The sequence below is a fragment of the Cryobacterium sp. N21 genome (assembly GCF_002929575.1).
Classification (GTDB): Bacteria; Actinomycetota; Actinomycetes; order Actinomycetales; family Microbacteriaceae; genus Cryobacterium; species Cryobacterium flavum.
Map to the genome: position 1 here is coordinate 228011 of NZ_PJJQ01000035.1, position 57195 is coordinate 285205.

At 60.2% G+C, this 57195-nt stretch carries 57 protein-coding genes and 5 pseudogenes (2 of these 62 only partly in view); 22 read left to right on the plus strand and 40 right to left on the minus strand.

What is annotated here, in order from left to right; genetic code table 11:
• Both pstA and pstB read left to right on the plus strand, forming a co-directional pair.
• Window positions 1-1047, plus strand: the 3' portion of a protein-coding gene (gene pstA, locus CXY77_RS15445) for a phosphate ABC transporter permease PstA (RefSeq protein WP_104130421.1). Its footprint begins 42 nt before the window's first position; only the last 1047 of its 1089 coding nucleotides appear in the window; its start codon lies beyond the left edge, outside the window; its stop codon occupies window positions 1045-1047.
• A 21-nt stretch (window positions 1048-1068) separates the two neighbouring features.
• Complete coding sequence (pstB, locus tag CXY77_RS15450; RefSeq protein WP_092341817.1) at window positions 1069-1848, plus strand: phosphate ABC transporter ATP-binding protein PstB; 780 nt, start codon at window positions 1069-1071, stop codon at window positions 1846-1848.
• Window positions 1849-1964: 116 nt separating this feature from the next.
• Here pstB and CXY77_RS15455 read toward each other — a convergent pair whose 3' ends face one another.
• Entirely contained in the window at window positions 1965-3569 is a 1605-nt protein-coding gene (locus CXY77_RS15455; protein WP_104130422.1) for an amidohydrolase family protein, read from the minus strand.
• A 274-nt stretch (window positions 3570-3843) separates the two neighbouring features.
• On the opposite strand from CXY77_RS15455, the gene CXY77_RS15460 reads away from it, so the two are divergent.
• Window positions 3844-4158 carry a hypothetical protein gene (locus tag CXY77_RS15460; protein ID WP_104130423.1) on the plus strand — a complete coding sequence of 105 codons (315 nt, stop codon included), beginning with the start codon at window positions 3844-3846 and terminating at the stop codon, window positions 4156-4158.
• Between the two features lie 57 nt (window positions 4159-4215).
• Here the strand turns inward: CXY77_RS15460 and CXY77_RS15465 are convergent, their stop codons facing one another.
• From CXY77_RS15465 to CXY77_RS15510, 10 genes are all read right to left on the minus strand, one after another.
• Entirely contained in the window at window positions 4216-4842 is a 627-nt protein-coding gene (locus CXY77_RS15465) for an RES family NAD+ phosphorylase (RefSeq protein ID WP_158252854.1), read from the minus strand.
• Window positions 4839-5474, minus strand: coding sequence for a hypothetical protein (locus CXY77_RS15470; protein ID WP_104130425.1), 636 nt, complete (start codon window positions 5472-5474; stop codon window positions 4839-4841). Before CXY77_RS15470 ends, CXY77_RS15465 begins: the two co-directional genes overlap by 4 nt.
• A gap of 214 nt (window positions 5475-5688) precedes the next feature.
• Window positions 5689-6159: a hypothetical protein gene (locus CXY77_RS15475; RefSeq protein ID WP_104130426.1), complete on the minus strand. Its 471-nt coding sequence runs from the start codon at window positions 6157-6159 to the stop codon at window positions 5689-5691.
• The gene (locus tag CXY77_RS15480) at window positions 6140-6937 is read right to left on the minus strand and encodes a DUF1524 domain-containing protein (protein ID WP_104130427.1); all 798 of its coding nucleotides are present in this window, start codon (window positions 6935-6937) and stop codon (window positions 6140-6142) included. The genes CXY77_RS15475 and CXY77_RS15480 overlap by 20 nt, the downstream gene beginning before the upstream one ends.
• A complete protein-coding gene (locus CXY77_RS15485; RefSeq protein ID WP_104130428.1) occupies window positions 6915-7457 on the minus strand; it encodes a hypothetical protein in 543 nt (180 codons plus the stop codon). The genes CXY77_RS15480 and CXY77_RS15485 overlap by 23 nt, the downstream gene beginning before the upstream one ends.
• Window positions 7458-7587: 130 nt before the next feature.
• On the minus strand, window positions 7588-8004 hold the full coding sequence (locus CXY77_RS15490; RefSeq protein ID WP_104130429.1) for a DUF262 domain-containing protein: 417 nt from the start codon (window positions 8002-8004) through the stop codon (window positions 7588-7590).
• A gap of 200 nt (window positions 8005-8204) precedes the next feature.
• A complete protein-coding gene (locus tag CXY77_RS15495; RefSeq protein ID WP_199181930.1) occupies window positions 8205-8750 on the minus strand; it encodes a nucleotide-binding protein in 546 nt (181 codons plus the stop codon).
• A complete protein-coding gene (locus tag CXY77_RS15500) occupies window positions 8747-9868 on the minus strand; it encodes a helix-turn-helix domain-containing protein (RefSeq protein WP_104130430.1) in 1122 nt (373 codons plus the stop codon). Before CXY77_RS15500 ends, CXY77_RS15495 begins: the two co-directional genes overlap by 4 nt.
• A gap of 632 nt (window positions 9869-10500) precedes the next feature.
• Window positions 10501-10680: a hypothetical protein gene (locus CXY77_RS19975; protein WP_140425551.1), complete on the minus strand. Its 180-nt coding sequence runs from the start codon at window positions 10678-10680 to the stop codon at window positions 10501-10503.
• Between the two features lie 69 nt (window positions 10681-10749).
• On the minus strand, window positions 10750-12537 hold the full coding sequence (locus tag CXY77_RS15510) for a DUF4012 domain-containing protein (RefSeq protein ID WP_158252855.1): 1788 nt from the start codon (window positions 12535-12537) through the stop codon (window positions 10750-10752).
• A 225-nt stretch (window positions 12538-12762) separates the two neighbouring features.
• On the opposite strand from CXY77_RS15510, the gene CXY77_RS15515 reads away from it, so the two are divergent.
• From CXY77_RS15515 to istA, 3 genes and pseudogenes are all read left to right on the plus strand, one after another.
• Window positions 12763-13653, plus strand: a complete 891-nt coding sequence (locus CXY77_RS15515) for a polysaccharide pyruvyl transferase family protein (RefSeq protein ID WP_104130433.1) — start codon at window positions 12763-12765, stop codon at window positions 13651-13653.
• A gap of 724 nt (window positions 13654-14377) precedes the next feature.
• Window positions 14378-15016, plus strand: a complete 639-nt coding sequence (locus CXY77_RS15520) for a hypothetical protein (RefSeq protein WP_140425552.1) — start codon at window positions 14378-14380, stop codon at window positions 15014-15016.
• A gap of 347 nt (window positions 15017-15363) precedes the next feature.
• Window positions 15364-16119 (plus strand): annotated as a pseudogene (gene istA, locus CXY77_RS15525) (IS21 family transposase); the annotation flags it as partial.
• A gap of 81 nt (window positions 16120-16200) precedes the next feature.
• Here the strand turns inward: istA and CXY77_RS15530 are convergent.
• The 4 genes from CXY77_RS15530 to CXY77_RS15545 all read right to left on the minus strand — a co-directional run bounded on the left by CXY77_RS15530 (window position 16201) and on the right by CXY77_RS15545 (window position 19417).
• Window positions 16201-17220 (minus strand): tyrosine-type recombinase/integrase, encoded by a 1020-nt coding sequence (locus CXY77_RS15530; protein ID WP_158252856.1) that lies wholly within the window; start codon window positions 17218-17220, stop codon window positions 16201-16203.
• On the minus strand, window positions 17207-18181 hold the full coding sequence (locus CXY77_RS15535) for a tyrosine-type recombinase/integrase (protein ID WP_104130436.1): 975 nt from the start codon (window positions 18179-18181) through the stop codon (window positions 17207-17209). Before CXY77_RS15535 ends, CXY77_RS15530 begins: the two co-directional genes overlap by 14 nt.
• A complete protein-coding gene (locus tag CXY77_RS15540; protein ID WP_104130437.1) occupies window positions 18178-19014 on the minus strand; it encodes a tyrosine-type recombinase/integrase in 837 nt (278 codons plus the stop codon). Before CXY77_RS15540 ends, CXY77_RS15535 begins: the two co-directional genes overlap by 4 nt.
• 88 nt (window positions 19015-19102) lie before the next feature.
• A complete protein-coding gene (locus CXY77_RS15545) occupies window positions 19103-19417 on the minus strand; it encodes a hypothetical protein (protein ID WP_104130438.1) in 315 nt (104 codons plus the stop codon).
• Window positions 19418-19611: 194 nt separating this feature from the next.
• Here CXY77_RS15545 and CXY77_RS15550 point away from each other — a divergent pair, with 194 nt between their 5' ends.
• From CXY77_RS15550 to CXY77_RS15575, 6 genes and pseudogenes are all read left to right on the plus strand, one after another.
• Window positions 19612-20385: a hypothetical protein gene (locus tag CXY77_RS15550; protein ID WP_104130439.1), complete on the plus strand. Its 774-nt coding sequence runs from the start codon at window positions 19612-19614 to the stop codon at window positions 20383-20385.
• Between the two features lie 38 nt (window positions 20386-20423).
• Window positions 20424-21131: pseudogene (locus CXY77_RS15555) on the plus strand (ATP-binding protein).
• Window positions 21132-21459: 328 nt separating this feature from the next.
• Window positions 21460-21672: a hypothetical protein gene (locus tag CXY77_RS20930; RefSeq protein ID WP_304466267.1), complete on the plus strand. Its 213-nt coding sequence runs from the start codon at window positions 21460-21462 to the stop codon at window positions 21670-21672.
• Window positions 21596-22210 (plus strand): ATP-binding protein, encoded by a 615-nt coding sequence (locus CXY77_RS15565; protein WP_304466268.1) that lies wholly within the window; start codon window positions 21596-21598, stop codon window positions 22208-22210. The genes CXY77_RS20930 and CXY77_RS15565 overlap by 77 nt, the downstream gene beginning before the upstream one ends.
• A gap of 116 nt (window positions 22211-22326) precedes the next feature.
• Window positions 22327-22995: an IS21-like element helper ATPase IstB gene (gene istB, locus CXY77_RS15570; RefSeq protein ID WP_104130440.1), complete on the plus strand. Its 669-nt coding sequence runs from the start codon at window positions 22327-22329 to the stop codon at window positions 22993-22995.
• A gap of 59 nt (window positions 22996-23054) precedes the next feature.
• Window positions 23055-23450 (plus strand): ATP-binding protein, encoded by a 396-nt coding sequence (locus CXY77_RS15575; protein ID WP_233197448.1) that lies wholly within the window; start codon window positions 23055-23057, stop codon window positions 23448-23450.
• Between the two features lie 123 nt (window positions 23451-23573).
• Here CXY77_RS15575 and CXY77_RS15580 read toward each other — a convergent pair whose 3' ends face one another.
• From CXY77_RS15580 to CXY77_RS15635, 12 genes and pseudogenes are all read right to left on the minus strand, one after another.
• On the minus strand, window positions 23574-24698 hold the full coding sequence (locus CXY77_RS15580; protein ID WP_104130441.1) for a glycosyltransferase family 4 protein: 1125 nt from the start codon (window positions 24696-24698) through the stop codon (window positions 23574-23576).
• 2 nt (window positions 24699-24700) lie between these two features.
• The gene (gene wecB / locus CXY77_RS15585; RefSeq protein WP_104130442.1) at window positions 24701-25879 is read right to left on the minus strand and encodes a non-hydrolyzing UDP-N-acetylglucosamine 2-epimerase; all 1179 of its coding nucleotides are present in this window, start codon (window positions 25877-25879) and stop codon (window positions 24701-24703) included.
• Between the two features lie 105 nt (window positions 25880-25984).
• Complete coding sequence (locus tag CXY77_RS15590) at window positions 25985-27277, minus strand: hypothetical protein (protein ID WP_140425553.1); 1293 nt, start codon at window positions 27275-27277, stop codon at window positions 25985-25987.
• A 112-nt stretch (window positions 27278-27389) separates the two neighbouring features.
• Complete coding sequence (locus tag CXY77_RS15595) at window positions 27390-28427, minus strand: glycosyltransferase (protein ID WP_104130444.1); 1038 nt, start codon at window positions 28425-28427, stop codon at window positions 27390-27392.
• Window positions 28428-28783: 356 nt separating this feature from the next.
• Window positions 28784-29455 (minus strand): HAD family hydrolase, encoded by a 672-nt coding sequence (locus CXY77_RS15600; RefSeq protein ID WP_104130445.1) that lies wholly within the window; start codon window positions 29453-29455, stop codon window positions 28784-28786.
• Window positions 29446-30426, minus strand: a complete 981-nt coding sequence (locus CXY77_RS15605; RefSeq protein ID WP_104130446.1) for an ATP-grasp domain-containing protein — start codon at window positions 30424-30426, stop codon at window positions 29446-29448. Before CXY77_RS15605 ends, CXY77_RS15600 begins: the two co-directional genes overlap by 10 nt.
• Window positions 30413-31051 (minus strand): sugar transferase, encoded by a 639-nt coding sequence (locus tag CXY77_RS15610; RefSeq protein ID WP_104130447.1) that lies wholly within the window; start codon window positions 31049-31051, stop codon window positions 30413-30415. Before CXY77_RS15610 ends, CXY77_RS15605 begins: the two co-directional genes overlap by 14 nt.
• On the minus strand, window positions 31048-32184 hold the full coding sequence (locus CXY77_RS15615; protein WP_104130448.1) for a DegT/DnrJ/EryC1/StrS aminotransferase family protein: 1137 nt from the start codon (window positions 32182-32184) through the stop codon (window positions 31048-31050). The genes CXY77_RS15610 and CXY77_RS15615 overlap by 4 nt, the downstream gene beginning before the upstream one ends.
• Window positions 32177-34027, minus strand: a complete 1851-nt coding sequence (locus CXY77_RS15620) for a nucleoside-diphosphate sugar epimerase/dehydratase (RefSeq protein ID WP_233197450.1) — start codon at window positions 34025-34027, stop codon at window positions 32177-32179. The genes CXY77_RS15615 and CXY77_RS15620 overlap by 8 nt, the downstream gene beginning before the upstream one ends.
• Before the next feature lie 442 nt (window positions 34028-34469).
• Window positions 34470-34739: pseudogene (locus CXY77_RS15625) on the minus strand (integrase core domain-containing protein); the annotation flags it as partial.
• Between the two features lie 25 nt (window positions 34740-34764).
• Window positions 34765-36002, minus strand: a pseudogene (locus CXY77_RS15630) (IS30 family transposase).
• Window positions 36003-36081: 79 nt separating this feature from the next.
• Window positions 36082-36366: a hypothetical protein gene (locus CXY77_RS15635; protein WP_140425555.1), complete on the minus strand. Its 285-nt coding sequence runs from the start codon at window positions 36364-36366 to the stop codon at window positions 36082-36084.
• 233 nt (window positions 36367-36599) lie between these two features.
• On the opposite strand from CXY77_RS15635, the gene CXY77_RS15640 reads away from it, so the two are divergent.
• Both CXY77_RS15640 and CXY77_RS15645 read left to right on the plus strand, forming a co-directional pair.
• Window positions 36600-37892, plus strand: coding sequence for a cell wall metabolism sensor histidine kinase WalK (locus CXY77_RS15640; RefSeq protein WP_104089077.1), 1293 nt, complete (start codon window positions 36600-36602; stop codon window positions 37890-37892).
• A gap of 85 nt (window positions 37893-37977) precedes the next feature.
• Window positions 37978-38727, plus strand: coding sequence for a response regulator transcription factor (locus tag CXY77_RS15645; RefSeq protein WP_104089076.1), 750 nt, complete (start codon window positions 37978-37980; stop codon window positions 38725-38727).
• Between the two features lie 27 nt (window positions 38728-38754).
• Here CXY77_RS15645 and CXY77_RS15650 read toward each other — a convergent pair whose 3' ends face one another.
• A complete protein-coding gene (locus CXY77_RS15650) occupies window positions 38755-39261 on the minus strand; it encodes a winged helix-turn-helix domain-containing protein (protein WP_158252857.1) in 507 nt (168 codons plus the stop codon).
• Between the two features lie 372 nt (window positions 39262-39633).
• The gene (locus CXY77_RS15655) at window positions 39634-39834 is read right to left on the minus strand and encodes a hypothetical protein (protein ID WP_104089073.1); all 201 of its coding nucleotides are present in this window, start codon (window positions 39832-39834) and stop codon (window positions 39634-39636) included.
• Window positions 39835-40220: 386 nt separating this feature from the next.
• On the opposite strand from CXY77_RS15655, the gene CXY77_RS15660 reads away from it, so the two are divergent.
• Both CXY77_RS15660 and CXY77_RS15665 read left to right on the plus strand, forming a co-directional pair.
• On the plus strand, window positions 40221-42407 hold the full coding sequence (locus CXY77_RS15660) for a glycosyltransferase family 2 protein (protein ID WP_369827289.1): 2187 nt from the start codon (window positions 40221-40223) through the stop codon (window positions 42405-42407).
• Window positions 42404-44008: a glycosyl hydrolase family 18 gene (locus CXY77_RS15665; protein WP_104089071.1), complete on the plus strand. Its 1605-nt coding sequence runs from the start codon at window positions 42404-42406 to the stop codon at window positions 44006-44008. The genes CXY77_RS15660 and CXY77_RS15665 overlap by 4 nt, the downstream gene beginning before the upstream one ends.
• 125 nt (window positions 44009-44133) lie before the next feature.
• Here CXY77_RS15665 and CXY77_RS15670 read toward each other — a convergent pair whose 3' ends face one another.
• Window positions 44134-44658, minus strand: coding sequence for a transposase (locus tag CXY77_RS15670; protein WP_104089070.1), 525 nt, complete (start codon window positions 44656-44658; stop codon window positions 44134-44136).
• Window positions 44659-45007: 349 nt separating this feature from the next.
• Window positions 45008-45223: pseudogene (locus CXY77_RS15675) on the minus strand (transposase); the annotation flags it as partial.
• An 877-nt stretch (window positions 45224-46100) separates the two neighbouring features.
• Between CXY77_RS15675 and CXY77_RS15680 the strand changes: the two are divergent.
• The 3 genes from CXY77_RS15680 to CXY77_RS15690 all read left to right on the plus strand — a co-directional run bounded on the left by CXY77_RS15680 (window position 46101) and on the right by CXY77_RS15690 (window position 48037).
• A complete protein-coding gene (locus tag CXY77_RS15680) occupies window positions 46101-46580 on the plus strand; it encodes a hypothetical protein (protein ID WP_104089067.1) in 480 nt (159 codons plus the stop codon).
• Between the two features lie 528 nt (window positions 46581-47108).
• Complete coding sequence (locus CXY77_RS15685) at window positions 47109-47429, plus strand: hypothetical protein (RefSeq protein ID WP_104130450.1); 321 nt, start codon at window positions 47109-47111, stop codon at window positions 47427-47429.
• A 17-nt stretch (window positions 47430-47446) separates the two neighbouring features.
• Window positions 47447-48037 (plus strand): DUF916 domain-containing protein, encoded by a 591-nt coding sequence (locus CXY77_RS15690; RefSeq protein WP_140425556.1) that lies wholly within the window; start codon window positions 47447-47449, stop codon window positions 48035-48037.
• A 213-nt stretch (window positions 48038-48250) separates the two neighbouring features.
• Here CXY77_RS15690 and CXY77_RS15695 read toward each other — a convergent pair whose 3' ends face one another.
• The 7 genes from CXY77_RS15695 to CXY77_RS15725 form a co-directional block, all read right to left on the minus strand.
• Window positions 48251-48847, minus strand: coding sequence for an ArsR family transcriptional regulator (locus CXY77_RS15695; protein WP_140425557.1), 597 nt, complete (start codon window positions 48845-48847; stop codon window positions 48251-48253).
• Between the two features lie 19 nt (window positions 48848-48866).
• Window positions 48867-49235: a hypothetical protein gene (locus CXY77_RS15700; protein WP_140425558.1), complete on the minus strand. Its 369-nt coding sequence runs from the start codon at window positions 49233-49235 to the stop codon at window positions 48867-48869.
• Between the two features lie 70 nt (window positions 49236-49305).
• Window positions 49306-50010, minus strand: coding sequence for an SDR family NAD(P)-dependent oxidoreductase (locus CXY77_RS15705; protein ID WP_104089059.1), 705 nt, complete (start codon window positions 50008-50010; stop codon window positions 49306-49308).
• 2 nt (window positions 50011-50012) lie between these two features.
• On the minus strand, window positions 50013-50777 hold the full coding sequence (locus tag CXY77_RS15710) for an SDR family NAD(P)-dependent oxidoreductase (protein WP_104130451.1): 765 nt from the start codon (window positions 50775-50777) through the stop codon (window positions 50013-50015).
• Window positions 50770-52176, minus strand: coding sequence for an MFS transporter (locus CXY77_RS15715; RefSeq protein WP_104130452.1), 1407 nt, complete (start codon window positions 52174-52176; stop codon window positions 50770-50772). Before CXY77_RS15715 ends, CXY77_RS15710 begins: the two co-directional genes overlap by 8 nt.
• Window positions 52173-53063, minus strand: a complete 891-nt coding sequence (locus CXY77_RS15720) for a polysaccharide deacetylase (protein ID WP_104130453.1) — start codon at window positions 53061-53063, stop codon at window positions 52173-52175. The genes CXY77_RS15715 and CXY77_RS15720 overlap by 4 nt, the downstream gene beginning before the upstream one ends.
• Window positions 53060-54133, minus strand: a complete 1074-nt coding sequence (locus CXY77_RS15725) for an asparaginase (RefSeq protein ID WP_199181932.1) — start codon at window positions 54131-54133, stop codon at window positions 53060-53062. Before CXY77_RS15725 ends, CXY77_RS15720 begins: the two co-directional genes overlap by 4 nt.
• 202 nt (window positions 54134-54335) lie before the next feature.
• Here CXY77_RS15725 and CXY77_RS15730 point away from each other — a divergent pair, with 202 nt between their 5' ends.
• The 3 genes from CXY77_RS15730 to CXY77_RS15740 all read left to right on the plus strand — a co-directional run bounded on the left by CXY77_RS15730 (window position 54336) and on the right by CXY77_RS15740 (window position 56384).
• Window positions 54336-55373 carry a LacI family DNA-binding transcriptional regulator gene (locus tag CXY77_RS15730; protein WP_104130526.1) on the plus strand — a complete coding sequence of 346 codons (1038 nt, stop codon included), beginning with the start codon at window positions 54336-54338 and terminating at the stop codon, window positions 55371-55373.
• A 298-nt stretch (window positions 55374-55671) separates the two neighbouring features.
• On the plus strand, window positions 55672-56031 hold the full coding sequence (locus CXY77_RS15735; RefSeq protein WP_092340272.1) for a YidH family protein: 360 nt from the start codon (window positions 55672-55674) through the stop codon (window positions 56029-56031).
• A gap of 5 nt (window positions 56032-56036) precedes the next feature.
• Window positions 56037-56384 (plus strand): DUF202 domain-containing protein, encoded by a 348-nt coding sequence (locus CXY77_RS15740; RefSeq protein ID WP_104089052.1) that lies wholly within the window; start codon window positions 56037-56039, stop codon window positions 56382-56384.
• 25 nt (window positions 56385-56409) lie between these two features.
• Here CXY77_RS15740 and CXY77_RS15745 read toward each other — a convergent pair whose 3' ends face one another.
• Together CXY77_RS15745 and CXY77_RS15750 are read right to left on the minus strand one after the other, a co-directional pair.
• Window positions 56410-56796 carry a RidA family protein gene (locus CXY77_RS15745; RefSeq protein WP_104130454.1) on the minus strand — a complete coding sequence of 129 codons (387 nt, stop codon included), beginning with the start codon at window positions 56794-56796 and terminating at the stop codon, window positions 56410-56412.
• Between the two features lie 52 nt (window positions 56797-56848).
• Window positions 56849-57195 carry the end of an IclR family transcriptional regulator gene (locus tag CXY77_RS15750; RefSeq protein WP_092340275.1) on the minus strand. It continues 385 nt past the right edge of the window, so the window shows 347 of its 732 coding nt (coding positions 386-732); its start codon lies off the right edge, out of view; its stop codon occupies window positions 56849-56851.

The window sequence follows — 57195 nt, forward strand, 5'->3', positions numbered from 1 at the left end:
ACCGCCGGCAAGCTGCCGCGCCGTTCGTCGCTCTGGGTGCTGCTGGCCAGCTGGGCCGTGTCGGCCGCCTTCTTCACCATGCTCTACCTCTCGGGCGCCGTCGACGGCTTCAACATTGTGGGCACGGCCGTGTTCGGCACCGTGCTGTACTGCGTGGCCATCTACGTACTGTCCCGCCTGGTCGAGGGCTCGCGCAAGGCGAAAGACCGGCTGATGACGGCGCTCGTGACGGCCGCGTTCGTGATCGCCCTGCTGCCGCTGATCTCGATCATCTACACGACGGTTGTGAACGGGCTGCCCGCGTTTTTGACGCCGACGTTCTTCACCAATTCGCAGCGCAACGTGGTCGGTGCCGGCGGCGGCGTGCTGCACGCCATCACCGGCACGCTGCTGGTCACCGGCGTCGCGACGCTCATCTCGGTGCCGATCGGTCTGTTGACCTCGATCTACCTGGTGGAATACGGCCGCGGCCGGCTCGCGAGATCGATTACCTTCTTCGTCGATGTGATGACCGGCATCCCCTCGATCGTGGCCGGCCTGTTTGCGTTCGCACTGTTCGCGCTGCTGTTCAACGACCCAGGTGTGCGCTTCGGCTTCGGCGGGTCGATCGCGCTGTCGGTGCTGATGATTCCGGTGGTAGTGCGCTCGAGCGAAGAGATGCTCAAGCTCGTGCCCAACGAACTGCGCGAGGCCGCTTTTGCACTGGGCGTGCCGAAATGGCTGACCATTCTCAAGGTCGTGCTGCCGACATCCATTGCCGGAATCGTGACCGGAGTCATGCTGTCGATCGCCCGCGTGATCGGTGAGACGGCGCCGCTGCTCATCATTGCCGGGTTCACGTCGAGCATGAACTACGACCTGTTCAGCGAACGGATGATGACGCTCCCGGTGTTCGTGTACACCCAGTATGCCAACCAGGGCGCCGATTCGCAGGCCTACATCGACCGGGCCTGGGCCGGGGCGCTCACCCTGATTCTGATCGTGATGCTGCTCAACGGTCTCGCCCGCCTCATCGCCCACTGGTTCTCGCCCAAGCTGGGCCGCTAACTCTTTTTAGAAAGGACTTAAATGTCTAAGCGCATCGAAGTCAACGACCTCAACGTGTACTACAGCAATTTTCTCGCCGTCGAGGGTGTCTCGATTGTTATCGAGCCGCGCACGGTGACCGCGTTCATCGGGCCCAGCGGTTGCGGAAAATCCACGTTCATTCGCACGCTCAACCGCATGCACGAGGTCATCCCCGGCGCGCGCGTTGAGGGCGAAGTGCTCATCGACGGCAACAACCTGTACGGCCCGGGCGTTGACCCGGTGCTCGTGCGCCGCCAGGTGGGCATGGTCTTTCAGCGGCCCAACCCGTTTCCGACCATGTCTATTCAGGACAACGTGCTGGCCGGCGTGAAGCTCAACAACCGACGCATGAGCAAAACGGATGCCGACGACCTCACCGAAAAGGCCCTCCGCGGCGCCAACCTGTGGAACGAGGTGAAGGATCGCCTGGCGCGGCCCGGATCCGGACTCTCCGGCGGGCAGCAGCAGCGCCTGTGCATCGCGCGCGCCATTGCGGTGGAGCCCGACGTGATTCTGATGGACGAGCCCTGCTCGGCGCTCGACCCGATCTCGACGCTGGCCATTGAAGACCTCATCGAAGAGATGAAGCAGGAGTACACGATCGTGATCGTGACGCACAACATGCAGCAGGCCTCGCGGGTGTCTGACCGCACGGCGTTCTTCAACATTGCGGGCACCGGCAAGCCCGGCAAGCTCATCGAGTACGACGACACGACCACGATGTTCTCGAACCCGAGCGTTCAGGCCACGGAGGACTACGTGTCGGGCCGGTTCGGCTAGGTCGCACTGGATTTGTCGCGTTCACGCGCGACGGCATCGACTCAGTGGACAACTTCGATGGGTGAAGACGCACCTGCACCCACCAAAGTTGTCCACTGAGCCCCGTCCATAGATAGCTACGGGGCCAGGAGGGCGGCGCCGTGGGTGGCGCGACCGGCCAGCAGCGTGGCGGCCACGGGCATCCGTTCGAAGGTGGCGTCGGAGACGGTGAGCGGGTCGCCGTCGAGTATGGCAATGTCGGCGACGTCGCCGACCTGCAGGCGGGTGCGTGCGCGAGCGGATGCCGCGAGGGCCTCGGCGCGGGAGATCACCTGGTCGGGGCGCCAGGGTTCGCGGCCGTCGCTGCGGGCCCGCGATGTGGCAGCGCTCATGGCGGTGAACGGGTCGAGCGGCGCGACAGGGGCGTCGGATCCGAACGCGAGAGTGGCTCCGGCATTGAGCAGGGAGCGCAGAGCAAAGACGCGATCGGCGCCGGCGGACCAGTTGAGTTCGACCGCGTCACGGTCGTCGAGCGCGTGCTCCGGCTGCACGCTCGCGATGACGCCAAGGCTGGCGAAACGGGCGAAGTCCGCGGGCTGCAGGAACTGGGCGTGCTCGATGCGACCGCGAACGGATGCCTGACGCTCACGGCCACGCCGGTCCGCCCGGGCTGCAGCTTGGGAGGCTGGGACCTCATGGGCGGACTGGCCGGCGGCTCGACCGGACATGGCGGCAGCGGCAGCAGCGCCTAAGGCTTGCTCCTCGTGGGCGGCCTGGCCACGCAGGGCAGCGCGCTCGAAGGCGTTCAGGGCTACGGTGTTGGCCGCGTCTCCGATGGCGTGCACCGCGGGCAGCAGCCCGGCGCCCCGCGCTGCCACGAGAATCTCCGTGAGCTCGTCTTCGCTCACGGCGAGCACACCGCGCCCGCCGACCGGGTATTCGTCGACGCAGAACGCCGTGCGGGTGTTCAGGGATCCGTCGATGAGCAGCTTTAGTGGCCCCACGCTGAGCAGGCCGCGGGTGTCTGCGATGCGGTCGCCGGTGTGCATCCGCTCGGCTACGGCACGGTCGAAGTCGGCGAGATAGATGCCGGCCTCGACCCGTAACGCATCGAAACCGTTCAAGAAGCGGCGCTGCCAGACGGAACGGTTCCAGGTCATCTCGAAGTCCACGATGCCGACGACTCCGCGGGCGGCGGCCCGGGATCCGGCCTGGGCGGCGAGCGCATCGACCTCGGCGTCGGGCAGCTGGCCGAGCGCGATGGTGAGGTCGAACGCGGCCTGTTCGCGCAGCAGCCCGGACTCGTCGACGTGCACACCGAATTGCTCGGCGGCAGCACTGTTAATCCAGACACAGTGCAGGTCATGGCTGATCAAAGCGGTCGGATGCCCCTGCGTCACGTCATCGAGACCGCGCAGGGTTGGCAGGTCGGCCCAGACCGCATCGCGGAACCGCACTCCGATGAGTGGGGTGTTCGGGGCGGCGACCTGCGCCCGCACGAGCTCGAGGGCCTCGCGCGCAGAGACCGCGGTGGAGAGGTCGAACCGGGCTCCGGCGAGCGCCCACTGGGTCAGGTGTACGTGTTCGTCCCAGAGGCCGGGGATGACGGTGCGGCCGTCGAGGGTGGGGGCATGCGTTGTGGTGGCCGGCACGATCTGCGTGATGACGCCGTCAGCGATGTGCAGGTCGGAGAGCGTGGTGTCGCCGGGCTGCCGGACGGAGCGCAGAACGAGGTCGGGCATGGCGCGGCTTTCGGTCGAGGGGGTCTTGCCACCCTACAGGCGGGTGCGGGGCAGATCTGTCAGCCAGTTTCGGATGCCGCGAGCGGCACCTTCACCACCCATCAACTCGTGCGCAGTTCGGCGGAGCGGCCCGAAAGCGTACAGCAGAAAACCTTCAGTGAGAAATTGTCAGTAAACCGTAGATATCTACGGTGCAGACCACTACGGTGTGAGTCGTTCGAGGCATTCCCCGCTTCGATTCGTGCCGAACCGACCGCTCTGACAGGAAATTCCCATGCTCAAGAAACTCTTTGCAATCACAGCCCTGGCCACGCTGGCCGTCTTCGCGGTGCCGGCCGCGGCATCCGCTGTCACGTATGTTCCCAGTGACGGTCCGAGCCCCAAGGTGACCCGTGTCGTTGTGCCCCCGGATGAGGGGTATGTCGGCTCCAAACCAGCCTACGTGGGCTACATCGGGCTCGCCTCCACGGGCTATGACGCCTCCGTGCTGGCGATTTCGGGCGGAAGCGCCGCGCTCCTGCTCGGGCTGACCCTCGTCACCACGTCGGCAGTGCGACGCAAGCGCGCCGAACGCTCTGTGCGCCCGTAAAGCGGATGCGGGATGGCTGGGACTCAACGGATGCCCACCGATGGGCGGCGCACCCAGCTACAGCGAGGCGTAGCCCAGGTTCTTCGTAGCCTGGGCCACGATCTCGTCGGCCGTGACATCACTGAGCCGTGCGCTGAAACGAACGCGCGCGGGGAAGGCGGAGACCCTCTTTGTGCGGCTGAATAGGGTAACGAGGGGCTCGTTATTGATCGTGGACTGGTGATAGAGGCCATCCAGCACGTCACCGTGTCGCTCACAAATCGCCCTAGCCCACGCTTGCGTAGACGCCTTTTCGTTCATCATCATCGCCGCCGCCGCACCGTTGACCACCGGCCAGTTCGAGGTGAGATCGAGCAGCACTAACGGGCGAGACGGAATCCAGGAAGCAATCGTCGCCCCGCCCATCGAGCGGTCGATCACGCGGGTGGCCTGGTACACCTCTCCGAGCGCGGTGACGGGCCGAGTGGCCGCATACATAACCCCGATGTCTAAGTACGTGCCGGTAGGCGGTGGTTGCGGGTCGAATCGCATGTTCGGGATCGGGCCATAGTGGCGCAGCTCGTTCCACGCCAGCGAGTGCGCGCCTTCCGTGCGAAAGACACGCCAGAGCGACCCCGAGAGGGTGCGCACGTGCGAGGTCGGGTCAAGGATGAACGTATCCGGGGAAAAGGCCGGAACCTTCACGACTGCAGGACGCTGCTCAGAATGTCCACGAGCACCTGCGGATTGCCGCCGTTCCGCAGCCACTCCACCGGAGTCATCGGTTCACCGCTGACGCTCAGATTTGCCTGCGGCGTGGTCATAAAGCCCTGAACACTTGCGGGGTGCATGTCTTCGGGGAGCGCCTTGACCACGGCCGCGAGGCCGGGGAGCACCGGCTGCCCCGAGTCGTTGGTGAGCTGCCAGGTCGGGTAGCGACGCTTCCCACCCGCAATGAATCCATACAGACCCCCCTTGGCCTGGCGGTGCCTGATTCGCGAGGCGTCAAGACCGAGCCGTAGCGCCACCTCGGCCGCGCTCAGGGTCTCGGTGATTGCCGCGAGTCGCGTCGTACGCTCTGTCTGAACTAGATCCCCTCTGGCGACGCCGGCCTCAATTTGGGCGAACTCGCCCTCGCTAAATGCCCCGGACTCAACGAGGTAGTTGACCTGCTCCGTCGAGAGAGCACCGCCGCGGGGCTGTCGGCGGCTGATCAGCTCGGCTGACTCGCGAAGGAGGGCGACCACGAGTTCGTCATCCAGGCCTTGCGCCTGTGCGACCTCCATCAGGTGCTGCACGCTCTCTTGAACTTCGGCACGAACCGTCGTGTCGGACATGTGAACTCCTTCGCTCAAAGAGCAGTGCGCACTCAACATGCTATGCGGGAAACAGCGTGCGCACAACACCGGTGACCCGAGTGCCACCGGCGCACACAAGCGGATGCGGAACGGCCAGGCATCGCAGGTAGCCCACTGCATCATGGCAGGCGACGCCTGCCACGATGCAGCAGGCCGAGCACCCTCACGACCACGGCACGCGCGGCGCCCGGGCTCAGCGGCCGGGCTCTGCGCCGGCGACGACGTCCCTGAAAGCCCGGCCCTGGGCGACGACGTGCGCGATCAACGCATCTCGCTCGAGGTAGGCCGGAGCATCCACTGGAATCCAGAGGCTCGTGTGTGCCCGGCCCGGAAGTTCGGTCTCGCGCTGCGCCAGCGCCGACGCGGTGACGCGCACGTCAACGGTTGGCCAGCCACCGGTACCCGAGTTGACCTGCATCCAGATCGGAGTGCGACGGTCGGCCCGTCGGCTGGCAATTCCGAAGGCGAAATACGTGTCGGGCTCTGGTTCCCCGATCAGAATCCACCGGGCATAGTCGAAGCCACTTCTCGGGCCCATGGGCAACGCGCGGCCCGACGGTTCGAGTTGGAGTTGCTTCGCCGCCTCCCGCACAACTTCCTTGAGCCACTCCTGGCGACCGACCCACTCGTCACCAAGGTCGAGTTCACCCGCGACGGTCGGCACCAATCTCAACTTGGCCGTCGTCGGTGGCATCGCTGGCAAATAGTCGCGCCAGAGGAAAGCGGTGTAACGCCTCATCGAGCAGCCGGGCCGATCGACTCGTGATCACCTCGCGAAAGATCGCCATCGCCGCATCGATGCTCGTTTCATCACCTGTCAGCAGTCGATCCACCTCACAGTGGCGCGCAATGTCCTCCTCGGTCAGCGACCACACCTCAGCAGCCTGCACGGGAAAATTCACGTCTGCATCGGCCAGCCACGTTCGGAGTCGAAAGAACTTGGCATCGCCGACCGCGTCCTTCAGAGAACGGTTCACCGACGCATCCAGGGCCCAGAAATTGCCAGCGGAGTTCACCAGTCTCCGATCCCGGTGGTGCTTGCGTCGGCCGTCTCCGCGCGTCCACATCCTGGAAGCCTGCGCCTGCGGAAAGATGTGGTCCCAGTCAATCGGCCGGGCCAGCGCATAGGGGAGGCGTTGCGCCAGGCTGGTGAGCAGCCATCCGTTTTGGTCGGCGATGCGAGCCCGCTCGGCCACGTCACGCAAGCCGTGAACCGCCTGCCTTGACCCGGTGAGCCCACCCGATCGCGCCACGGCGAGAATCTGTTCAATAGGAAAAGGGGCCCCGGCCTTGCCCGCGGCCAGCGCTTCAAGCGGGGCGGCGCGGCGAAATCGGTCGCCCATGACGGCCGGGTAGCGAAAGATCGCCGCGCCGACGAGATAGGCGTCGATGCGCGACAGGTTCTCGCGATACCAGGCGTCATCGGTTCGGCTGCTGGCCAACGCCCACCCCCAACACCTCATCCCAGAGGTCTGCGGTCACCAGGCGCAGCCCGTAGCCGAGCTCGGAGTTGTCGCGCAGCCACGCGGCACAGGCGCCGACCCGCGCGAGAACCACCGACGTCTGTGCGGTCAGCTCCTGCAAGGCGTGAACCAGGGGCTCGCGCTGGCGCCCGGTCAGGCGGTCGACCCGCAGGGGCAGCAAATCGCCCTGACCGAGCCCCCGGCTGGCCAGCCTTGACACGAGGCGCAGCGCATCCATGCGAGTCGGCAGAAAGAGGGCGGCGAGCTGCACCCGATCGAGTCGCGATTCGGCTTCATGCCAGAAGGTCTTAACCGCGGCAAAGTAGACGTCGGCACCCTCAACCTGTACTCCCCCGAGGTTGGTGCGGCTGAAAACCTCCAGTACATCGCTGGCCTCCCGAACCGTGGCCCGCAGCACGGGAATCACCGGATCAAGCCAGGCATGTATGAGCCGCTGGAGCCGGTCGACCGCAATCGAAGCCGCCTCGGGGGTGAGCACGGCGTCGAAGTCGGGGTCAAGCTCGGTGAGGAGGTGGGCGACGTTGCCGGCCTCAACCAGGAGCGAGTCGAGCGGCCGGTGCTGTTCGGCCCAGGCCGCAAACCGAGTCAGGTCGCCATGCAGGTGGCGGTCATCCAGCGGCTCGTCGGAGTCCTCGGCACGCCACGCGATGTAGCCGAGCGCCCGGTCCCTCGCGGCGCATGGTCATGTGCAGATAGAACCGCCCGTACTGGCCCTCACCGGTGAGCATCGAGAAAAACGCGTTGATGCGCTGCTGACCGTCGAGCAGTTGCCAGGCGTTCGGGTCACCGTCGTCGACGCGGCGCTGCCCTCCCTCGACCCGAATGACCTTGGATGCACCCTCCACCCGGCACAGCAGAATTGCCCCGATCGGATAGCCGGCGAGCATCGAGTCCAGCAGGTGGCGCATGCGCACCTGGTCCCACACTTCGGCCCGCTGCACGAGCGCCAGATTCCAGCGATCGTCGAGGTTCAGCTTCTGCAGAACCAGGTCACGAACCGAGACGACGCCATCAGTATCCAACATTTGGACCCCGCCCCTCGCGCCGCGAGTACGGCAGCAAGGCCAACTTACAAAGACGATCTGACCAGCGTGTTGGCAGGACGGCGGCGGCAAGCGGATGCAACGGGTCGCCTCCCCGACACACTTGGCTCACGACGGCATCAATACGGCGACTGCGACCAATACCGGGCCAGCTTTCATAGCCGCGTTCCGAGAACGCGTGATTAGTAGTCGATCAAGCCCTCGCCCACGGCCCACTGCCGAAAGCCGCCTTGTTCGAACGGCAGAAAGTATTCGCCCGAGATGAGGTCGTCCGCGAGGCTTTCGACCATGGGCAAGGTTAGCTGTCCGTCGCGAATCGCTTTACACAGCAACGGGAGAGTTGCGGTGACACGAATGCCCTCGTCATGTGCAATCTGCCGTGGCACTGCGTCATCGAGAACGATTTCGAACCCGCGCACCTTGCCAAGAGCGAGAACACCGCATTCGCCAGTGTTCCGGCCGCCTTCGACAAGTCGATCTGCAAACGCCGCGAAGGAAACCATGTAGGCGAGATCAGTACTTCGATCAACGGTAATCCAGTCTGCGTCCAGAATCTGCTTGAGGACGGGAACCTCGTGCGACTGCCGCCGAAGTTCCGCTTCCACGCTGTCCGGGATCACGACGGGTCGGTTACCGGCCAGAAAGTGAAGTACCCCAAGCCAGCCTTCCACAGCAAAGTGCCGAAGCGGCCCCGTGTCGAAGACAAGGGCCTCCGGTAAATCTGTCACGAAACGAAATTCCAGAGTTCATCTTCGCGCCGAGGCCGAAGAGGTGGCAGATCCTCGTCTTCAAAGGTGTCGCGCAGCAGACCAAGCGCACGCTCCCGGCTGATTTTTTCTTCGCGGAACGATCGCAGGACGCCTTTCTGGAACGCAATCGGAAGGCTCGTTGCTTCCAGCTCCGTCGGTACGTTGAGCCCGAATTCAACTATGTCCGCACGGGTCGTGGAGATAGTACGGATGAAATTGGCGACGTCGCTCTCGACTACCTCCAGCTCACGCAGTCGGCGTGCAAGGGTCGCCATGTCTACCCGAAAGTCGCTCGCGCAGAGCACGGCGGCCTCACGCACGCCGTAAGCTGCGCGCTTTTCTTCCCACAACCCAGCGAGGCCATCTTTGGGAAGAAGCAGCGCTCGAGCGAAACGGTCGAGCGTAGCTTCGATATCGCCGTTTTGCTCGGAGATTCGCCAGTCAATCGTGTAGTCGTCTGCAACGAGAAAATGTCCGAGCTCGTGGGCGAGAGCCAACCGCCTCTTACCGACCTTGTTGTGGCTGTTTACTAACGAAACACCACCACTCGTCAGCAAAATGGTGCCAGCGTCAGCAGTGTCGACTCCCAAGTCCATAGAGAAGGCGAATAGGCCGATCTTGGCGACTCGGTTCGCTAGGTCGTGCACGGGCTCGGTGTTGTTCAGTTCGAGTAGGTGTCGCGCTGTGGCGGCGAGGTCGTCGGCGGCGGAGTTGCTCAGTGGGCGGGGGTACGGCGTTTCCGCGAGTCGCTCCGGGCCGAGTTCCGATGCCGCAAGAGACTGCACAAGTTCTACATCGGCTGCGAGGCCGGCGAGCAGTTGGTCTACCTTCGAATCAACAGTGTCCAGCCCCTGACTGGAGCGATGCGACACCAGTGCCGGAAGCGGGTCGGAGAAGAACGACGTCATTCGAACTCCAATCGCCTGGGCGACGCTTGAGAGCTCCAGCGCTGTAATCTTCCTCGTGCCCGCTTCGATTTTGCTCACGGCCGTGCGATCTAGCGCGACAAGACTGCTCAGCTCTCCCTGGTTGAGGCCAGCGCGTTCGCGCGCTTCTCGAATGCGCGCGCCGAGTGTGTTCGCATTAATCTCATTCATGTGTGCCATTTTCGCACATACACGAGAAGAGTGCTATATCCAGCGCCACTCGGCCAGACAACGCCCGTTGACACCAGCGCTGCTTGGCGCGATGACCGCGGACGTACGAACGAGTTGAGCCATTTGTGATTCCCCTGGCCGGCGCGCACACAGCGCGACCGGTTAATGCTGAGCCATGGCTAAACAATCCATCGACCCGTTTTTTGACGCCGACCCCCAAATACCCGACATGACGCAGTTTTCGTCTGCCACGTTCCGCCCGAGAGCGCTCAGTTCGCCTTCCGCGTAGTGCGGCGGCCGCCCTCCAGCTGGCTCACGCGCTGCCCCGCACGTGCTGTGGTGACCGTACGGATGCAGGCAGGCGGATGCGCGAGGTCAGCCGGCGAGACAGGCATAACTCTTCACCTCGCGAGGCGAGCTGAGCGCCCTGATGGCGGACTGCGTCAGATTCTTCACCCGTAAGAGCATGAGCCTCGCTTTCAAGACTATTAGCATCTTTCTATTTTTCGAAAAGACGCTAATGCTGAGATCGTGCTCGATCAGCAGCCGGAGTCCTGCTGTTCGACAAGATCTAGTTCCTCTCGAAACAGGAGCTTGCGGCTCGCGCCGACACCCCGCACCACTCTCGAGGCCTATGGCCTCGGGCTTGCCTCGGCGATCACGGCGTCGAGACGAGACAACGTCTGCGCCAGCTCGACCCGCACGTTGCCCAGAGTCACAACATTGGCCAGCGGCCCCTCATCATCTGGCTGATACCGCTCGACTTCAACGCCCGAATCGTTTGTTTGCGGATCGCTGGACTGCCCGTGCACAAGGTGCGCTCCAGCAACCTCGCCGTGTCATACACCTCGGTATCCGTCATTCTCATCGCGGCCCGATGCTCACCGCTCCACCTCATCGCACCCCACGACCAGTTCCTGCGACTCGAGCAGGTTCAGCACCGGAGTGTGCACGATTTCTAGTTCGCCGTGCTCGTCGTCCCCACCCAGCAGGTAGAACCGCGTCGTCACCGACTCCCCCGGGGCCAGTTCCACTGTCACCTGACTCACTGGATGCCCAAGGTCAGTCGCCGGGTGATAGGGAACCCGCTCTCCGCCTCGTGACACTCCCAGGTTTTGCGAATCCGGCGGCCCGTAAACGAGCATGATCGTTCTAATGTTCCCTTGCACCACCCCGTAGGTGCCGGGCCCAGTGACGGACTTCGGCAACGACGTTGCGGCGTCGAGCGGCGCCGTGTTGGCCAGGGTCACGTCGACGGCGTAATACGGTCGAGAATCATTGCGGCAGGTGACCTCACCGACATCAATACGGGTATCAAGCAGGGTGTTCATCTTGGCACCCGTCGCATCATTGAAGTACACGCCAATTCGCTCAGCGGATGCGTCACTCACCGGCAGATCGCCGGTGAGCGTCGTGCCTTCAAGCAGCTTCTGGTCCTCCTCATGCGCGCTCCAGATGAGAATGCGCCGCTCGTCGCCCGCCTGCGCCAGTGCAGAGATGAGTGCCGTCGGGTCGGCCTGGCCGCCGGCCAGGGCCGCAAAAACGGCGGCTGCCGCAGAAGCAAAAACCGCGTCTTGGTCGCCCGGATCATCGTAGTTCGCGTAGACATCCGTGAGCAGTAGCTGCACGGCGTTGTCACTCGTGAGCACCTCACCGGTCGCCAGCGTGATGGGCCCTGTGGCGCGTAACAGGTAGCTCAGCGCAACGGGGTCGAGGGAGATGACCCCATCGACCTCGGTGCCATAGGTACGTTTCCACATCTCCCGTGTGAGCGCACCCGTGATGGGAAATTGTGGAGTGAGCGTGACGTCGCCCATGAACGTACTCACCAGGTCGGTGTAGATGCCGCGCGTCTCGAGCGGCAGGTCAAGCACCGGTTCCTCAAATATGATTCCGGCAGCCGATTCCTGGCGAGTGATCTGAATTTGACCGTTCTCGGTCGCAATCTCCGCGAATGCCCCGGGCAGCCCACCGGTCGCTCGCACCTCCGCATTGTTCTGAAAAAGCAAGAGGTAGCTGCGCCGCTCATCCGCCCCCAGCATGGCGGGCAGCAATTGAACCGCGCGATTCACACCAGAAACGCTTTCTGCCGTGGAATCAACGGCCGCGGCCAGCTGTTCCGTCGCGGCGCGCACCTGCTCCAGAACCCTGGACGTATCGATCGTGGACACATCGACGGATGCCTGCGCCAGGGTCGCATCGATGTCGGCCATTACAGGTTGTGCTTGCACAAGCGGGTCTAGATCGAGGGCACCGCCGACGGGGCTAAACCCGGCCAGATCGAGATTTTCGGTGAGTGCCACCATGGGCTTTACTGCACCTTCGCTGATGGTTTCAACAACCTGGGCGAGCTGCCGAACGGCCGCAAGATTAGCCCCCAGATACGGAACCACTTCGAACACACGCCATATCGGATCGCCCGCGTGATCCGCAGCTGAACGGGAGTGTTCCCCAAGTTCCATAGCCGCCCCCTGCGCAGCTGCAACGTCCCCCGACGCCACGGCCTGCTGAACAGCGGATGCGAGCGGCACAGCCTGTTCCAACTCCGATTTGGCCATAAGAGCCTGCGCGCCCACCCAGATAGTGGCACTCCCCAGAAAACAGATGACGCCGATTGCAATTCCGAGCCAAATCCGACGAATTCGCTTCACAGCTGCGTTCTTCTTCATTTCGCGATGTGTGCCCATCCATAGATTCAACCAGTAAATTGCGGTCCCCTTTCAGGTCTTTGACGGGCGCGTCAGCTTAGACAGTGCTAGCAGCGGGACACGAAAGACACGAAAGACACGAAGCGTGCCAGTACGCCCCCGACTAAGCGCCACTCTCCCATTAGGAACACGCCACCCTCGATTGCGTCGTCATCCTTCTCACCACTGCTGTCGTAGACTTTGGACATGCGCTTTGGTCATACTCTAAATGCCTACTGGTGGTCTCCTCGCAAGAACTTACGAATGCTTGGCATAGAGGCGGGACTTCGCGCACGCATGTGGTACGAGATGACTCAGCATGGGGGCGCTCCACTTTATAATTTTGGTGATGAACTATCCAGTCTCGCTATCCGCGAAGCCACCGGCCGCCGTGCCGTATGGACCCCAATCCACAACGCGGACGTAATTGGAATCGGTTCTATACTGCATCTCTATCGAGACACGGGCTGCCAAGGCTACATCTGGGGGTCTGGAATTCAGTTTGATCCTGATTCCTATGCTGCAATGTCTGGCGAGAAAGTCCTCGCCTTACGTGGTGAAAAAACGAGAGCAGCAATTACCGGAGCTGAGCACGCCCCGCTGGGCGACCCAGGACTCCTCGCCCGCTCAATATTTGGGCGGCATTCCAGAAACCGTTTAGGACCGCGCGCGAGCTCTATCATTATCCCGCACATTACGGTGTTCAGCACTCGCGCAGGCCGTCAGTTGCTCGCCGAGTTTGGCAAACATGTGGGAAAAATTGTTCCTCCCTCAACTCCTATTGCGGAAATCGCCACAGAAATCTCCCGAGCCCGGCACGTTTACAGCTCTTCACTTCATGGTATTATCGTGGCCCATGCGCTTGGTACGCCCGCTACTCACATCGAATTTTCGGCCACGCCCTTGGACGAATTCAAATACGACGACTATTTCGGTTCACTGAACTTGCAAAGAACTTCTATTCCAGCTATTGACATTCTCAAGAAAACAAATCGGGAAGCGGCCTTTAAGAACGCCGATGCCCAACTATCGTTCGCTGATACCACCATTGATTCATTAGTTCAAGGCCTATATCTGTCAGCCCGTCCGCTTGTCTGAGTTCTCGGATTTCATTTCGGCAGTGCACCGACCTGAAGGATAATTCGAGTTGAGATCAATACGAGGCGTCGCAATTCCGTCAATGCAGCTAATCGGGGCTGGTCTTTCCTTTCTGCTTTGGGTACTTATCGAAAGGCTCTTTACCCTCGATCGTCAAGCGCTGGCCGTAGAGGTGTACTCATATGGGGTGGCACTATCTCTTCCTCTAACACTCGGTTTGCCTTTCATTCTAGCGAACTTGTTTCGATCGGCACTGCGATCTGACTGGGACGGTCGCGGCGCATGGAGCCCTGCCGCAACCCTATCCGCCGGGATTTCAGGACTTGCGGGCTTTTTAGGACTCATATTTGTTTCATTTGCACCGGAATCATCAGGGCTTTCACGAGTCGCGGTCGGAATGACAATAGCATCAATCTTAGCGACTTCGACGCTATTGCTTCAAATTGCTCGCCTCTCACGGAGTCTGCGGCTAACAGCCTCGGCGACCGCGGCAGCACCTCTCATTCCGCTTCTCTGGGTTCTACTTTTAGGGTGGGACGTACAAGAAAAGTTCATCTCGATAGTTTTCGGATCTGTCGCCGTCGGGTGTTGGGCTTGCTTAGTGAGCCTAATAAGAAGGAGACTCGACTGGTCACTTTGGCATCCAGACCGACGCCTACATAGTCGGGAACAACTTAGAAGTGCCCTCGCGCTTGCCCTCCCGTTGCTCCCACATCTCATATGCATGGGCCTCCTCCTCCAGGGAGTGCGGCTTGCTGTCGTCATTCGAGGAGGTACCGGTGAAGATATTGCAACCGCCCACTACCTGATGCTTTTGATCGGAATTGGATCTACAGTCATCAGCGCAATGCACGGTATTCTAGCGACAGATTTGCAAGCTGCCACGGACGAGAATTTTGCGAAAACAAGGAAGCACGCCGTACGCAGCTACATGTATCTGAGTTTCATTATGGGGCTAGGTGGCGTTGTGACCATTAAGTATGTGGGCCCACTTCTATTCTCCTCCATAGGAAATGTCGGTGAAGTTGCAGGAATAGTGCTCGCGTCAACGCTGCCGTCTCTGTGCACCTACTACTGCCTCAGTGCACTCTCCGTGAGGCTCGGTCGCACCGGAAGGCTTGCTGCGGTGTCTGTAACAGGGCTGCTGATTTTCTATGTCTTTGTCCTTAGGTTTCCGAGCAACTTGGACAGCCTAGTTATTCTCTACTCTGTTGCAATCGGAGGCTTGCCTATCCTCATGTCAATAGTCATCGGCCTCGACAGCGCTGTATCTCGAAAAGTAGTCTGGAAATGCACTCTCGGCGTGATGATAGGCCAGCTTCCCGTCGCAGCCTTCCTAATCCCCACGCTCTTAGGCTCCTAGAGATCTCCTCGAGCGTGGCCTGGTTTCACGAGTGTATTTGCGTGCGGAATCCGCCACCATCGTCGCCGCGGCCTAAAGCCTCAATTCTTAACACCAAAGACCAACGGTGTCGAATTCCATAGCCCCCGACACTTGGGTCAGCGAGGGCAGCTCCAATATCCGCTGGACCACTTCTTTAGTGATGGTTCCTGAATATTGGCTTCTAAGGGAGCCGGGGGCGGTACGCCTGAAGGCCAGCCCTCGTAATCATGAATCGTGTCGTTCAGAGCCATAGTTGGCGTGGTTGAGAGCCACCTGCAATGCTCCTTCCACCACGTGAGGGCCACGTGGTGGAAGGAGCACCGATAATGGTACGGAAGATCAAGGCGAAGCTTGTCTTGCAGTTACGAAACCAAGGCTTGTCGGGCAGGGCGATCGCGTCGGGGCAGGGCATTGCTCGCAATAGCGTCCAGGTGGTGCTCGAGGCGGCGGACCGACTCGGCGTCGGCTGGGCTGACGTCGAGGGGATGCCGGAGGCCGAGGTGTATGCGGCGTTGTTTCCGGGTCGTGGTGTGCACGAGTCCGTGTTCGCGCAGCCGGATTGGGGTCGGGTGCACACCGAACTGGCCCGGGTCGGAGTGACGTTGAAGTTGCTGCACCAGGAATACGTCGACGCATCGGGTCCGGCCCAGGCTGTGATGAGTTATGACCGGTTTTGCCGGCTTTATGGCGACTACTCCGCTGTCTCGGGTGCGACGTCCCGCGTTGGTCATAAGGCTGGCCGCAGCATCGAGGTTGACTGGTCTGGGCCGACGATGCAGCTGTTGGATCCGACGACGGGTGAGATCTCGAAGGTGTATTTGTTCGTCGCGTGCCTGCCGTTCAGCCGGTATGCGTTCGTCGAAGCGACGTTGGATATGCGGCAGGAGTCGTGGCTGCGCGCCCACACGGCGATGTTCGCGTTCTTCGGCGGCAGCGTGCCACGCCTGGTGCCGGACAATTTGAAGACGGGGGTGATCTCCCACCCGCGCGAGGGCGAGGTTGTTCTCAATGATGCCTACCGGGAGATGGCGGCGCACTATTCGGCCGCAGTACTGCCGGGCCGCGTTCGGGCACCCAAGGACTATCCCGAGGATTCTGTTATCCCGAGTTCTGGCCCGTCCAGCAACGCACGAGCGGCCGTGGGCGTTTGATCTTCGGGATAACTATTTGAGGCCAGCGAGTTGAAGGATGAGGTCGTCACTTCCTTTCCAGATCGGTGCGAGGTCGGGTGTGGAGCTGGCCGCGTGCTGGATGGCCTCGCGAACCATCTTGTTGTCGGCCGTGGCGTAGATGCTGGTGGTGGCAATGTTGGCGTGGCCAAGAAATTCTTTGATGTGCGGCAACGGCACTCCCGCGCGCAGCATCTGCATCGCGCGAGCATGCCGAAGCTGATGAGCATGGATCCGCGCCGGAAGCTCCGGGCACTGCTGTCGTGCTGCTGCGGCGTGTTTGTTCAGCAGATAGGCGATATTGTCCTGGCTCATCTGATGGTGTTGCCCGGCTCGAACCGTATAGAAGAAGAAAGCTCCGGGTGCGGGCGCGACGGGGTGGAACTCGCTCCAGTACTGGTCGAGGTGGCGCCCGGTCTTGTCCATGATTGGGACCGTTCTGGTCTTGCGTCCTTTCCCCGTCAACGTCACGCGACCAGCGCTAGGCGTCGTGTCGATGTCTGCCGGTTTCAGGTCAAGGACCTCTTGAACGCGGGCGGCGGCATCGAACATGAGCAGGATGATCGTGGTGTCTCTCAGTCCACGGCTGGTGTGCTGGCCCGGTGCTCGGATCAGCGCTTCGACAGCGGACATCGTCAACCCGTCGGGCGGATGGACCACGGCTCGGGCTGGCCGGACTTGTTTGACGTCGAGCCAGATCGCGACCAAGGCCGGGTCCTCTCCGGCGCAGTAAGAGAGGAACGACTTGATCGCGGCCAGCCGCTGGTTTGCTGTGGCGGCTGACAAGTGTTTGTTGTCGAGCAACCAGGTGACGAACCCGGTGATCGTGGTCCAGTTGATGATGTCGAAGGTGATCGTCATCAACTCCAGGTGCGCTGTTTCTTGAAGGTAGTCGAGTAGCGCATTCAGGGCGGTCTTGTAGGAGCGAATCGTGTGCGGGCTGAGCCGGCGTGCCCGGGGTAGGTGGATGGTCAGCCAGCTGCGCACGAGTTGGAAGAAGTCATCGGAGCGCATTGGAGGCCTCCGGAAGAGCGTTTTCGACATCGGTGTTGGCGAGCCCGCGCAGGTCGGGATGAAAATCGGCGGCGAGGTGGAAGTAATACCAGGTGTCCTCGGTGTTGCTGTGCCCGAGGTGCAGGCTCAGGTAGGCCACGAGCGCTTCCGGGTCGCGGCCCGCGAGGACCCACCTGTTGATGTTCTCGATGACGTGGGCGTGACGGAGGTCGTAGGGGCGCAGCGGTAATCCGTTGCTGGTCACGATGGCCGGGCTGGCGTCGTTCAAGAGCTCGTGAAACCAACAATTCAATGTCGCCGGGCTAGAAAGGCGTCCCCACTCGTTGGGGAAGAACGCCGTCCGGTCGGGGTGATAGGTGCTGATCGCGGCGTCATAGCTGCGACAGTACTCGTGCAGATCCGGTGCCATGAACACGATCCGGTCCTTGTGCCCTTTGGACTCGCGAATGCTGACGGTGCCCCAGGTCAGATCGACGTCATTCCTGTGCAGTTTCTTGGCTTCGCCGGGCCGCAGGCCCAGGCAGTAAATCATTCGAAAGATCGTCGGAATGATCAGCTGCCGTTGCCCGCCCCAGGGCGAGGCCTGGATCTGGTCGGCCGCATCGAAGAGGGCTCGTAGCTGTTCGTGCGAGAACATATGTGGGGTGTAGTGAATTTGCCGTCCCGGGATTCCTGAGGGGATCACGTAGGCGGTGACACCAACACTGCACATGTGTTTGGCGAGCTGACGGACCGGGGTGATCCGTCTGATCTGGCCGTTGACGTGTTCACCGGGCCGCGCCGCAGCCCAGCTTATCGCCATGTCCCGAGTCAGCGTGCTTTGCCCGGGATAGTCACGAGCACACAGCGCATCGAAACGACGCAAATGCCGTTCGGACTGGTCGTAGGGCAGACCGAGAGCGTGCTTGACCTCGAGCAAGACCTGAATATGAGGGGCGAGGTTGCTGACGAATGCGGTCATGGCCGTGCCTCCCTCGGCTCGATGCCAGCGAAGTCGAGGCAGCAGTCCCGCAGATGCCTGTCATCGGCGGCAAGATAGTGCTTTGCTGAGGTGATTCCTCGGTGGCCGAGGGCCCCGGAGATCACTGGCAGAACCGTGTTGCCCTCAAGCATTCTGGTCGCGAAGGGGGCCCGCAACACGCGAAAGCCCCGGCCCGTGCCCGGTCGCGGAGAGGTCTGGGTGCGAGCGAATGCAGCGGCGGTCACCCAATACAGATCCGACGCAGTCAGGCCCACGTGGGGAGCGTGGATGCGCAGGAACACATGCTCGTCAGCGACCCCGGCCGGCCGGCCATGGAGGAGGTGATCCGCGATCGCTTCGCCGACGTCAGCCAGCAACGGCAGCGTCAGCACGGCACCTGTCTTGTGCTGAGTGAGCGTAATCTGTCCCTGCGCCCAATCAATGTCCTGCAAACGCAGCCCCACGATATCCACCGGTCGAAGCCCCGTCCGGGCCGCCAGCAGCAGCAGCAGCATCGCCTTATCCCGGCGCCCCTGGGACGTGGCCATGTTGGTGGATTTCGTCAACGCTTCAACATCGGCAGCCGGGAGCACATCCACGAACCTGACGCGCCGTGAAACTTGCCGCGGGACTGCCCATCCCAGGCCCGCGCAGTGGCCGGATTCCTCAAGAAAACGACAAACTACCCGCACCGCTGATAGGGCCGTTCTCATGCTCCCGGGCTTGTAGCGCCCGCCGAGAAAGATCACCGCCGCCGCGATGTCGGAACCAGAGAGTGCCCGAACGTTTGTCACGCCGCGTTCCGGCAACCACGCGAGAATCGTGCGGCTCACCGTGGCATAAAGCGCCTTCGTGTCATCGGCCAGACGCTGCCCTTTAAGCCACGCCTCGAACTCTTCCTGAACGGAACGAAACAGCGCATCAAGGGCAGTGCGTGGGAGAAGACAGCGCCCAACGATACGAACCCGTCCGTGCCACCTCCTCGAGCACCAAGGCGGCCTTGCGCAGAAGCTTGCGCTTCCACTCCTTCATGTGGCCGTCGCGGAACTGTGTGGCCACAAATTGCAGATACGAAGCCACGACCTCATCCGTGAAGGTTGTCACTGCCTGCTCGGAACAGAACCTTGCATACTGGGACCACGCCCACCGATACTGCATCGTCGTCGACGCCGCATGCCCCAGCCCGCTCATCGCAGAGTCCGCCTGCAAGATCAGCTCATCTATGGAATTATTCATTTCTTGCTCACCTCCGTGGGAAATTCACTTGAGGTGAGTCAACTCGTATCTGTGCTCGTTATCCCGAGGAATTCCAGCCCCCGGCCGCTCGTTCAGTGCCCGACGGGCCAGAACTTGGGATAACAGAATCCTCGGGATAGTCTTTTTTATCCCGAATTCGGGATAACACGGACAAAAGTAGCACTGAGAACACGGTGGCCCATGTCGCGACCTGGGTCATCGCCGGTTTGAGGAAGGAGACGTTCACCTCGCTGGCGCAGTTGCGCCTGCGAATCCGGGAACAGATGGATGCCCACAACCAGGAGCCCTTCCAGAAACGCGTCGGGTCCCGCCTCAGCGTGTTCACCACCGAGGAGAAACCTCTGTTGCAGGCGCTGCCGGCGGCACCGTTCGAGATCAGCACATGGTCCTATAAACGAAAGGTCAACGCCAACGCCCACGTGGTCTGGGCCAAGAATTTTTACTCCGTCCCCTTCCGTCACATCGGCGCGCTGGTGGACCTCCGTGTCACCGAGACGATGCTGGAGGTCTATCGGCGCGACGAGCGCCTGGCCAGCCATTTGCTGCTGCCGGCCACGACGACCAACCAGTATCGGACGAACGATACGGACTTGCCCGCGGGACGCAGCTTCCAGACCTGGGACCGAACCCGGATCGAGGAATGGGCCGCGCGGATCGGGCCGGCAACCGTCACCGTGACGGCCAAGATCTTCGAGACCGTCTTCATCGACGAGGCCGGCTTCGACGCCGCGCTGGCCGTGCTGAAACTGTCGCGCCGGTTCCCTCCGGCCCGGGTCGAGGCCGCCTGCGCACTCGCGCTGCGGGGCCCGGTCCGCTCCCCGCGCTACGCGCATTTGCGGCCGATCCTCGACACCGGGCAAGACAAAACCGGACACGTTCCGGAACCGGAACCGGACGATGGCGGTTATGTTCGCGGCAGCGCTTACTACGCCGGAGGGAACCGTTGAGCGCTCTGGATGGGGAGACCAAACGCAAGCTCCGCGAGATGAATGCCGGCGAGCTACTGCAGGCCATCGACCTCCAGGACGAGATACTCTCGATCAGCCTGACCTTCGAGGAACGGGTCCGGCTAGTCGTCGACGACGCCTACTCGACGTTCATGCATTCCAAAGTTGACGGGCTGATCCGGCGCGCGGGACTGCGTTACCCGAACGCGGATCTGCGGCGCATCGACCTCCTCGACGAGCGCGGCCTCAACCGGCAGGTGCTGACCCAGCTCGGGACCTGCTCGTTCGTCACCCGGCAACAGAACGTCGTCTTCCAAGGGTTCACCGGGTCGGGGAAGTCGTATCTGGGCTGCGCGATCGCCAAACGCGCCTGCGAACACCGCATCCGCGCCCACTACGTCCGAATGCCCGACCTCGAGGAAGCCTGGGTCGCCGCCCAGGATACAACCGGCGGTGCCGGCAAATTCCTGCGGAAGTATGCCGCCTTCACGCTCTTGGTCATCGATGAGTGGCTGCTCGATAAGCCGACAGAATCGATGCGGACAATGCTGCTGGAGCTGATGGAACGCCGTTACGGCTAGACCTCCACGGTGTTCTGCACCCAGTATCAACAGAAGGACTGGCACCAGCGCCTCGGCGCCGGCGTTCACGCCGACGCCATCATAGACCGCATCATCCACAACACCACGTGGGTCGACACCGGCACCCACAACATGAGGGAACAAACCGCCCTCGCGACCGCGTAATCCGTGACGGGGAGCACCCGTGGTGCTGAGCCACACCACCACTGGTGCTCTTCCGCACGACCAGCGGGGCTCAACCGCACGATCGGGTGGGGCTCAGAGACTCGAATACTCAGCTGAGCCGCCGATACTCCAGCGAGAGGGTGGAAAAAGCATGTCAGATCGCGCTCGACGGTCGCGTCCGCTCGCCCCGATATGCGCACCTGCAGCCGATCCTGGAGACCGGGCAAGACAAGAAGAGCACCCGCAGGATGCCGCAGTTCGAACCCACCGAACCCGAAACTGGCGGCTATGTTCGTGGCGCCGACTACTACGCCGGAGGCGGTGCACGATGAGCCGGATCGATATCGAGACCAAACGCAAACTCCGCGAGATGGGTGTCACCACATTGTTGGACGCCTTCGACGCCCAGGACGATACCCTGACGCTGGGTTTGGCGTTTGAGGAGAAGATCAAGCTGGCCGTCGATGACGCCCATTCCGCATCACCCAAACGAAGGTCGAGGGCTGATCCGCCGGGCGAACCTGCGCTATCCGAACGCTGACCTGCGCCGTCTGGACCTCGTCGAGGAACGTGGACTTGACCGGTCAATGATCGCGGGGCTTGGCACGTGCTCGTTCATCGACCGGCAGCAGAACGTCGTGTTTCAGGGCTTCACCGGGTCGGGGAAGTCGTATCTGGGGTGCGCCCTGGCGAAAGCAGCCTGCCTGCACCGGGTGCGGGCGCATTACATTCGGATGCCAGAGCTTGAAAAGGCCTGGCAGCTGGCCCGCGATAAACCCGCCGGGACCACGAAGTTCTTGAACAAGTACGCCGCGTTCACGCTCCTGGTGATCGATGAATGGCTCCTGGACGAGCCCGACGAGAGCACCCGCAGCATGCTGCTGGAACTCCTCGAGCGACGCTACGACCAAGTATCGACGGTGTTTTGCACCCAATACGCAAAAAGGGATTGGCACCAGCGCCTCGGCTCCGGGGTTCACGCCGACGCGATCATGGACCGCATCGTGCACAACACCATCTGGGTCGAGACCGGCGGCCACAACATGAGAGAACACACCGCCGGCCAAGTCAAGGCATAAAGACTCGCGTGGTCGGGTGCCGTTGGCCCCCAGCCACGCGACAGCCCGGCACTCGAAGGCAATACCGGTGGCCCCCGCAGGCAATATTCAGTGGCCCCTAAACCCTCAAATACTCAGTGCTGGCCGAGTGGGCGGAGAAGGGCACCCCGAAGCAACGCGAATACCTGCATGGCATGCTCACGGCCGAGCACGAATCCCGGCAGGCCTCCCGCCGTCAACGACTGCTCACGGCCGCCCGGCTGCCGGCATTGAAATCGCTCACCGGGTTTGACTATTCCAACGTTAAGTTCCCCGAAGACTACGGCCGAGACGAGCTCACGTCGCTGGAATTCATCAACCGGGCCGAGGACCTCGTCCTCTATGGTGATGTTGGCACCGGCAAAACCCACCTCGCCAGCGCGCTCGTCGCCGCCGCCTGTCGCCAAGGCATCCCTGCACGCTTCTTCACCACCTCCTCGCTGGTCATGCAGCTGCGCCGCGCCCAGGACGAAGGGCGGATCGATCGGGAGCTGGCGTCCATCGCGAAAAACCGGCTCCTCGCGATCGACGAATTTGGATATTTGCCGATCGATACCGAAGGCGCCCGGCTCCTGTTCCAAGTCATCGCGGACGGCTATGAAAAAAGTAGCCTGATCATAACCACAAACCACGAGTTCTCCAGGTGGGGAACCGTATTCGGAGACGACAACATGGCCGCTGCCGTCATCGACCGCATCGTGCACCACGGCCGCCTCCTCCAGTTCCGTGGCGATTCCTACAGGGTCAAACACGCCCTCATGAAATAGCCGCCAGCACACCAACCCGGAGACGATAACGACCCCGAAAACCGGCCGGGCTGACCACGGTGCTCAACTGGCCGGAAACAGTGCCGCACTGGCCGGACATTTATCGCTCAAATGGCCGACCTCAAGTTGACAAAACACACGCTGCCCAAGACACCCCTGGCGGCGCCGGGAAGTTCCTGCGTAAATACGCCTCGTTCACTCTGCTCGTCATTGATGAGTGGCTGCTCGATCGCCCGACCGAATCGATGCGTACAATGCTGCTGGAGCTGATGGAGCGCCGCTATGGGGAGACCTCAACGGTGTTCTGCACCCAATATCAGCAGAAGGACTGGCACCAGCGCCTCGGCTCCGGTGTTCACGCCAACGCGATCATGGTCCGCATCATCCACAACACCATCTGGGTTGAGACCGGCACCTACAACATGAGGAAGCAAACAGCCCTCACCAGCGCCTAAGAATCCGGTGAAGAGAGCCAGTGGTCCCCGACCGCACCACCACTGGCTCTCTTCGGCACGAACGGTGGCTCTGAACCGCACGATCGGGTGGCTCTCAAGGGATCAAATACTCAGGTTCCTTCGTCACTCAGTCTCGATCAACGTTGCGTAAAGCGAGTGCAAGCGCGACTCCATCCTCGGCCAATCAAATTCATCGCGAAACACGACACGACCATGGTCTCCCATCGCTTTGGCACCGACCGGATCTCGAAGAAGATCATCAACTGCTTGTTCGAAGGAGTTTGCGTCATAATCGACAACGATTCCCACGGCAAAGCTCTCAACGAGCCTGTCGACTCCGGTGCCACGGGCGACAATAACAGGCTTCCCTAGAGAAAGTGCCTCATAGAACTTATTCGGAGCAGAGTAGGCATGGTTGGCAATACTGGGATCGTACACAGCAAAGAGCGCTAGCGCGGTCGATTCTAGCGCCAGCGTCTCAATGTATGAGATGCGTCCGTAGTAGATGATGTTCCTAAAATTCTGGGCGAATTCTTTCACCATTGCCTCCAGCGGACCAAACCCACCTATATGAAGTTCTAAGTCAGGTCGCCGACTAAACAAACCTAACAATTCCACAAGAAGGCGATGTTCACTCAAAATGCCTACGTAAACAAGTCTATTCGAATTAGCCAAGTTCGCATCGGGGACGATCGGAGCAAGATCAGGCGTATTGTGTATTACCAGAAGAGACCGGGGAAGGGCTGGCCGAATTTGATCAACCCGTGCTTCGGTAGCGATAATCACTGCATTCGCTCGATTTATTATCCGGATGTCTAGCCACTCAACAAGCGGCTTGAGCGCTTTGGGTACCGGATATCCATCAACGTAATAGTCGAAAATATCATATACCAAGGGAATCCTAAGAATTCTCGAGCAGAAAAAGCCAGTTGCTGCTGTACTCAGATCCGCAGCGTGAATAACTTCGACCTCGTGTCTCAATTTCCAGATCTGAAATACGAGGAAGAATTGGAATCTAAACAATGCGACTATATTCTTGATTCCTCTCCCGTGACGTCCGCGAATCGCCGAGCGAATGATGTTGGCATTCCCTAGATCAAAATCGAGCACTTCCGATCGAGCAAGTCCGCCATCACGATCCCAGGCCAAAATCGTAATATTCGGATAGCGCTTAATTAGGCTTCGCACTTCTTTTTCGATTCGAGGGTCTGGCGACACATGACTAGCCCTGAGAAACACAATCGACATGTTTAAAGGGTACCGATGGAAATATCCGTGAGTGATGAAGCGTAATCAAAGTCGGCGACCCTATCACACACCCCAAACATATGCCCAATAGCAGCTACGGTTCTTGCCGCAGCGAATCCATCACCATAAGGGTTCACAGCCTTCGCCATTCTTAAATAGTGCTCAGGATCCCCTAACAGCATATTTACTTCCTTGACAATCAACTTTGCGTCGGTTCCTACCAGGCGCACTGTTCCGGCTGCGACCGCCTCGGGCCTCTCCGTATTCATCCGCATGACGAGGACAGGCTTGCCAAGGCTCGGTGCCTCCTCTTGGACCCCGCCGGAGTCGCTTAGAACCAATGTACTCGCATCTAGAAGTCGTGTGAACTCCCCATAGCTAAGAGGCTCCGTTACAAAAATATTTTCACGATTTTCAAGAAAGGGAAGAACGATATCGCGCACGGCAGGGTTCAGATGAAGCGGGAAAACCACAGATAGTTCAGGATGCAAGTCTGCTACCTCTGCGACCGCCATTCCAATGTTAACCATGCCATCGCCAATATTCTCACGGCGATGAGTAGTCACAAGCATCAACTTTCGTCCGCTTTCAACAAGACTTTGTAATCGCTTATCCGCAAACGAAACCCTCTTATTGACAACATGCATAAGAGCGTCAATAACGGTATTTCCAGTAATCACGATATTCTCCAGAGAGATACCTTCTCGCACAAGATTCTGGCGGCTTGCATCCGTTGGAGCCAGATGCAGGCTTGATATCTGACTTGTCAACCTTCTGTTGGCCTCCTCGGGGAATGGCGATTGCAGATCTCCGCTTCTCAGTCCAGCTTCAGCATGCACGACTGGTATACCGTGATAGAAGGCCGCCATTGCCGCGGCTGTTGATGTCGTCGTGTCGCCCTGTACAATGACGGCATCCGGCCTATCCGCCACGAAGATTTTCTCTAGTCCGACGAGAGTTCTCGACATGATTGAAGTTAGGCTCTGTCGCTCCCTCATTATATTTAAGTCATAAATCGGCGTTATCCCGAAGAGTTCGTTTACTTGATCCAGCATCATTCTATGCTGCCCCGTTACAGCCACTATGCAATCAAACAGATTACTCTTCTCGAGCTGTTTAACAATGGGAGCCATTTTAATGGCTTCCGGCCTCGTGCCGTATATTGGCATTATCTTCAGCATTTGAAAACTCTCACTATATGTTTTGGACTTATGTCTAGAATGCACGTACGTAAAGTCCAGCTTTGAATAAATGGCGGTAATCTAATCTCAAACCTCGACGTCTTCTTAGGGCCTCTTCTCCCGCTCAAGCTTCAAAGCGCGTGGGAGGGTCTCGTAACGTTGACGATGCGCCTGGAGTTTGACGTTCCTACCTTGGCTTATGACCAGAGGAAGGAGCATGATCATCGTTGATCCCCTCATCCGGACAACAATCCCGTAATTTGTCAAACTCACGGACATAGCCAGCAAAAGCAGTCCGGACGCCGCTAGTAGAATCACCCCGATTGTGCCGTCTTTCATTCGCCGTATCGAGCGAATAGCAATGTACAAGATCGCTAGCCACGCGATTGAGTTCGCTCCGACCCAAACCCAAACGGGTGCAAGTCCGAATTCCCACAAAAATGGACCAAGCACAAGTCTAGGAAAGACTTGAAGAGCCATTGTCAAAAACCCCCCGACACCCGGTTGGAGACTACTTGCGGCAAAACCCGTCGTCGCATCTACTGATATATATACACGATTCAGTTGGAGACTCTCTTCCGTCACCCCGAGACTATCGAGGGCAACACTGAGTGCCGTCGACGCGATAATAACAGATATCACACTTGTCACAGTAAGAGTTAGGCGCATCTTCTTCCGGATAAGTACCACGATCAGCAAACCTAAGATTAGTGCGCATAAAACGAGGATCGCTAAGGATGTCCGAACGGTTCCAAAAATAAAAAGGCCAGCCCCACCGATCCAAAGCCGGCCAATCCTACCATTCCACAGAGACGCAAGCGCGTAACATATCATGGAAATTCCGAGCCAACACAATGCTTCTCTCATTAGGGAGGGGCCCAACACTGCAAATAGGGGCGTGCAAACATACCAAAGATACATTTTCTTGCTTGAGAAAGTACCACTGATGATCTGCGCTGTGCGGGCTACAAAGACTGCGCTGCTCGCCGTGGCAAGACAGTTGATAATCACGCCGACGAATGTCACCCTGCCGAACACGTAGTAGACGCTTCCGAGAAGAATAGGCCACCCCTCCTTTCCATTCGTCAGGCCAATGTCGTTTCGCTCATTACGGAGATCGCTCGCGAAGCCATGGGCTTGCGCGTCGTAGATGGGGCCATCGGGTGCTAAGAAGAATGGACCAAAGAATGCCGTTACCAGGCAGCCGATGGCTACCAGACTTATATATAACAAGACCCCTGGAGAAGCGGTGCCGAGCATACGCCGACCTATTGCGGCAACAATCCCTAGACCGAGGAGAAAAAAGAGGATTCCGGCAAGAACGGCGACAAGCGTGTCGGCTGAACCCAGATAGGCATTTTGATCAAGGGACCGAAATGGCACAGAATTATTTTCCATATTCTACTTGATTTTTGGTATACAGACTCGGTCACCACCAATTTATAGCAGCGAGTTTATAGCAGCGAGATGATTCATGTTCGTCAGCGAATTCCCGATGCGATTAGGAAAGTTAAACTCCGCTCTTTATGAAACTTGAAATGTAGTCATGCATCTCGGATGCGGTCCTGCGGACATCAAGTAAAGTTCGATCGAAGATCAGTTCCGTCGGCGTCCCGTTGGGCATTGTGTCATCACGGATCGCCTCCGCAAGCAGTTCCGGATACCCTTCCGGGGCTAGAACGACTTCGGGTATGTCGCGCACGCCCTTGACATCGTAAGCATAGGTCTTGCGTCCGCAAGCCAGAGATTCCAGCATCACCCTCGGCAAGCCCTCCCATTTTGCCGTGTGCAAAAGCGCGGTCGAGGCGTGCATGTAATGCCGAACATCACTCCTGCCGGGAAGCATCACGTCCATACTCAACTTCGAGTTCGCAACCTGGTCCCGCACTGCCGCCAGCAGAGGCCCCTCGCCGAGCATGGTCAGGCTGCAATCCACCCCCAGAGACTTAAGACGCCTCAGTACTGAAATTGCATCACTAGGCTGTTTTCTCTCTATAAACTCACCTACCCAGAGCAGTCGGACTTTTCCATCCGGGGTGACCGGGGCATGTGGATACGTCTCCAGGGGAACTCCGACCCCGAAGTGCAGCCGAAGAACCTTATCCCGCCTCATGCGGTGCGAGAACCACCTCTCGTCATCCTGATTTATTGTGATCGCTCCTGCAGTCCGGTTGACAAGACTTGTTTCAATAAGCTTCCACATTTGGTCGGAAAGTGATCGTCCCTGATTCCAATGTAATCCGTGACAAAAATAGATGACGGGCACGGACAATCGGCTGAGTCTGGCCACCGCGGACGCCGTTGCTGTGTTCGTGATGACTACGTCGGGCTGGACCGTATCAACCCAATTTCGTATCTGTTGAGGGGCAAAGAAGTTCCGTACCGTCGGGCCACGAGATAGCGATCCAATGCGTGTGAACGGGAGGACTGTTGAGTCCGTTGAAGACGCCGTTACGACTTCCACACCTTTGGCACGCCATTCGTCGACAATTTCAGGAAAAAATGTGTCTATTGTTGATCCCAAGCTTGCGAGAAGTGCTACTTTCAAGATTCATTCACCGATCTTTAGTCTTTCATTCGAATCAGGAATCGATTGAGTGGGTTAGGTAGGCGGGCGGGAGCGACCCGCATTTCCACTTGTTACCATAATCCTGACCTTCGCCGCAAAACGGGGCATATATCAACACGGTCCCATTTTCACACTGGCCAACAGTCAGGACGACTATTAATTCTCATAGGGCGTCGGAGACCGGTTGAATTCCATCAGAGAAGAAAATTATTTGCTTGATACTCTTCATGTTCCATGGCTCTTTTGTCAATGTCTAAACAACCTTCCCTCATAACAGTTTCAAGCATTCATTGGACAAGTCTTTTTTGCGATCAGGTTGATGACTTATGGAAATTCTAAAGATTTAATTCAGTGATAGTTCTTTTTCCCAAGTCTGGAACTACTACCATATTGGCGCCGTCGTAGTCGTGGAATTCATGAAGTCCGCCCATACGACGCACGCGAATGGCCTTCCAACCGAGGCGTAGTGGAGAGACGAAATCCTTGTGGGGATTGTCACCGATGTATACACACTGCTCTCCACTTACGCCGAATTCTTCCTCAAGGCTGAGGAAAGCTTTAGGCTCTGGCTTGTGCCAATTTGCGTCGTGTTCATCCGTAACTACGATGGTATCCATAACACCTTCCAACCCAAGGCTAAGAATTTTCGCCCTTTGACTAACTCTCGGGCCATCTGTAATAAGCGCCGTTCGGACGGCACCGCGGCAAAAATCTATAAATTCCACCGAGTCAGATAAGAGTTCAATATTTGGAATGTGCTCCCGATACACGGCGATACATTCCTTTATTAATTCGGGGGATAGCCCTTTCCCCTCAAAATCCCGGGCAACGTTGAAAATATCGCCTCGTCTACCCGTCTGAAATAGTCGCCAAAATTCTTCAAAAAACGACGAGCGGCCGTAGGCGTTCTCGAGGAGGCTATTCACTGCTCGGAAGCCACTCTCCACGTATGAGCGTTCAAGAAATAGCGTGTCATCCATGTCAAAAACCACAAGCTTTATATCCATGGATTTAGCGCAAACTTCGGGTCAACGTAATAGGCAGCGTCATCGTAACGCAACATCACCGTCCCAGGTCGCCATGCCACGGATGATGCGTGGTCTGCCTTGCTAAGACACATTGCGCCGACGAGGTCGCCGCCAGATGCATGACTCAGTGGGTATCCACCACCAAATCGTGGATTTATCTCCAAGATCTGTACCCATTTCGTCACGGGGTCGAAAATTACCTGGATATTTAGTACTCCGTAGGCACCTGGCAGTGCCGTGACGACGTCTCGGACCAACAACTCGATTTCAGGCACCTGGATTGTGACGCCCTTCGAAACTTCTCCCGAACGCACTTCCAGACGGCGGCGAGGAATCGTAGCCAATACTCTTCCGCGATCATCGACGGCGACATCTACGGTCACTTCAATGCCCGGTGCGAACCGCTGAATAATATAGTCGTCCGCCAGCACATCGAGCTTTAGATCCGATGAGTCTTCAACGATGATCACGCCTATGGAAGATGATCCTGATCGAGGTTTGGCGACAACCTTCCCCTTGAAGCGAGCATGCCGGGCCTCGACGATCTCCTGCGTCTCAATGGTCGGGAAACCATTGCTAACCATCCACTGGAACATTTTCCATTTGTCCCAGCCCAGTTCGGCTACTTGAGCGCTAGACACCCACACATCGATGCCACGTTTCAGAAACGAGTTCCGGGCATCTGAGAAGACTGCGATTTCAGGGTCGATTGTTGGCACGACTACTTGTGCGCCGTGCAGAAGACCTATACGAAGAGTTTCTGTAATAAATTCGCCCGAATCGATTCGGGGAACGATTTTGAATTCGTCAGCCAAGCGCCCGGCAGCGGAGAGTTCCGAGGCGTCGGTTACAATTACCTTCGCTGGTCTACCAGGGTTTGCATCACGAAGGAGCTCGACGAGAGCGCCCCGACGCCCACCGCTTGAAAGAAGCCAGCTACGCGGATACATTTTGATTTTCTTCCCCAAATTCAGGCATGGCCGCGTTACCTCTTGCAGTCACTCCTTCTCGGAGCACCACTGATCTCAAAGTTCGCAAAAGGATGACGGCATCCAGTGCGAAGGACCGCTGATCAACATACTCAACATCAAGCTCGAATTTTCGCGACCAAGGCAAGGAATTTCTCCCGCTAACCTGCGCCAGCCCAGTTATCCCGGGACGTACTTCGTGTCTCCGGTTCTCTAACGGGGTATACCGGCTGAGATATCGCACCAGGAGCGGACGAGGGCCGACGATACTCATGTCGCCCTGGATAACATTCCACAGGGTCGGCAGTTCATCCAAGCTGGTTGACCGCAGAATTCGACCGAACCTCGTCAGCCTTTCATCATCGGTGACGAGCCCATCGGCTGGTGAGATGTCCCGCATGGTTCGGAATTTGCGCAGTGTAAAGATCTGACCGTTCAACCCCGGACGCTCTTGTTTGAAAAGAACGGGGCGGCCAAGTTGTGCTGCGACTGCTCCCGCAACCACGAGCTGAATAGGGGCTGATACGACCAGAACAACTACAGCACCAACTATGTCGAATGCCCGCTTTGCTATGTCGTACCTGCGATGCTGTTGCGGGAGGTTCATACTCGACTCAATATTGAGTCGTTGATTTGGGTGAGCACACGTTCGATCTCATCGGGCCCCAACGATGATCCGCTCGGAAGCGTCAGCCCAGTGTTGAAGACCCGTTCAGCGGTGCCGTTAGACATAGACCGCGCGCCACTAAAGGCCGGTTGCAGATGCATCGGCTTCCATAAGGGGCGACTTTCGATGTTGTCGAGCAGGAGGTGCGCACTGAGCTCGGCAGCCGTCCGGCCGGAGACTGCCGAATCCACCACAATTGACGTCAACCAGAAGTTGTCGTTCTCGTCGTTCTCGCCGCCGAAGATCTCGACCCCGGGAACATCGGCGAAGAGCTCGCGGTAGGTCTCACGCATGGCACGCCGGCGCGCAATCATGTCATCAAGGCGGGTGAGCTGGGCCCGACCGAGGGCTGCAAGCAGGTTGCTCAAACGGTAGTTGTAGCCGATGTCAGTGTGCTCATAGTGCGTAACCGGCTGACGGGCCTGGGTGGCGAGGTACCGGGTGTGGGCCGCGAGATCCGTGTCATCCGTCAAGAGCATGCCACCCCCGGACGTGGTCATGATCTTGTTGCCGTTGAACGACAAGATCGAGGCGCGCCCGAACGAGCCGGCCGCCTGACCGCTGTGGCTCGCGCCGAGTGATTCGGCGGCATCGGCCAGCACCGGAATGCCGTACTCGTCAGCGATGGCGCAGATGGCCGTGTAATTGACCGCCTTGCCGAGCAGATCGACGGGCACAATGGCTGCCACCTTCTCACCGCCGCGGTAGAGCTGTTCGAGGGCCTCTCGCAAGAGTGCTGGGTCCATATTGCCGGTGGCCAGTTCGCAGTCGATGAAGTAGGGCTCGGCGCCGGTGTAGACGATGGCGTTCGCGGTGGCGGCGAAGGTCATCGTTGCGGTGACGACGATGTCGCCGGGACCCACGCCGAGGCCGAGCAGGCCCAGGTGCAGCGCGGCCGTTCCCGAGCTGAGGGCCACAGCGTGCGTGACACCGACTCGCGCGGCCATCTCGGCTTCGAAGGCGTCGACGTCGGGGCCGAGCGGGGCTATCCAGCCGGAGCGCATGGCGGCTAGGACGTATTGTTCTTCGAGTTCGCCGACGTCGGGCGACGACATATAGATGCGCTTATTCATGACTGACGCTCTCTCTGTGTCGCGCGGGAGCGCTGCTGGCCGAGGTCGCGGGCAATCGGTGACTGCGATGCCATGCCTGTTCGTCGAGGCGCTCGGGAACGATGGGGGCCACCTTCGTGTGGGAAATCTTGGGGTGAAGCGGGCGTTCATCGGTTTCGCCCAGGCCCACGAGTTCTTCGTGCAACTTCTCGCCGTCGCGCAGGCCCGTGTAGACGATTTCGATGTCTTTGCCCGACTGGGCGATCATGCGCTGCGCGATGTCGAGGATGCGCACTGGCTCCCCCATATCGAGGATGAGCACCTCGCCGGGGCGGCCGATGCCGCCGGCCTGCACGACGAGCTGGCAGGCCTCGGGGATGGTCATGAAGAACCGGGTGACGTCGGGGTGGGTGATAGTGAGCGGTCCGCCTGCCTCGATGAGTGCCGTGAAGGTGGGCAGCATTGAACCGCGGCTGCCGATGACGTTGCCGAAACGCACCGAGATGTAGTCGTGACCGGTCTGTTGGGCGGCGTTTGCGGTGAGCTGTTCCCCGGCCCGTTTGGAGTGACCAAGCACGCTCGTGGGGTTGGCGGCCTTGTCGGTCGAGATATTGACGAACGTCTCCACTCCCACGAGCTGAGCGGCTTCGAGCACGTTGCGGGTGCCCAGCACGTTGGTCTTCCAGGCTTCATCGGGGTACTGCTCGAGCATGGGCAAGTGTTTGAGTGCGGCGGCGTGAAAGACAACGTCGGGTCGGCGGTCCGTGAAAATGTCCGTGAGTGCATCGAGGTCGCGTATGTCGGCGAGAACCACGTCTCGGGTGTCGAGCAGCCCGTGACCGAGAATGGAGATTTGCGTGGTTTGCAAGCCGGTCTCATCGCGATCGAGCATGATCAGTTCGCTCGGCGCAAACTTGTTGATCTGACGACACAACTCAGAGCCGATCGACCCGCCGGCACCGGTGACCAACACCCGCTTACCCTCGATGTAACCGGCGATGGAAGCCATCTCGGTATCGACCGGTTGACGACCGATGAGGTCTTCAATAGAGAGGTCGCGCAGGTCGTTGAGACGAACCTTACCTTGGAGTACTTCATCGAGGGTGGGGAATACCTTGACCCGTAGGCCGGCGGTATCCGCTGTGTCGGATATTTGGCGCAGAAGGGCGGCGTCTACCCGCGCAATGGCCACGATGAGCACGGTTGCCTTAGTGGCCTTGGCGATGCTGGCGAGGTCGGTGCCGGTTCCGAGCACGCGTACCCCGTGCAGCCAGACATTACCTCGTTGGGGGTCGTCGTCGACGAGGCCAACTGCCCGAAAAGACGACTGAGGGTCGGTTTTCATGCGGCGTACGACAGAACTGCCGAGATAGCCGGCACCGTAGATGAGCGCGTTGAGGGCATTGTCTGCGGGCTTGATTGCTCGTTCCACCAGCAGGCGCTTGTAGTAGCGCACTCCGCCCATGTAGATGAAGGCCATGGGGAGCGCAATGATCACCGTGCTGCGGGGGATGTCGAAGGCTCCACCGAAGATGATGACCGGCACACCGAGGATCAGAGCAATGACCAGCACCGACCAGAGCAGCGACCGCACTTCGGCGAAACTGCCGTACGGGTGGCGCCCTCGGTAGAGGTGGTACAGCGAGCCGATAAACAGCTGCAAGACGATGGCGGCTGCGCACAACAGCAGCAACGGGGGCCAGACAATGAGGTCAACGTGAAACTCGTAGCGAAACGCCTGCGCCAGAAGAAGCGCAACGACCCAGGAGGCCGCGTCAAAGCCGAACTGCGCGCCGAAACGAACCAGGGGAACAGACTTATGTAGGTCCCTGAGCGCGTTTGTCGCGGCTTCGTTTACTGACAAGGCTCACTCCCCCAGAGTAAAGATCGCAACGCCGTGGGGCGCTGTATTCTTCGTAGAATTTGAGTCTACCTGCTGAAAAAATTGGGTGTTTGGGGGGTACATGGCTGGTCAGGAAGGTATTCACTGTGCATCTCTATGTCGTTCCACGCATGCGCGCCGGGAGAACACGCCGCCTCGGACCGCTCAGCGTAAAGCCGAGCCCTGATCTTCTTTCTAGTGTGGCTACCGATTCACGATAAATAATTTTGGTGGGTGCACGAGGAAACCCGAACGGGCCACCAGCGCACGAAGGCAGACGCTTGATTATTTTGCCGTTGGCATGCTGTCGCCAAAGGGAGAGGCGGTCATTCAGTCATACTGGCAAATAATCGGACCGGGCGTGTGTGTGGCGCACACCATGACCTGCTGCGGGCATTTCGGACAGCGGAATTAGTGGATTCTTCTACGCTGCCACTGCTGGCTGCTGATAGCCATAGTGGACGTCGTTAGGCCGGCGGTAACCGAGCGCGGAGTGCCGGCGTCGACTGTTGTAAAACCCTTCGATATAGCGAATGACATCGCTGCGGACTTGTGATTTTGTGGCATACGCGGTGCGGTAAACACGTTCGTTCTTGAGCCTCGAGAAGAAACTTTTCGCCATACTGTTGTCCCAACACACGCCCGTGCGGCCCATCGATGACCGCATCCCCAGGCCGGTCACCAGCAGCCGAAATTCGGACGAGGCATAGATGGCGAGTTCAACTGGTCGTCGCAACACCGGCCTGTTCGGTCAATAGTAGGTGCTCTGCCCACATCTCGGCGGGGGTTCTCCAGCCAAGGATTTTGCGTGGTCGGTTGTTGAGCGTCAGAGCAACGGCGTCGAGTTCATTAGCGCCCGATCGTGCGAGGTCGGTGCCTTTGGGGAAATACGGGCGCAGCAGTCCGTTCGTATTTTCATTCAATGGTCGTTGCCACGGGCTGTGGGCGTCAGCGAAATAGACGGCAATCCCGGTCGCATGCGTGAATTCCACGTGCTGGGCCAGCTCCTTGCCTCGATCCCAGGTCAATGATTTACGCATCGCCGACGGCAGAGCACCCATCTGGATCGCCAGAGCCTTCCTCGTGGCCTCGGCCCCATGCCCAGCCATCGCCGGGCCATTCTTGACCCGCGGCTGCATTCCGTAACCTTCCATCGCTGGCAGGTGGATGAGCATTGTGACTTTGGTCGTGCGTTCCACGAGAGTGCCGATCGCCGACCCATCCGTTCCGATAATGAGGTCACCCTCCTTACGTTGTTGTGGTGGGTGATTTCGGGACTGCACATACAGCGCCTGGTAGATCGCCTCGTGGGAGATCCGCATCGACAGATCGTGGGGATAGTCGATGCGGAGGCGACCAGCGATTTGTTCCGGACTCCACACCGTCGCCCAGCGTCGGTCTTGGCGGTGGGGCTTGTTGCGCCCCCTCCACATTTGTGTCGTCGGTCCGGAGATGGGCACACCGTTGGCGTCTTTGACTGCCCCCGAGAGACGGTCCTGGACGTAATCGCGCAGCCGGTCATTGGCCAGAAGCTTCACCGTTTTCGGGCGTTGTGCCACAAGGTCCGACTTCCACTGCGCAACAGAAGCCCGATACTCTAGCTTTCCCCCACGGGTGGCAGCGTTGCGGCGCAACTCGCGCGATATCGTCGACGCAGACCGACCCATCGACCGGGCAACACCACGCACACTCGTGCCCTCAACCCGCAACAACGCGATTTCCTCACGCTCAGCAAACGAGAGATCGCGACCAGCCAGTGGGGCGAGCGTGAAGGGAGACATACCACCACGATGTCGGAACCAGCGGGCACCGACTGCCTGCGACACGCCAACAGCCGTTGCCGCGTTCTCGCTCGAGAGCCCGCGCGCGATCTCGATCCAGAACGCTCGCTCAACCTTCGCCGATGCGACGGCGCCCCCGGCGACTTCATCGGGGACCTACTCGTTAACTCCTTCATCCAACCTGCGGGACGTCCCATCAGATACCTCCATGATCGGAGTGTTGCGACGACCAGTTGAATGCGCCCTCGCGGGATTCTACTGATCGAAGCGCAGGATGACCTCCATGTCATTCTCCGGCGCGGACAGCACGTAGAGATAGCTGCCCGACAACACAGCATTCGTGATGCATTTCGGGGCCCGTTCACGGGCGCGGTCATACCGTTCCACTGATACAGCTTCCCGTCGGTACCCACCGATGTACTGCCAGCTCTGAAATAGGACGCTGGTTGTCGGGTTCGATGGAAAGCTGGTACGAAGCGTGGGCACACCGCCGGGCTCGGCCATCGCGCTCGTGCCACCGGAGCCCAGACCACCAACCATCAGTGCGAGAACGGTGGCAACGGCCGCAAGGTGCCCGGGTGAACAGGGTCGTCATGCAGTGGTTTCTCACTGTTTGCAACGCTACGCAGATGCATGTACGTGTCATGATGCCAAAGCAGGCTCAGGATTCACGGCAGATTTCGGCCCGCTAACCACAGGATTGACCCAGTTTCTTTGGCCCCCATAGTGGGCTTTACTCCCGTAATGGACGCGTGAAACTCTAGTCTGAGTCCATGGAGAGAGATCAGGCACGCCGCGACACAGGTCGAGCCCTGCTGGAGTTTCAAGGCGTCGTGTTCGGGGCTCTGGTGATCGTCGGCACGGCGGTACTGCTCAGCCAGCCGGCTGCCCTCAACCCGTTTCTCTACGCCGCCGGCGCTGGCATCATCACCGTGATCACCGTGATCACCGTGATCTGGCACAATCGGCCGGGTCTGCAACGCTTTGCGGTGCTGCTCCCGCTTCTCGACCTGCTCGGTATTCGGTTAACCGCGCACGCGGAAGACGCAACGCTCTCGGGCGGCGCCCTGCTGCTGATTCTGCCCATGATTTGGATCGCGTACTCGTTCGGCGTGCGGGGTGTGCTAGCTGGCGTTGCCCTTCTCGTGGTCACAAGCCCGGTGGGACTCTTGCAGGCCTACGGCGGAGACATGGAACCGGGCAATTTCACCCGCATCGTGGCCTACCCGCTGACGCTACTGATTTTGGCGGGGGCTGCAGGAGTGTCGGGAGCACGCATCCGTCGAAAAAAGGTGCAACTCGCGGCGCAGACCGCTCTCACCGAGCAAGCGGTGCAGGCCCGCGACGACCTGATCGAAGCGGTCACGCACGAGCTGCGCACTCCACTCACATCGATTCTGGGCAATGCCGAGTTGGTGCTGCACACGAATGATGCGCCGGCGGTTGAGCGGCGCGTCGGGGTAATCGTGCGCAACGCCGAGCAGATGGACACAATTCTCGCGGACCTGCTCCTCGCGCGCAGCACCGGCACGGCACTGCTGGGGCTGCACATCACGGCCACCGACGTGCGCGGGCTCATCGAGAACTGCGTCGCGGCAAGTCGCACAACAGCCGACGCGCGCGGGGTGTCGATCGACGTGATCGCGTCCGACACGCTCTGGGCCGACGTCGACCCCAATCGCATTCGGCAGGTGTTCGACAACCTGCTGACCAATGCCATCAAATACAACCGGGTCGGCGGCACGGTGGTCGTGAGCGAAACCCGCACGGTCACCATGGCAACCTTCGCCGTCACCGACAGCGGATGCGGCATAGCCCCCACCGACCATGCACGGGTATTCGAGCCGTACTATCGCACCGAATCGGCGCGGCGCTCGTCGCAAGACGGCTCAGGGCTAGGCCTGGGCATCAGCCGTGACATTGCGCGGCAGCACGGCGGCGACCTGCGCCTAGTCGAGTCATCGGCGCACGGCAGCAGGTTCGAGCTGACCCTATCGCTCGCACCTGCTGGTCACGAGGACACCGTGGCACCGTCTGGACGTGAGAATGAGCAAATTGTTGCGTGAGCACCCGTGAAGCAACATTTTTCTTGTTCTCACGTACTGGGAGACCTTGGGTAGAGTTAGCGGACAGAGCAAACCGGGGGTTCGCGTGAATACTGACCGCATCGCAGTCGTCATCGAAGACGACGCTGATGTCGGCGAAGTGATCGAGGCGATCCTCATCCAGGCCGGCTTCGACGTGAAGCTCGCCAGCACAGGCGCTGAAGGCATCGAGTTCGTTCGAGTTCATGCGCCGACGCTCACAACCCTCGACGTGAACATGCCCGGCATGGACGGCTTCGAAACCCTCAAACGCATACGCCAAATCACCGCGAGCAGCATCATCATGATCTCGGCCTGCTTCGACGAGATCGACGTCGTGCGCGGCCTCAGCGCCGGCGCCGACGACTTCGTCGCTAAACCGTTTCGCATCGGCGAACTGCGCGCCCGCATCGACGCAGTGCTGCGGCGAGCGTCAACCGTGGCCGGGCTCGGCCCGGCCGAGCCGACGCCGTTCGAAAACTCGCCGGGGCTCGAATCAAGCGGATGGCTACACCACGACGGTCTGCGCCTCGATAAAGCACGGCGCATAGTGGAGGTAGATGGGGCATCCGTTGTGCTGACCCGCAGTGAATTCGACCTGCTCGCGCAGCTGTTGCAGCCCGCCGACCAGGTGCACAGCAAAGCCAACCTGATTCTCGAGGTGCGCAGCGACAGTTACGCGAGCGGATTCCTGACCCACTCCGACAAGCGCGCGCTTGAGGTGCACGTGGCCAACCTGCGCAAGAAGATCGGGCCCGCCGACCGCATTGAAACGGTGCGCGGGGTCGGATATCGGCTCGCCGATGGTCCCTTCTGACCACGTACACGCTGCGCAGGAGGCGCGCTAGTACATGGGAGTTCGGGCCTGGCCGGAACAACTGCACCCGTGTAGTGAGTCGAGACAGAGGTAAGGAGAATCATGATTCATGACTAATCGTCGTAAGTTCACTGCTGAGTTCCGGGCCGAGGCCGTGGAACTGGTCATTTCATCAGACCGGCTGATCTTTTTACGCACATTCGCCACGTGCATCTCGAGGAAGCGCGGGTCGGAATCCGTCACGAGACCGCCCGTGGCAAAGCTGTCGCCGCGCAGCTCGAGAATGGTCTTCGTCTTGGTGTGCACCCAATTGCCGGGTTGAAACAGGCTCGCCAGCAGGTCGAACTCGCTGCGCTTTAGCGAAACGACCGTGTTCGCTACCTGCACGATCCGACGGTCGACGTGCAAGCACAGGCCATCGCGCTGTAACCACCCGTTCTGTGTGGGCTCGGGCACTTCGACGTGTTTGGTCGGCGCACGTCGCAGGACCGCCTGCTCGGTCTGCTCGGTCTGCTCGGTCTGCTCGGCGAACAAGGCCCCTCGCGACGCATAGAAGCGCCCGGGCTCACCGCTGCGGTGGCCAGAATGACCAGCGTCAGAGGAAACGCCGTGAGTTGGGCGAAATAAACGCCTCCCGTTGTAACGCCGGGCGATGACGCCAGAAAGCGGCCGGCTGAGCACCACTCCAGTTCCCACAAACACCAGAGCCCCGAACACAACACTCTGACATTTTAAAAGAGAACAGCCCGTGTGGTTCTTTGGCTGACCTGTTCCCAGGGGCTCAGCCCGCGGTTTACAGAAACCGATTCTAAGGTTTTACCCCAGATGAGAAGTGAATTAAATTATGTTAATCCTGCGATTCGCAGGCTGCGATCTGCCGCAAATCCTGAGTCTGATCTGACACGCTCAGACGGCGACGTCAACTTGGTGCCGCAGACAGTCAGGAATTCTTGCGATGACGATTCTTCCCACCCGCCGTCGCTTCGCAGCCATCATGACCTTCTTCTCCCCTTGCAGGTTGGGTACGCCCACGCGAAGCACAACACGTTGTTCATTTGCGTCATGTTGTGACATTCGAAGCAGCTTCTGCTCGACGAGCAGCAGCATAGCTGACGCCTTCCCGACGACGCCTTCTTCGTCAGCGGGGCGAGTCGGCACGTTTCATGAGCGTTACCCCACGACGGGCACTACCTACGCGGTCGTAGTTGAAATAACTTCTTTTCTGGCCACGATTGGTAAATTTCGCCGTCTGGGTACATTTCACGGATCCACCTTTCTGAGTGGACCTCACGCCGCTGCCCGATCGCATATCTGGAGTGTCCTTGCGTAAACTCAACAATTTTGATAACCGAAAACACCAACTTGGGTCAGAAAAATCAACGACCCCACTACCCAGCGTACATCCGCGCCCCAGCGACGGAAAGCTACTCCGAGGACGCCTGGGCATTGTCGCCACGATCATTTTCTGGGCGGTTTACGTCATCTACACAGTGGTGCGCGAGTTTCTCAACTCGGGCACGGCCGGTTTTCGTTTCACCACCGAGGCCCTCGCTTACGTAGTGATCGTGACCGTTCTCATGTTCTCGGCGCTCATGTATCTCATCTCACGCCAGGGTGCTCTGCAACGGTTTCGACATCACCAACGAGTGCCACGCAGCGTTCTCGACAACCATTTCACCGAAAACCACAGTGCACTGACCGTTCTCGTACCGTCGTATGCCGAGGAACCGTCGGTCATTCGTGCAACTCTCTGGTCGGCGGCACTTCAGGAGTACCCCACGATTCGACTCGTACTGCTCATTGACGATGAGCCCAATCCCGCCGACCCTGCAGTGCAGCGTCGGCTGGACGAGACACGCGGAATTGCCAGCGAGATCAATGACGCATTGGTGGAACCAAGTCGTCGTTTTGCCGACGCTCTGCTTCTGTACACACTCGAACTCAACGACTCGTCCGAGGTGACCGGCGACGCCGTCAGACGACTGTCCGCCCACTATCGATGGGCTGCACGCTGGCTCAAAACCCACACCAACGCAGACGATACCCGGGATCACGTGGAGAAGTTCTTCGTCGACGAGGTACTGGGCGGACTCGCTAGCGATTTTGGTCTCATCAGTTCGGCGCTCGACGCTGCCGCTTGGGAAGAGCTGGCGCCGACACCGAAACGCATGATGGAGCTTCATCGTCGTCTCGTCTGGACGTTCACGGCTACCGTCGATACCTTTGAGCGCAAGCAGTTTTCATCGCTCTCGCACGAGGCCAACAAAGCTATGAACCTCAACGCCTATATAGGCCTCATGGGCGGCTGTTATCAGCGCGAAGAAGGCCCAAACGGCAGTATTCTCTGGCCGGTACTCGACGCGCCCAAGTCCAACTTCATTGTGCCCGATGCTGTCTACCTGCTCACGCTCGATGCCGACTCAGTGCTACTACGCGATTACTGCCTGCGGCTTGTCTACTTTCTGGAACAATCAGAAAACTCACGCGTGGCCGTCACCCAAACGCCCTACTCATCATTTAGGGGCGCACCGACCCGACTCGAACGGTTGGCCGGCGCCACTACCGACATACAGCACATTTTGCACCAGGGAATGTCGCACTACGGAGCGGCCTTCTGGGTCGGGGCCAATGCCGTCATTCGCAAACGCGCCCTGGAAGACATCGTTGAAGTCGAAACAGTCGGCGGCTTTGAGGTACGACGCTACGTGCAGGACCGCACCGTCATTGAAGACACCGAATCGAGCATCGACCTCGGCGTGCACGGCTGGAGTCTGGTCAACTACCCGGAACGCCTCAGCTATAGTGCCACCCCCCCGGACTTCGGATCACTCATCGTGCAACGCCGGCGATGGGCCAACGGCGGTCTGCTCATCCTTCCAAAATTTCTCAAGCAGGTGCGTGCCCGGCATGGAACCGACAACCCGGTGACACTTCTGGAGCTGTGCCTTCGGCTGAACTACATCAGCTCGATCGCCTGGGCCAACGTCGGGCTGCTGTTCCTGCTCGTTTACCCCTATGACAGCCGCCTGCTCAGCCCAACCGTGCTGCTGGCATCGCTACCATATTTTCTGCTCATGGGCAGCGACCTGCGCTACAACGGCTACAAATTCTCAGACGTTCTGCGCATATACGGCCTCAACCTCATTCTCTTACCGGTGAACCTCGCCGGAGTACTCAAATCTCTGCACCAAGCGATCACCGGAAAGAAGATTCCTTTCGCCCGCACTCCGAAGGTCAAGAGCCGCACGTCAGCACCCCTCCTGTTCGTTGTCGCACCCTACGCGATCGTCGCGTTCTCCGCATTCACCGCGTGGCGCAATATCTCGTCTGAGAACTGGGGCAACGCTCTCTTCGCCGCCGTCAACACGGTGCTTGCTCTCGCCACCATTCTTACCACCATCGGAATCTGGAACTCAATCGTTGACGTCTGGCTCGGTCTTACCAACTGGCTGTGGATCGAGAAGAAACGCAATCGCGATTTCGTTCCAGCGCAGACGGCGCCGCCAAGCCCTTCGCTCAATTGGCGTTCCGTGCTCTATCACGGTGAAATAACTGACCACCCACAACTCACCACACCCGTGCCAAAAAGTAGCGAAGTAGTTCGCTGGTCCAACGAAAAGGACTTTCTCATGCCATCAACCAGTCGCGAACTGCACTCGCGCGTCGAAGAACTTTCATGACCGAGCAGAGTGTCGCCGCGCCCACCTACGTTCGACCGACCCGCCGGCTAGGATTCTGGCGAATGACATTGGCCACCTTCATCGTGCTCGGCCTCACCGCCGGCAGCCTCGCTGGCTGGCAGTGGTGGACGGCCACCCGCGCCGTCGCCTCCTACGATCCGTGGTTCGCCAGCTATGTCGACGTGACCGCGACCCCGAGCTACGCCTTCGAATCGCCAACCACAACCGCACGAAAAAACGTTGTACTCTCATTCATCGTCGCCGCCACGGATGACCCCTGCGAGCCGACCTGGGGAACGGCGTATTCACTGGACGAGGCATCCGCATCCCTCGATCTCGATCGTCGACTTGCACGCCTCAGCCAACTAGGGGGCCATGCCACGATCTCGTTCGGTGGCGCCATCAACGACGAGCTAGCCACCGGCTGCTCCAATACCGCCAAACTTGCCCAGGCATACACCACAGTTATTGACCGGTACCAGACGTCGAACATTGACCTCGACATTGAGAACACAGCCTTATCGGATTCGGCCGCCGGTGAACGACGCGCCGCCGCAATCAAGACAGTGCAGGATGAGCAGGCAGCTGCCGGCAAACCCCTGGTGGTCTGGCTGACCCTTCCCGTGGCTCCACACGGACTCACTGACGATGGCAAGCGGGCCGTCGAGCAACTTCTGGCCGCCGGGGTCGACCTCGCGGGTGTCAACGTCATGACCATGGAATATGGCGAAAGCAAGAAACTAACTGCGTCGATGGCGGATGCGTCGATCGACGCTCTTAACGCCACTCACGCTCAGCTCGCCGCACTGAACTCGGCCGCTGGCATCGCCATGACCGATGCCGATCTCTGGTCACGTATCGGTGCGACACCGATGATCGGACAGAATGGAACGGTTGACGAGGTCTTCGGACTAGCCGATGCGCGCACGCTGAATGCTTTCGCACAAGACAAGCAACTCGGCCGTATGTCGATGTGGTCGCTCAACCGGGATCGCGCCTGCAGCCCAAACTATGTAGACATTAAGCAGGTGTCTGACGCCTGCAGCGGCGTCGACCAGAACGACCAGAGTTTCTCCGACATTCTCGGCGCGAAGTTCACGGCCATTCCCGGAAGCGCCCCGCCCCTCACCGGAGCAGCAGACGCGGCGCTCAAGCCTCAGGCAACGACGGCGCCAGTGGCCATCATCAAAGACAACCCTCTGACCAGCCCGTATCCGATCTGGTCAGCCGACACGACATATGCCAAAAACACCAAGGTCGTGCGCAACAGCAACGTGTACGAGACCAAGTGGTGGAGCCTGGGCGATATCCCCGACAACGCCGCACTGCAAGCATTCGAAACTCCGTGGGAGCTCGTGGGCCCCGTGATGGCCACCGACACGCCGCAGGTGCAGATTCTTCTACCAGAGGGAAGCTACGCTAACTGGTCGCCGACCAAAATCTACGAGGCTACCGAGCGCGTGCTACTCGCAGGCGTGCCCTACCAGTCGAAATGGTGGAACCAAGCCGCCAGCCCGAGCGCCACAGCACTCAACGGCGAGACCGGTCCGTGGCGCCTGCTGACAGCGGCCGAGGTGACGGAAAAACTGGCGCAGCAATAAGAGCATCCGGCTCGACGAGAGCACTCTCACGCGCTTGAGCTGAAGCATCCCCTCGGAAACCGTCAAGGCGAATGAGGCCAGTGGGAGTTTAGGCAGCTGGTTCGAGCCCGGCATTCTCGGTGGGTTTATGGGCTGGTTTGTTGATCCATGCCGTCGCGGGAATGGACAGGATCTTTGGTGCGTGGCTGGTTGATGGTCGCTGTTCGGGCGGTGCTGATGGCGTTTCGGGCAGTCAGCAGCACGCTCAACGCGGCGTGGTCGCCGGTGTGTGCGCGGGACGCGATCACCCGTTCGACGGGCAAGGCGAGCGCTTGGCGGGCGGCGAGTTCAGCGTCGATCTGGTCGGTCTTGCCGACACGGCGAACACCGCGCTTGGGAGGTCGTGTTTCGGCGACGGCGATGCCTTCCCATGTCAACAGATCATTAAACTGGGCGCCATAGGACCCGGTGCCTTCCATCGCCACCAGCATGCGCCCAGGCGCATGGCGCAGCATCCAGGCGTGGGCGCGTTTGAGCCCGGCCGGGCTCGTCGGGAACGTGTCCCCAGCCTGCTTGGCGCCGTCGGAATCGAGCACCACTAATGCGTGCGTTTTGGCGTGCGTATCGACGCCGATGACATGGTCGAACACCTGTGAGACGATGGTCACCATAACTTCTTCATCATTGAAAATGCGGGTGCTATTACGTGCCGGTCTGGGATTCCTCCCGGAGAACGGTCAGAGGCTTAGTGAGTCAAACTCCTGCAAGCATCAAGACCAACCTGCCAGCCGATAACCATTACAGAGGTTAAGGAACATCCGGTCGAGCTTCAGGTCCGCGTTCTCTTTGCGCAGCCGAAGCAGTTCCCTCGACGAGCACATGTTCAGGATCGCTCATGATCCTTGTCCTTCCTCATAGATGAGGACAAGTATCAAATGGCCGGCTGGATTGCCCATGTTCGTGGCCATCACTCGCCGCTGATCTGGGCTTTCAGGCAAACATCGGCATAATCCGAACATCAGAACAATTCAAGAATGCGGTCTCCGCCCGCAACTCGTGAACTTCCCGCTCGAGTTCCTTCAAACGAGCTCGCTCCGACATTGTCAAATCAGTCTCTGTGACGCCGTTGGCCTCGCGGTACTCGTTGAGCCAGTTCCGGAGAGTCTCGGGGCCGACGCCGTACGCGGAAGAGACGGCCTTGATCGGTTTGGACGTGTCGATCACCTTGCGGCACAGCTCATCTGTGAACTCCTAAGTGAAACGCCTATGTCCTGCGGTCATGATGATCTCCACTTTCAGTGAACCCTCATTCTAAGAGGGCCCACTGTCCAAGATATCCGCGGCAGTTCCCACTAACCCAGCATGCGATAACTGCGTGGACAAATATTACTCACTTTTTCTTCTGCGCCGTACTCCCCGAACTGGGTTGTTCATACGGAAATTTGACCCGTCTTATTCTGCTAAATTTTTTTTTAGAAAACTAATTTGCTTACTTAGCAAAGTTTGTCACTCGGTTTTATACCAAGCGTGTCTTGTGATGAATATATGTGCGGCGCATCGGATACAGATCAAGTTTTTGGGTGAAACTTTTTGGCAGGTGCATGACGCTTATTTGTCTCGTTTTACATGGTGGGGAGAGGGCACAAGTCTGCGGCTCTGGTCGGTCCTGCGTGTGCCACATCTCGTCTGATCTTCTGACTCACGCGTTCCTCTTGTAGATACCGGGTGTTGTCGAGCCCTTCTTCGACATGCCTGTGCAACGAGATGCACCGGCTCGGCTTTACCTGTTGACCTGTCAGTGACGTGGCGAGGGACCCGCGGCGGTACCCGGGAGTGATCTCGTTGGGGAGTTGCGTAGGGACTCGTGTAGACGCCGCTCGGCAACATCTTCGACTTCACAAGGAGAACGTCTCGTGCGTACACAACCTCAAAATGACATAGCTGAGGTGAAAATGTTCGCCAAGCGCAGATCGGCGCTACGGCACACAGCCACGGAAGCCAACATCACCTCAACGACTATCCACCCCGCTCAGATCGAACCGGGATTTCACAAGAGCACAGTCTGGACCACCACCCGCGCTATTGCTAACGGGCTACCGTGTGCGAAACTCTCATGACGACGTATATTCCCGACCCTGAGGCTTTCTTCCGAGATATTAACGCTGGTATATGGAAAGATATCCGCCAGTTTTTCCCTGCCGATGAATGCCAAGCGGGCATGCTGTCGACACTCACTGGCGGTGAAGAATTACGGTCTGCGCATATTTTCACTGACGCGTCTGGTGTACCGTACTTTCGTGATGCTGGCAACTTGATGTTCAGCATTAACGACATTGAACGCGCAGAAAACGTGCTGGTCATCGCGTCCACCTACAACGAAGCATTATCAGACGTGGACGATGACACGCTGGGTGGCGCCGTGTTCACACACATGGCGTGGGTGTGTAACGGTGTTCATAGCTCACCGGTCAGTGTGGGGTTGCTGCGTCAATACCTCGGGAAGCTCATAGACGCCAGAAAAACTGCACGCCACATTACACACAGCTCCTTCGTAAAAGGATGGGAAATCACTGGCGAACCGGGCGGTCGTTGACAGGTACCACGATGGCGCATGATTTAGGTGTACAGCCGCGCAACACCCTCGCCGAAGACACGTCCGCCTAGCAATTACGAGACCTTTCAGTGCGTCTCATTCACCCCAACCTGCCCTGACATCGAGCAACACTCATTAATACGTTTCTTTATCCCGAACGGGGGGAGAATCGAAGAGATTCAACCTGCTTAATATTGCTATCCCTGTAATGGAAAATAAACGATCTAATTAGGTACTATCTCTGCGCGATATACACCATTCGCGACGTCTGACGACAATGCGAGCGGTACACCGAGAGCAGATGACGAGTCCCCGTCGGAATTCTTTGACTGCATATGGTGCTGCGCTTTATCGCCCTCACCTCCCTTAGCTTCGACGACGATTTTCGTCCCGTTCGCCTGCCCCGGTGTGTCCGTCATTGAGATGCGCAGTAAAGCGCCGGCCTCAATCATGCGCTGTGCTATGCGCCGGGGGCACAGGATCATTTTTTCCGCTTCACCTCATCATCAACCAATAAGTAGTTCCAAAATGCGCAAAATTACCAAGGTCAGCGGCGCCGTTGCCACCGCGGCTCTCCTCCTTGCGGTAGGTCTTTCGCCTGCGATGGCAGCAACCGAACCCGTGAACGCGACTATTGCCGGCGGCGCCCTGGTCGCGAGCACTCCGAGCCCCACCATGAGCAGTGTGTTGCTGGACGGAACCACCACGACCTCAACGGGGAGCACTGCTACAGACTGGAGCATCAGCGACCCCCGTGGAACCGGGGCGGCATTGAGCCGCACTGCCGCCGCCACCGCCTTCACCAGCGCGGCTGGCGCCGTGGACTCAGTAAACTACGCCGAGGATTGATCATCCAAAGTGCCACCGTGCAGGGCGACACCTCGGTCGTGGACGGCGAAACCGCCTTCCGGGTGGACGTCGTTCATCGCCAAGGGGTGCGCATTTACCTCACTGTTGCGGGCACCGCTGTCAAGTCCCTGGAGCCTGGCGACCTGAGCTGGGAACAAACCGGCGGGGCAATCACGTTCACGCTTCCCCTGCACAACACGGGAAATACCATCCTGCACCCCACCGCCACCCTTGACGCCAGCGGATGGCTTGGAGCGGACCGTGAAGTCAACTTTGACCAACCCGAAAGTGTACTGCCGGGGTCGAGGGTGGAGCTGAACGCCACACTCGAAGGAATACCTCCCATCCAGGTCGGAAGCGCAGTCGCAACTATCGTCTCAGAAGCCGGCACGGATCACGTTCGGACCCAGGTCGGCTATACCCCGTGGGCGATGATTGGTGTAGTCGTTCTCCTGATCGCCGCTGGCTGTTACGGCACTGTGCGCCTGGCCCGTTTTATTCGTCGCGCGCGACACGCGATCGCTGAAGTTGCCCAAACGGAATCGGACGCTCTGGCGGCAGAGGATGCGATACTGCCCAGTGGCCGCGTGAGACACCGCGGCACATAGTTCGTGTCGATGCCAGAGCCTTGCGGCAGGAGTCATAAGCCATCGCGAAACTACCGGTTGGGTCGGTATCCGCGGTCAGCCGGGACGACGCGAGATGCCGAACGGCTTCCTGCAGCATGAGGTCGGCCAAGGCGCGGTCGGCTCGCACTCTCTCGATGTGACCTCGAGCGATGAGATCGTCGACTCCGGCTCGGCCCTGGTGCCAGCGCGTAATCACGATGCCCGCAGATCGAGTTGTACAAGTGGCCGAGCCTGCACCTTTCTGATAAATCCGTCGTCAGCACGCTGCCATCGGTTCGGTGAGATCACGTTGATGCTCACCTCACGACCCAGCATTTTCGTCGCCTCGAGTGCTATCGGGTAAAACTGGCTTGTTTCCACGTCGCCGACAACAAGCAGGTCGATGTCGTTCGGATCGTTGCCCGGCTCGCCGTCCAGGCGAGCGGCCCACGAACCGTAAATGTAGGCAGCATCGATACCGGGCAGACCGCGCAGCAGATCGGGAATGAGGGCAGTCGGCCCATATCCGTAGGTGACTATCTGCTTCAGGGCTGCGTAGAGCGGATGCTCCTCGTTGACACGGATCATGCGGTTGCGTCCCACGCGGCGTTCGGTCAGATAACCACCCCGTACGAGACGATCGACATCTCTGAGGGCAGTGGGCAACGTGGCCTCAGCCAACCGCGCAAGCTCACTCACGGTGACCTCGCGCTGCGGGCGCGCGAAGAGCTGAGCCAATAGACGTCCTTGGGTGTCAGACCGCAGGATTGGGCTCAGCAGAGGGACAGACGGTTTCATAAAAGAAAGCATATGCAATCTTTATTGAAAGTCAACTGGGCGCCGCGTAATCTCGAATCACTCGTACCAACGAAGCCGTTCCGTATTGCGCGCCGGCGAGCGGCCGCTGCCGCGCCAGGTGCTGGCCAAGGGCAAGGACCTGCGCAGCGAGACCGTCAGGGTCCTCGACTTGCGCCCGAGCCTCGATTGCCTGGTGAATGTGCGGCCCGCTTCGGGAGAGCAGCGCAAGCCAGACATCTGCCACCGTGGGGCACAATGCCATCGAACCGGTGGCGCTGGTCACCGACCACCCGGCGGCGAGCGCCGCAATGCGGGGTGTGCCGGGCAGCCCGGCACAGACGGCGGTCACCGTCTGCGCCACCAACATCCGCTTTCTCAAGGTGTGTTCATCGCCCATCACCGCGTCGGGATGGACCGTCGTACCGCATGCTCCGCACACTCTGGGTTCCTAACTGACCGAGTGGCCCACGTTATTGCATCACATCGCCGGAATTTGGCCCCAGGGTCTGCCCCACGTACAGGTTTCCTCCCGGTTCGCTGGCCAGCAGCAGCGCTGTTGGGGCGACTTCGGCCGCGATGCCGAACCGCCCGAGGGGCAGTTCGGCCCGCTTGGCAAGCTTCCATTGCTCGGAGATGCCCTGCACGAGCGGGGTTTCGATTGGGCCGGGAGCAATGCTGTTGACAAGCACATTGTCGCCCGCGACCTCGAGCGCCAGCGATTTCGTGAAGGCAACGACCCCGGCCTTGGCAGCCGCGTAGTGGCTTAGGCCGTTACCACCCTTAATGGCGAGCTGGGAGGCGATGTTGATGATGCGGCCCCATTTCTGTTGGCGCATCTCCCCCACTACCTCCCGGCAGCACAGGAACACCCCGGTGAGGTCGACCGCGAGGGTCTCGTTCCACATCGCGAGGGTCATGTCTTGTATCGGTGACTCGGTGAGCAGGCCGGCGCTGTTGACCAGGATGTCGATGGTGCCCAGGCGTTCCCGTGCCAGCGCGAAGGCCGCCCGCACGCTGTCTTCCTGCGAGACGTCGACGCCGATTGCTAATTCGTGGGTGCCCGCGCGGTCGAGGACGACCACGCGGTCGCCGTTGGCGATGAATGCCTGGGCGATGGCCCGGCCGATTCCGCTGCTGCCGCCGGTCACGACGACTCCACGCCCGGTGTGATTCATTTTCAGGCCCTCATTTTCACGGTGAGTCCACCGTCGACGATCAGGGACTGTCCGGTGACATAACCGGCATCTGCTGAGGTGAGAAACGCGATGACGCTCGCCACCTCGGCCGGCGTGCCGACACGGCCCCACGGAATGTCCTTGCCGGCCTGGGCGAGGCCGTCGGGGCCGAGCGAATTCACCGGGTCGAGTGACTGCGGGGTCTCAATGAGCCCGGGAATCACCGCATTGACGCGAATTCCCTGTGGTCCCAGTTCCACGGCCACACTACGAATCAGACCGAGCACGCCGGCTTTCGCCGCTGCATAGTGCGCGTGGCCTTGCCACCCGTAGACCCCACCGGCGATGGACGAGGTCGCCACCATCGCACCGCCCTCGGTCATGCGATCGGCCGCAGCACGCAGGGTACGCAGCACGCCGGTGAGGTCGACGTCGAGCATGTCGGTCCAACGAGCATCCGTCATCTCCGTAAGCGACGAATTACGCAGGATGCCCGCATTCGCGATGGCATAGTCGAGCCGTCCATACTCGTCGACGGCGCGCTGCGCGAAGGCATCAACGGATGCCGTACTGCGCACGTCGACCTCGTGCACGACTGCTTCACCGCCGGCGGCTTGCACCAGCCGCAGCGTTTCTTGCGGATCATGCGGGTCTCCCGAAAATGAGCCAATGATGCTGCGCACCCCCAGACCGGCGTAGTGCACCGCTAGCGCCCGACCTATACCGCTCGCAGCTCCGGTGATGATGGCAACGCGGGGCTCAGGCACGCTGGGCTTTCAGCTCGTTTTCCGACTCGATGGCGAGCGGAGCTTCTGCCATGGGCTTGGCAGCGAACATGAGCACGCCCGAGATGAGGGTGCCGAGGGCGCCAACCCAGAGCGCGGCGGTTCCCGTGTTGGCTCCGGCAGCAACGGCGGTGAAGAGCGCGCCGCCGAGGACGATTCCGGGCTGGCTCATCGCGCCGATGAACGCCGTGCCGGTGGCGCGGCAGCTCACCGGATAGCACTCCGCCATGAAGTACTGAATAGCCGCGTACGGGCCAACGAGAAAGAAGAGGCCGGCGCCGAAGCTGGCGACGATGGTCACGGGGCTGTTAGCGAGGGGGCTCAACATGATGGTGAAGGCGACCGATGCGAGAATCCAGCCGCTGATGATGGTGCGCTTGCGGCCGATCTTGTCGCCGAGCCACCCGTGAAACACGTAGCCGAAGTAGGCCAGGGCGTTGATGACGATGAGCATCCAGAAGGCGTCGGAGAGTTCGACACCCTTGGCATTCTTGAGCACGGAGCTTCCCAAAATGCTGAAGATCATGATGCCCATGAAGTTGAAGATCCAGGCGAGCGAGAACACGATCGTGTTGCGGCGCAGCTTCGGCTCCCAGATGAGCTTGAGCGGCGTGGTCGAGGAATGCTCGACGCCATACGACCCGGCGAGCAGGTGAGCCTCTTCGGTGCGCCCGGCCTTCTCGAGGCGGGTGAGTTCACTATGCAGTTCGAACTGGGGAGTTTCTTTGAGCTTGCGCGCGATGGCCCACACGATGAGCGCGGCGGGGATGGTCGCCATCAGATATAGGGCGCGCCAGCCGAAGGTCGGAAGAAAGGCCAGGGCGAGCGCACTGGCGAGCAGAAAGCCGAGCGGCCAGCCGCCCTGAATGAAGGAGTAGCTCAGGCCAGGGCGCTTGCGCTTCTTCTCGTCTTCGGTGACCTGGTAAACCTCGTTCATGTAGGTCGCGTTGACGGCCTGCTCGGAGAACCCGAGACCGCCAAAGGATCGCACGATCACGAGCAAGCCACTGCTGAGGAAGGCCATTCCGGTGGGGATGATGGCGGTGAGACCGGAGACGATGGCCGTACCACCGACGGTGACCATCATGCCCTTGCGGCGTCCGAGGCGGTCGATGACCGGGCCGACGCCGAAGCACACGATCGCGGTGCCCACGGCGATCCAGGTGTTGATCGCGTAGGCTTCCGGCGCCGTCCACCCGAAGGATTCCTGCATGGCGGGAAGGAGAGTGCCGAACAGTCCGTAGTCGAAGACGGCAACGGTCCAGGCCAACAGCGCCAGAATCGTGGCGGTGCGGGTCTGCTTCACGGTGAAGGCGGGAAAACGACGTTTCTCATTGACGCTTGGCGCCGTGAGATCGAGGGTGGAGGATTTCAGTTTCATGCGGAGGGGACCTTTCGGGGGGAACGGGCGAGGAACGAATCTGCAATCTGGTCGAAGGTGTTCCAGCTGACGCCTTCGTAGGAGTTGAAATGCTCGATCAGGCGCTCGAGCATGAGGAGCACTTGCGGTCGTCCGGAGACGTCGGGGTGGATGGTCATGGTGAAGACGGCCTGATCCATTTCGCGGTAGACCCAGTCGAACTGGTCCTTCCACATCTGCTCGATATCGCGCGGGTTCACGAAACCGTGCGAGTTCGGTGCGGCCTTGATGAACATCATCGGCGGCAAGTCATCGAGGTACCAGTTGGCGGGGATCTCGACGAGGTCGGTCTCGATGCCGCGCACGAGCGGCTCCATCCAGGTCTGGGCGTCCTTGCCGTAGTCGATCTTCTTCCAGCTGTCACCAACACGCACGTAGTACGGCTCGAAGTCCTTGTGCATGAGCGAGTGGTCATATTTGATGCCGCGTTCGAGCAGAATTTCATTGGTCACCGAGGAGAACTCCCACCACGGGGCGACATACCCCGTGGGCCGACGGCCCGAAACGTTTTCGATCAGTTCGATGGAGCGGTCAAGGATGGCGGTCTCCTGCTCACGGGTCATGGCAATCGGGTTCTCGTGGGAGTACCCGTGCACACCAATCTCGTGGCCCGCAGAGACGATCATTCGGGTCAGCTCGGGAAACGTCTCGATTGAATGCCCCGGAACAAACCAGGTGGCGGGCAGGTCGTACTTGTCGAACAGGCGAATAAGCCTCGGCCCCCCGACCTCGCCGCTGAACATGCCGCGGGAAATATCGCACGGGGAGTCTTCACCGCCATAGGAGCCGAGCATTCCGGCGACGGCGTCGACGTCCACTCCAAATGCGATTTGAATATCTTTCTTCATGAATGTGCCTTTCGTGTGGAGTGAACGTACAGAGAATCGTAGGTTTTGTCTGGCGCTGGAGCGGCGCCGTGCACGGCGAAAGCTTGGGCAATGTCGTCGTGGTCGCGGCCGAGCAGCAGGAGCAGGCTGAGCAGAATCATCGACTGCGACGGCCGCAGGAGGCCAGACGGGATAGCCCCAGCCGCGACCAGGTCGCGCCCCCCGCCGGCACCATAAACCGGGATAACAGGGCCGGCGCTCACCCGTGTGCTTGTCACAACCACGGTTCCGTGAGCTGCGGCTTCGGCGACGGCGGAGCACAGGGCGGGGTTGGCATTGCCGCTGCCCGTCGCCTGCAGCACAATTCCGCCAGCCCCCGCAGCAACGGATGCCCGCAGCAAGACGCCGTCAGCCCCCGGGTAGGCAGAGATCACGTCGACTCGCAGGGCCTGGTCACGCGGGACGGCTGGGAGCGGAAGTGGCGGCATCCGCTCGTTCGAGCCGGTCATGACGACGTCACCGACGGCGGTCACGACACCCGCCGAGCCGAAATCGGGGTTGGTGAAGGCATCCAGGGCGAAGGTGTGCGCCTTACGCACGCCACGCGCCGAAAAGATTTCGCCGGCAAAGACGATGAGCGCTCCGAGGCCAGCCGCGTCGGGCGACCCGGCCACCGCGATTGCAGCGGCCAGATTGGCGGGACCGTCGGGATCGGCTGCGTCGGCGGATTTCTGGGCCCCGGTGAATACCACCGGGCTCAGATCGTTATGGGTGAGGTCGGCCAGATAGGCAGTCTCTTCCATGGTGTCGGTGCCGTGCGTGACGACGACGCCGCGCACGGTTGGATCGGCGAGGGCGATCTTGATCTGCCCGCAGATCGCGATCATGTCGTGGAGGGTCAGCAGGTACGACCCCTCACAGGCGACGTCAATGACCCGCATCGGATAGGCAAGCGGGGCGTCGAGGGCGTCGAGAATCTGCGATCCAGCGTCGGCGGCGACGGCCGCACCACCTTCGGCCGGGAAGGCTCGCGACGAGATCGTTCCCCCGGTCGCCAGCAGCACCACGTGGGTGCCGGCACGATCTGTCATGTTTTCTCCGAAAGTCGTTACCCAATCGATTGGGTTATTGGTGAAAAGAATATTTACCCAATGTTTCAGCCGACTGCACGCTTCGTTGCGGGTAAGTAACGTCTGCTACCCAATCGTTTGGGTAGCGAGGTGCTCAAACTATAGAATGGGATCAGCAGGCGCGTCAAGCTTCAGCTCGGGAATGGAAACTGGAGACAGCGACATGACAGACATCAGACCGGGGTCGGTCACCCTCAAAGACCTGGCCGCGGAACTTGGCCTGCATCCGTCAACAGTGTCGCGAATTCTGCACGGGGAATCCGACACGGCGCGGGGCGCCGCCGCACCGGCCACCGCCCAGCGCGTGCGGGATTTGGCTAAGAAGGTGGGGTACTCCCCCGATCCCCAGGCCGCCAGCCTGCGCACCCGGCGCACGCACCTTCTGGGCGTGATCGTTCCGCGGCTCTCCGACCTCGTTCTGGCCGTTATGTATGAGGGAATCGAGGAAGCGGCAGACGACGCCAACTACTCCACCTTCGTCATGAACTCCCGCGACGATACGGCAATGCAGCGGCGCAAGGTGGAGGTGATGCTGTCGCGGCGGGTGGACGGCCTGATCATCGGAGACGCGCACCTCGATGGAAACATTCTCGACGAGCTCACCGCACGCCAGGTGCCCTTCGTGCTCATGAACCGTGCGATTGCCGGATTCACCTCGGCGACCTGCGACGACACCCTCGGCGGCGCACTGGTGGCCCAGCACCTGTGGGACCGAGGCCACCGAGTTGTCTCCGTCATCGCCGGTGAGAAATATGCCAGCACCGCGGTCGATCGAACCAGCGGTTTCGTCTCACGTTTTCGCGCTCTGGGCGGGGCGATTCCCGAGAGCGCGATTGTCTGGGCTCCCTTTGACACGATGGGCGGTCGGACCGCGGCCGACACCATTCTGCGCAACACCTCTCGTCGACCCAGCGCGATCTTTGCGGTCAACGACTTCGCCGCCATCGGCGCCATGGGCGCGGCGAATTCTCTTGGTCTGGTGGTCGGCAGGGATTTGGCGATTGTGGGATTCAACGACACGTCGCTGGCTGCGCAACTGCCCATCGCGCTGTCGTCGGTGAGGTCACCGATGCTCGACATTGGCCGGGAGGCAGTGAAACTGCTCCTCGGCGTACTCAATGCCGACCGGGTGGAGTCGGTTCGACTTGCCCCCACCTTGTGTGTGCGCGCCAGCAGCGATTTTGAGCGGACTGCGACGTAGGGACGGCCGCTCGCATTCCTGGGCGCTGCACCGGTGCTGGCGGCGGGTCGGCATCCGCTGGGGCTGGTCGTTCTGATCGGTAAACTGAGATCGGCTGGCAGCGACGCCTCGTGACGGCAACGATCGGCCGGTCAAAGCGTTTCATGGGGGTTCAATGGTGTCTGCGGCAATTTCGAGCTCGCGAGTGGCCGGGGGCGCGATCGTCGCGACCCGACATCGGAGGGTCGCGTAGCGGCACCCGCGTGCCGCGCCCAGGTCGCCGCACGGCCGCTATTGCCCACCGGTATGCTCGGGGGATATGAGATCACGGTTTCCGCGCAAGGTCTTTGAGGTGGGCGACGAGCCCGATCCGCGCTTCAGCCTCGCCAACGAGCGCACCTTTCTGGCCTGGATTCGAACGTCCCTCGCGCTGCTGCTCGCCGGCGTTGCGCTGGAAGCGCTGGATGCTCCGATTCAGGCCGAGATCCGCCTCGCCTCCGCGCTCATCTTCATCGCCCTCGGTCTGGTGTCGATCGTGCACGCCTGGTGGTCGTGGGCCGCAACCGAGCGGTCCATGCGGCTGATGCAGCCGCTGCCCGGCCTTGCCGTCGGAGCCATCATCACCAGTGGCGCGGCCATCGCCATCGTCGGCATCATCGTCGGGAGCCTGCTGGTGTGAGCGGGATGCGAATTTTCGAGTCGGGGCTTCAGCCGGAGCGCACGCTTCTAGCGTGGCGACGCACCTGCCTCGTGCTCGCGCTGGGAGTCGCCGTCTCGATTCGATTCGGTGCCGTCACCGACCCGCTGCTGGCACTGCTTATTGGCGTGCCCGCTCTCGCGCTCGTCGGCGCTGCCTATGCGCTCACCTCGATTCGCTACCACCGGGCCACACGGGCCCTGGTGGACAACCCGACCGCGGCCATCAGCGGGGGCAAGGCCGTGGCCGCGGTGACGCTCACCGCCCTACTCATCGGGCTCGCTGCGCTCGTCTTCGTCGTCTCCCAGTCGGCGGTGCTGGCGGGCTGGGGCTAGATATCGACGAACTCGTGCGTCGCGCCTACTCGGATGCGGGGAGGACCGCCACCACGTCGATCTCGACCAGAATGTTGGCCAACTGGGAGCCGACCGTGGTGCGCACCGGGAACGGCGCGGTGAAGAACTCCTTGTAGGCCTCATTGAACTCGGCGAAGTCCTCGTTGAGGTGCTGCAGGTGCGCGGTGACCTTGACGGAGTCGTCGAGGGTGAGTCCGCGCTCGGCGAGCACAGCGGAGATGTTGCGCAGCACCTGGCGGGTCTGCTCACCGACCGTGGCTGCCTTCTCGCCGGTCTCGGGGTTCTGCGGGCCAAAACCGGCACTGTAGAAGAACCCGTTGGCTACGATGCCCTGGCTGTAGGGGCCAGCCGGCTGGGGAGCGTTGGCGGTTCTGATGGCGATTTTCGTCATGGTGTTCCTTTCGTGGTGGGCGCGCGCCACGACAACGGCGCGACACCCGTGATCATCCAAGCTCGCGAGAAATGAGCTCGGCAGTCTGTTGCATCAAGGGCAGGTGAGTTTTGAGTTGGGGCAGGTTTTGCACCATGCGGATAGCGGTCACCGACAAGGCACCGACGACACCCATCGACGAGTGGATGGGGACGGCAACACAGTTGACGAAGTCCTCGAACTCCCGGTCGTCGGCCGCCCACCGCTGCTTCTTGACGATCTCGAGCTCGCGGTCGAGCGCGTCTCGAGAGGTGATGGTGTGCTCGGTGAATTTCTCCCAGGTCGACCCGGCCAGTACCGCGTTGCGGCCGCCCTCGTCGAGATCGGCCAGGATGGCCTTGCCGACGCCGCTGCAATAGG

Bases quoted from the DNA above. Each gene is read 5' to 3' on its own strand.
- CXY77_RS20930 (WP_304466267.1), top strand. From the start codon at position 21,460: ATGAGCCGGATCGATATCGAGACCAAACGCAAACTCCGCGAGATGGGT.
- CXY77_RS15715 (WP_104130452.1), bottom strand. From the start codon at position 52,176: ATGAAACTGAAATCCTCCACCCTCGATCTCACGGCGCCAAGCGTCAAT.
- CXY77_RS15610 (WP_104130447.1), bottom strand. From the start codon at position 31,051: ATGAACCTCCCGCAACAGCATCGCAGGTACGACATAGCAAAGCGGGCA.
- CXY77_RS15725 (WP_199181932.1), bottom strand. From the start codon at position 54,133: ATGACAGATCGTGCCGGCACCCACGTGGTGCTGCTGGCGACCGGGGGA.
- CXY77_RS15520 (WP_140425552.1), top strand. From the start codon at position 14,378: ATGGGCCTCCTCCTCCAGGGAGTGCGGCTTGCTGTCGTCATTCGAGGA.
- CXY77_RS15640 (WP_104089077.1), top strand. From the start codon at position 36,600: ATGGAGAGAGATCAGGCACGCCGCGACACAGGTCGAGCCCTGCTGGAG.
- CXY77_RS15745 (WP_104130454.1), bottom strand. From the start codon at position 56,796: ATGACGAAAATCGCCATCAGAACCGCCAACGCTCCCCAGCCGGCTGGC.
- CXY77_RS15530 (WP_158252856.1), bottom strand. From the start codon at position 17,220: ATGCGCTCCGATGACTTCTTCCAACTCGTGCGCAGCTGGCTGACCATC.
- CXY77_RS15685 (WP_104130450.1), top strand. From the start codon at position 47,109: ATGCGCAAAATTACCAAGGTCAGCGGCGCCGTTGCCACCGCGGCTCTC.
- CXY77_RS15720 (WP_104130453.1), bottom strand. From the start codon at position 53,063: ATGAAGAAAGATATTCAAATCGCATTTGGAGTGGACGTCGACGCCGTC.
- CXY77_RS15655 (WP_104089073.1), bottom strand. From the start codon at position 39,834: ATGCTGCTGCTCGTCGAGCAGAAGCTGCTTCGAATGTCACAACATGAC.
- CXY77_RS15670 (WP_104089070.1), bottom strand. From the start codon at position 44,658: ATGGTGACCATCGTCTCACAGGTGTTCGACCATGTCATCGGCGTCGAT.
- CXY77_RS15730 (WP_104130526.1), top strand. From the start codon at position 54,336: ATGACAGACATCAGACCGGGGTCGGTCACCCTCAAAGACCTGGCCGCG.
- CXY77_RS15600 (WP_104130445.1), bottom strand. From the start codon at position 29,455: ATGGATATAAAGCTTGTGGTTTTTGACATGGATGACACGCTATTTCTT.
- CXY77_RS15455 (WP_104130422.1), bottom strand. From the start codon at position 3,569: ATGCCCGACCTCGTTCTGCGCTCCGTCCGGCAGCCCGGCGACACCACG.
- CXY77_RS15590 (WP_140425553.1), bottom strand. From the start codon at position 27,277: ATGGAAAATAATTCTGTGCCATTTCGGTCCCTTGATCAAAATGCCTAT.
- CXY77_RS15580 (WP_104130441.1), bottom strand. From the start codon at position 24,698: ATGTCGATTGTGTTTCTCAGGGCTAGTCATGTGTCGCCAGACCCTCGA.
- CXY77_RS15705 (WP_104089059.1), bottom strand. From the start codon at position 50,010: ATGAATCACACCGGGCGTGGAGTCGTCGTGACCGGCGGCAGCAGCGGA.
- CXY77_RS15500 (WP_104130430.1), bottom strand. From the start codon at position 9,868: ATGAATGAGATTAATGCGAACACACTCGGCGCGCGCATTCGAGAAGCG.
- CXY77_RS15565 (WP_304466268.1), top strand. From the start codon at position 21,596: ATGACGCCCATTCCGCATCACCCAAACGAAGGTCGAGGGCTGATCCGC.
- CXY77_RS15460 (WP_104130423.1), top strand. From the start codon at position 3,844: ATGCTCAAGAAACTCTTTGCAATCACAGCCCTGGCCACGCTGGCCGTC.
- CXY77_RS15605 (WP_104130446.1), bottom strand. From the start codon at position 30,426: ATGTATCCGCGTAGCTGGCTTCTTTCAAGCGGTGGGCGTCGGGGCGCT.
- CXY77_RS15470 (WP_104130425.1), bottom strand. From the start codon at position 5,474: ATGTCCGACACGACGGTTCGTGCCGAAGTTCAAGAGAGCGTGCAGCAC.
- CXY77_RS15635 (WP_140425555.1), bottom strand. From the start codon at position 36,366: ATGGTTGGTGGTCTGGGCTCCGGTGGCACGAGCGCGATGGCCGAGCCC.
- CXY77_RS15535 (WP_104130436.1), bottom strand. From the start codon at position 18,181: ATGACCGCATTCGTCAGCAACCTCGCCCCTCATATTCAGGTCTTGCTC.
- CXY77_RS15510 (WP_158252855.1), bottom strand. From the start codon at position 12,537: ATGAAGAAGAACGCAGCTGTGAAGCGAATTCGTCGGATTTGGCTCGGA.
- CXY77_RS15515 (WP_104130433.1), top strand. From the start codon at position 12,763: ATGCGCTTTGGTCATACTCTAAATGCCTACTGGTGGTCTCCTCGCAAG.
- CXY77_RS15735 (WP_092340272.1), top strand. From the start codon at position 55,672: ATGAGATCACGGTTTCCGCGCAAGGTCTTTGAGGTGGGCGACGAGCCC.
- CXY77_RS15680 (WP_104089067.1), top strand. From the start codon at position 46,101: ATGACGACGTATATTCCCGACCCTGAGGCTTTCTTCCGAGATATTAAC.
- CXY77_RS15545 (WP_104130438.1), bottom strand. From the start codon at position 19,417: ATGAATAATTCCATAGATGAGCTGATCTTGCAGGCGGACTCTGCGATG.
- pstB (WP_092341817.1), top strand. From the start codon at position 1,069: ATGTCTAAGCGCATCGAAGTCAACGACCTCAACGTGTACTACAGCAAT.
- CXY77_RS15615 (WP_104130448.1), bottom strand. From the start codon at position 32,184: ATGAATAAGCGCATCTATATGTCGTCGCCCGACGTCGGCGAACTCGAA.
- CXY77_RS15740 (WP_104089052.1), top strand. From the start codon at position 56,037: ATGCGAATTTTCGAGTCGGGGCTTCAGCCGGAGCGCACGCTTCTAGCG.
- CXY77_RS15695 (WP_140425557.1), bottom strand. From the start codon at position 48,847: ATGCTTTCTTTTATGAAACCGTCTGTCCCTCTGCTGAGCCCAATCCTG.
- CXY77_RS15490 (WP_104130429.1), bottom strand. From the start codon at position 8,004: ATGTTGGATACTGATGGCGTCGTCTCGGTTCGTGACCTGGTTCTGCAG.
- CXY77_RS15665 (WP_104089071.1), top strand. From the start codon at position 42,404: ATGACCGAGCAGAGTGTCGCCGCGCCCACCTACGTTCGACCGACCCGC.
- wecB (WP_104130442.1), bottom strand. From the start codon at position 25,879: ATGCTGAAGATAATGCCAATATACGGCACGAGGCCGGAAGCCATTAAA.